At 40.9% G+C, this 57,671-nt stretch carries 55 protein-coding genes, 2 tRNA genes and 1 pseudogene (1 of these 58 running past the window's edge); 40 read left to right on the top strand and 18 right to left on the bottom strand.

Annotation, left to right across the window (positions count from 1 at the left end):
* The 8 genes in view from ACLBWE_RS16070 to ACLBWE_RS16035 are tightly spaced (at most 53 nt apart) and all read left to right on the top strand, a layout consistent with a single transcriptional unit that may run on beyond the window.
* Positions 1-1,153, top strand: the 3' portion of a protein-coding gene (locus ACLBWE_RS16070; RefSeq protein ID WP_348950928.1) for a fatty acyl-AMP ligase. It extends 737 nt beyond the left edge of the window; 1,153 of the gene's 1,890 nt are visible here — the last part of the coding sequence; the start codon falls outside the window, past its left edge; it ends in the stop codon at positions 1,151-1,153.
* 50 nt (positions 1,154-1,203) lie between these two features.
* Positions 1,204-2,979, top strand: coding sequence for an acyl-CoA dehydrogenase (locus ACLBWE_RS16065; protein ID WP_447604040.1), 1,776 nt, complete (start codon positions 1,204-1,206; stop codon positions 2,977-2,979).
* On the top strand, positions 2,976-3,236 hold the full coding sequence (locus ACLBWE_RS16060; RefSeq protein ID WP_003655615.1) for an acyl carrier protein: 261 nt from the start codon (positions 2,976-2,978) through the stop codon (positions 3,234-3,236). The genes ACLBWE_RS16065 and ACLBWE_RS16060 overlap by 4 nt, the downstream gene beginning before the upstream one ends.
* Complete coding sequence (locus ACLBWE_RS16055; RefSeq protein WP_447603982.1) at positions 3,233-7,192, top strand: non-ribosomal peptide synthetase; 3,960 nt, start codon at positions 3,233-3,235, stop codon at positions 7,190-7,192. Before ACLBWE_RS16060 ends, ACLBWE_RS16055 begins: the two co-directional genes overlap by 4 nt.
* Before the next feature lie 24 nt (positions 7,193-7,216).
* Positions 7,217-10,858: an outer membrane lipoprotein-sorting protein gene (locus ACLBWE_RS16050; protein ID WP_447603981.1), complete on the top strand. Its 3,642-nt coding sequence runs from the start codon at positions 7,217-7,219 to the stop codon at positions 10,856-10,858.
* Complete coding sequence (locus tag ACLBWE_RS16045) at positions 10,855-12,129, top strand: porin (protein WP_447603980.1); 1,275 nt, start codon at positions 10,855-10,857, stop codon at positions 12,127-12,129. The genes ACLBWE_RS16050 and ACLBWE_RS16045 overlap by 4 nt, the downstream gene beginning before the upstream one ends.
* 53 nt (positions 12,130-12,182) lie before the next feature.
* Positions 12,183-14,036, top strand: a complete 1,854-nt coding sequence (locus ACLBWE_RS16040; protein WP_447603979.1) for an alpha/beta fold hydrolase — start codon at positions 12,183-12,185, stop codon at positions 14,034-14,036.
* Positions 14,036-14,797, top strand: coding sequence for a 4'-phosphopantetheinyl transferase family protein (locus ACLBWE_RS16035; RefSeq protein WP_447603978.1), 762 nt, complete (start codon positions 14,036-14,038; stop codon positions 14,795-14,797). Before ACLBWE_RS16040 ends, ACLBWE_RS16035 begins: the two co-directional genes overlap by 1 nt.
* A gap of 94 nt (positions 14,798-14,891) precedes the next feature.
* On the opposite strand, the gene ACLBWE_RS16030 is transcribed toward ACLBWE_RS16035, so the two are convergent.
* Together ACLBWE_RS16030 and ACLBWE_RS16025 are read right to left on the bottom strand one after the other, a co-directional pair.
* Positions 14,892-14,967, bottom strand: a tRNA-Gly gene (locus ACLBWE_RS16030).
* A gap of 45 nt (positions 14,968-15,012) precedes the next feature.
* Positions 15,013-15,088: transfer RNA gene (locus ACLBWE_RS16025), tRNA-Gly, on the bottom strand.
* A 230-nt stretch (positions 15,089-15,318) separates the two neighbouring features.
* Between ACLBWE_RS16025 and ACLBWE_RS16020 the strand changes: the two genes are divergently transcribed.
* The 5 genes from ACLBWE_RS16020 (at position 15,319) to ACLBWE_RS16000 (ending at position 18,152) form a co-directional block, all read left to right on the top strand.
* Positions 15,319-15,627: a BolA family protein gene (locus tag ACLBWE_RS16020; RefSeq protein ID WP_004640501.1), complete on the top strand. Its 309-nt coding sequence runs from the start codon at positions 15,319-15,321 to the stop codon at positions 15,625-15,627.
* An 11-nt stretch (positions 15,628-15,638) separates the two neighbouring features.
* Entirely contained in the window at positions 15,639-16,031 is a 393-nt protein-coding gene (locus ACLBWE_RS16015) for a SirB2 family protein (RefSeq protein WP_447603977.1), read from the top strand.
* A gap of 76 nt (positions 16,032-16,107) precedes the next feature.
* Positions 16,108-16,950 carry a ParA family protein gene (locus tag ACLBWE_RS16010; RefSeq protein WP_042898423.1) on the top strand — a complete coding sequence of 281 codons (843 nt, stop codon included), beginning with the start codon at positions 16,108-16,110 and terminating at the stop codon, positions 16,948-16,950.
* Between the two features lie 10 nt (positions 16,951-16,960).
* A complete protein-coding gene (locus tag ACLBWE_RS16005) occupies positions 16,961-17,347 on the top strand; it encodes a hypothetical protein (protein ID WP_004795328.1) in 387 nt (128 codons plus the stop codon).
* A 214-nt stretch (positions 17,348-17,561) separates the two neighbouring features.
* Entirely contained in the window at positions 17,562-18,152 is a 591-nt protein-coding gene (locus tag ACLBWE_RS16000) for a LysE family translocator (RefSeq protein ID WP_005037489.1), read from the top strand.
* 7 nt (positions 18,153-18,159) lie between these two features.
* Here the strand turns inward: ACLBWE_RS16000 and ACLBWE_RS15995 are convergent, their stop codons facing one another.
* Positions 18,160-18,801: a DedA family protein gene (locus ACLBWE_RS15995; RefSeq protein ID WP_005037487.1), complete on the bottom strand. Its 642-nt coding sequence runs from the start codon at positions 18,799-18,801 to the stop codon at positions 18,160-18,162.
* A 194-nt stretch (positions 18,802-18,995) separates the two neighbouring features.
* Here ACLBWE_RS15995 and ACLBWE_RS15990 point away from each other — a divergent pair, with 194 nt between their 5' ends.
* Positions 18,996-19,433 carry a DoxX family protein gene (locus tag ACLBWE_RS15990; RefSeq protein ID WP_003655588.1) on the top strand — a complete coding sequence of 146 codons (438 nt, stop codon included), beginning with the start codon at positions 18,996-18,998 and terminating at the stop codon, positions 19,431-19,433.
* Between the two features lie 66 nt (positions 19,434-19,499).
* On the opposite strand, the gene ACLBWE_RS15985 is transcribed toward ACLBWE_RS15990, so the two are convergent.
* Complete coding sequence (locus ACLBWE_RS15985; RefSeq protein ID WP_170834095.1) at positions 19,500-20,717, bottom strand: DUF445 domain-containing protein; 1,218 nt, start codon at positions 20,715-20,717, stop codon at positions 19,500-19,502.
* A 385-nt stretch (positions 20,718-21,102) separates the two neighbouring features.
* On the opposite strand from ACLBWE_RS15985, the gene guaA reads away from it, so the two are divergent.
* The 7 genes from guaA to ACLBWE_RS15950 all read left to right on the top strand — a co-directional run bounded on the left by guaA (position 21,103) and on the right by ACLBWE_RS15950 (position 26,411).
* Positions 21,103-22,671, top strand: a complete 1,569-nt coding sequence (gene guaA, locus ACLBWE_RS15980) for a glutamine-hydrolyzing GMP synthase (RefSeq protein ID WP_447603976.1) — start codon at positions 21,103-21,105, stop codon at positions 22,669-22,671.
* Between the two features lie 190 nt (positions 22,672-22,861).
* Positions 22,862-23,389 carry a PadR family transcriptional regulator gene (locus tag ACLBWE_RS15975; protein WP_447603975.1) on the top strand — a complete coding sequence of 176 codons (528 nt, stop codon included), beginning with the start codon at positions 22,862-22,864 and terminating at the stop codon, positions 23,387-23,389.
* 13 nt (positions 23,390-23,402) lie between these two features.
* The gene (locus tag ACLBWE_RS15970; RefSeq protein ID WP_447603974.1) at positions 23,403-23,792 is read left to right on the top strand and encodes a Fur family transcriptional regulator; all 390 of its coding nucleotides are present in this window, start codon (positions 23,403-23,405) and stop codon (positions 23,790-23,792) included.
* A gap of 22 nt (positions 23,793-23,814) precedes the next feature.
* Complete coding sequence (locus tag ACLBWE_RS15965; RefSeq protein WP_447603973.1) at positions 23,815-24,111, top strand: DUF3861 domain-containing protein; 297 nt, start codon at positions 23,815-23,817, stop codon at positions 24,109-24,111.
* Between the two features lie 167 nt (positions 24,112-24,278).
* Positions 24,279-25,226 (top strand): pirin family protein, encoded by a 948-nt coding sequence (locus tag ACLBWE_RS15960; RefSeq protein ID WP_205470036.1) that lies wholly within the window; start codon positions 24,279-24,281, stop codon positions 25,224-25,226.
* Entirely contained in the window at positions 25,223-25,630 is a 408-nt protein-coding gene (locus ACLBWE_RS15955) for an OsmC family protein (RefSeq protein WP_003655574.1), read from the top strand. Before ACLBWE_RS15960 ends, ACLBWE_RS15955 begins: the two co-directional genes overlap by 4 nt.
* Before the next feature lie 112 nt (positions 25,631-25,742).
* Positions 25,743-26,411 carry a glutathione S-transferase family protein gene (locus tag ACLBWE_RS15950; protein WP_447603972.1) on the top strand — a complete coding sequence of 223 codons (669 nt, stop codon included), beginning with the start codon at positions 25,743-25,745 and terminating at the stop codon, positions 26,409-26,411.
* Positions 26,412-26,451: 40 nt separating this feature from the next.
* On the opposite strand, the gene ACLBWE_RS15945 is transcribed toward ACLBWE_RS15950, so the two are convergent.
* Together ACLBWE_RS15945 and argS are read right to left on the bottom strand one after the other, a co-directional pair.
* Entirely contained in the window at positions 26,452-27,066 is a 615-nt protein-coding gene (locus ACLBWE_RS15945) for an SPOR domain-containing protein (protein ID WP_017389185.1), read from the bottom strand.
* A gap of 156 nt (positions 27,067-27,222) precedes the next feature.
* Positions 27,223-29,013, bottom strand: coding sequence for an arginine--tRNA ligase (gene argS / locus ACLBWE_RS15940; RefSeq protein WP_005037465.1), 1,791 nt, complete (start codon positions 29,011-29,013; stop codon positions 27,223-27,225).
* Between the two features lie 495 nt (positions 29,014-29,508).
* Here argS and ACLBWE_RS15935 point away from each other — a divergent pair, with 495 nt between their 5' ends.
* Positions 29,509-31,206, top strand: a complete 1,698-nt coding sequence (locus tag ACLBWE_RS15935; RefSeq protein ID WP_005049054.1) for an NAD-dependent malic enzyme — start codon at positions 29,509-29,511, stop codon at positions 31,204-31,206.
* Positions 31,207-31,249: 43 nt separating this feature from the next.
* Here ACLBWE_RS15935 and ACLBWE_RS15930 read toward each other — a convergent pair whose 3' ends face one another.
* Positions 31,250-32,170: a Dyp-type peroxidase gene (locus ACLBWE_RS15930; RefSeq protein WP_348950901.1), complete on the bottom strand. Its 921-nt coding sequence runs from the start codon at positions 32,168-32,170 to the stop codon at positions 31,250-31,252.
* A 159-nt stretch (positions 32,171-32,329) separates the two neighbouring features.
* Between ACLBWE_RS15930 and ACLBWE_RS15925 the strand changes: the two genes are divergently transcribed.
* Positions 32,330-32,956 (top strand): LysE family transporter, encoded by a 627-nt coding sequence (locus ACLBWE_RS15925; protein WP_005049049.1) that lies wholly within the window; start codon positions 32,330-32,332, stop codon positions 32,954-32,956.
* Position 32,957: 1 nt separating this feature from the next.
* Here the strand turns inward: ACLBWE_RS15925 and znuB are convergent, their stop codons facing one another.
* Genes znuB through ACLBWE_RS15910 form a run of 3 tightly spaced genes read right to left on the bottom strand, consistent with a single transcriptional unit; the run spans position 32,958 to position 35,029 of the window.
* The gene (gene znuB, locus ACLBWE_RS15920; protein WP_026057177.1) at positions 32,958-33,767 is read right to left on the bottom strand and encodes a zinc ABC transporter permease subunit ZnuB; all 810 of its coding nucleotides are present in this window, start codon (positions 33,765-33,767) and stop codon (positions 32,958-32,960) included.
* A gap of 3 nt (positions 33,768-33,770) precedes the next feature.
* Complete coding sequence (znuC, locus tag ACLBWE_RS15915) at positions 33,771-34,559, bottom strand: zinc ABC transporter ATP-binding protein ZnuC (RefSeq protein ID WP_447603971.1); 789 nt, start codon at positions 34,557-34,559, stop codon at positions 33,771-33,773.
* Positions 34,532-35,029: a transcriptional repressor gene (locus ACLBWE_RS15910; RefSeq protein WP_003655556.1), complete on the bottom strand. Its 498-nt coding sequence runs from the start codon at positions 35,027-35,029 to the stop codon at positions 34,532-34,534. The genes znuC and ACLBWE_RS15910 overlap by 28 nt, the downstream gene beginning before the upstream one ends.
* A gap of 127 nt (positions 35,030-35,156) precedes the next feature.
* Here ACLBWE_RS15910 and ACLBWE_RS15905 point away from each other — a divergent pair, with 127 nt between their 5' ends.
* From ACLBWE_RS15905 to ACLBWE_RS15860, 10 genes are all read left to right on the top strand, one after another.
* Positions 35,157-35,996, top strand: coding sequence for a metal ABC transporter solute-binding protein, Zn/Mn family (locus tag ACLBWE_RS15905; RefSeq protein WP_447603970.1), 840 nt, complete (start codon positions 35,157-35,159; stop codon positions 35,994-35,996).
* A 170-nt stretch (positions 35,997-36,166) separates the two neighbouring features.
* A complete protein-coding gene (locus ACLBWE_RS15900) occupies positions 36,167-36,565 on the top strand; it encodes an ATP synthase subunit I (RefSeq protein WP_003655545.1) in 399 nt (132 codons plus the stop codon).
* Between the two features lie 104 nt (positions 36,566-36,669).
* Positions 36,670-37,545: a F0F1 ATP synthase subunit A gene (gene atpB, locus ACLBWE_RS15895; RefSeq protein ID WP_005037450.1), complete on the top strand. Its 876-nt coding sequence runs from the start codon at positions 36,670-36,672 to the stop codon at positions 37,543-37,545.
* Between the two features lie 84 nt (positions 37,546-37,629).
* Positions 37,630-37,875: a F0F1 ATP synthase subunit C gene (gene atpE / locus ACLBWE_RS15890; protein WP_000424060.1), complete on the top strand. Its 246-nt coding sequence runs from the start codon at positions 37,630-37,632 to the stop codon at positions 37,873-37,875.
* Positions 37,876-37,913: 38 nt separating this feature from the next.
* A complete protein-coding gene (locus ACLBWE_RS15885; protein ID WP_003655537.1) occupies positions 37,914-38,384 on the top strand; it encodes a F0F1 ATP synthase subunit B in 471 nt (156 codons plus the stop codon).
* 12 nt (positions 38,385-38,396) lie between these two features.
* Entirely contained in the window at positions 38,397-38,933 is a 537-nt protein-coding gene (locus ACLBWE_RS15880) for a F0F1 ATP synthase subunit delta (protein WP_003655534.1), read from the top strand.
* 46 nt (positions 38,934-38,979) lie between these two features.
* Positions 38,980-40,524 (top strand): F0F1 ATP synthase subunit alpha, encoded by a 1,545-nt coding sequence (gene atpA / locus ACLBWE_RS15875; RefSeq protein ID WP_005037448.1) that lies wholly within the window; start codon positions 38,980-38,982, stop codon positions 40,522-40,524.
* 77 nt (positions 40,525-40,601) lie between these two features.
* Entirely contained in the window at positions 40,602-41,471 is an 870-nt protein-coding gene (gene atpG / locus ACLBWE_RS15870) for a F0F1 ATP synthase subunit gamma (protein ID WP_003655530.1), read from the top strand.
* 30 nt (positions 41,472-41,501) lie between these two features.
* Positions 41,502-42,896: a F0F1 ATP synthase subunit beta gene (atpD, locus tag ACLBWE_RS15865; protein WP_003655528.1), complete on the top strand. Its 1,395-nt coding sequence runs from the start codon at positions 41,502-41,504 to the stop codon at positions 42,894-42,896.
* A gap of 17 nt (positions 42,897-42,913) precedes the next feature.
* Positions 42,914-43,333, top strand: coding sequence for a F0F1 ATP synthase subunit epsilon (locus tag ACLBWE_RS15860; RefSeq protein ID WP_003655525.1), 420 nt, complete (start codon positions 42,914-42,916; stop codon positions 43,331-43,333).
* Positions 43,334-43,395: 62 nt separating this feature from the next.
* Here the strand turns inward: ACLBWE_RS15860 and ACLBWE_RS15855 are convergent, their stop codons facing one another.
* The 4 genes from ACLBWE_RS15855 to ACLBWE_RS15840 all read right to left on the bottom strand — a co-directional run bounded on the left by ACLBWE_RS15855 (position 43,396) and on the right by ACLBWE_RS15840 (position 46,801).
* Complete coding sequence (locus tag ACLBWE_RS15855) at positions 43,396-43,992, bottom strand: hypothetical protein (RefSeq protein WP_447603969.1); 597 nt, start codon at positions 43,990-43,992, stop codon at positions 43,396-43,398.
* Between the two features lie 141 nt (positions 43,993-44,133).
* Entirely contained in the window at positions 44,134-44,679 is a 546-nt protein-coding gene (locus ACLBWE_RS15850) for a glutathione peroxidase (protein WP_447603968.1), read from the bottom strand.
* A 121-nt stretch (positions 44,680-44,800) separates the two neighbouring features.
* Positions 44,801-45,565, bottom strand: coding sequence for an AraC family transcriptional regulator (locus tag ACLBWE_RS15845; RefSeq protein WP_003655519.1), 765 nt, complete (start codon positions 45,563-45,565; stop codon positions 44,801-44,803).
* A gap of 21 nt (positions 45,566-45,586) precedes the next feature.
* Positions 45,587-46,801 carry an MFS transporter gene (locus ACLBWE_RS15840; protein WP_005037438.1) on the bottom strand — a complete coding sequence of 405 codons (1,215 nt, stop codon included), beginning with the start codon at positions 46,799-46,801 and terminating at the stop codon, positions 45,587-45,589.
* Between the two features lie 135 nt (positions 46,802-46,936).
* Here ACLBWE_RS15840 and ACLBWE_RS15835 point away from each other — a divergent pair, with 135 nt between their 5' ends.
* Both ACLBWE_RS15835 and ACLBWE_RS15830 read left to right on the top strand, forming a co-directional pair.
* Entirely contained in the window at positions 46,937-47,590 is a 654-nt protein-coding gene (locus tag ACLBWE_RS15835; RefSeq protein WP_080595492.1) for a TetR/AcrR family transcriptional regulator, read from the top strand.
* 105 nt (positions 47,591-47,695) lie between these two features.
* Positions 47,696-48,616, top strand: a complete 921-nt coding sequence (locus ACLBWE_RS15830; protein ID WP_209832124.1) for a DMT family transporter — start codon at positions 47,696-47,698, stop codon at positions 48,614-48,616.
* 390 nt (positions 48,617-49,006) lie between these two features.
* On the opposite strand, the gene ACLBWE_RS15825 is transcribed toward ACLBWE_RS15830, so the two are convergent.
* From ACLBWE_RS15825 to ACLBWE_RS15815, 3 genes are read right to left on the bottom strand one after another with little or no spacing between them, the layout of a single operon-like run.
* The gene (locus ACLBWE_RS15825; RefSeq protein WP_017391511.1) at positions 49,007-49,576 is read right to left on the bottom strand and encodes an L-threonylcarbamoyladenylate synthase; all 570 of its coding nucleotides are present in this window, start codon (positions 49,574-49,576) and stop codon (positions 49,007-49,009) included.
* Between the two features lie 51 nt (positions 49,577-49,627).
* On the bottom strand, positions 49,628-50,758 hold the full coding sequence (dprA, locus tag ACLBWE_RS15820; RefSeq protein ID WP_348950889.1) for a DNA-processing protein DprA: 1,131 nt from the start codon (positions 50,756-50,758) through the stop codon (positions 49,628-49,630).
* A 20-nt stretch (positions 50,759-50,778) separates the two neighbouring features.
* On the bottom strand, positions 50,779-51,933 hold the full coding sequence (locus ACLBWE_RS15815; protein ID WP_447603967.1) for a LysM peptidoglycan-binding domain-containing protein: 1,155 nt from the start codon (positions 51,931-51,933) through the stop codon (positions 50,779-50,781).
* A 122-nt stretch (positions 51,934-52,055) separates the two neighbouring features.
* Here ACLBWE_RS15815 and def point away from each other — a divergent pair, with 122 nt between their 5' ends.
* From def to ACLBWE_RS15795, 4 genes are all read left to right on the top strand, one after another.
* Positions 52,056-52,586, top strand: a complete 531-nt coding sequence (def, locus tag ACLBWE_RS15810; protein WP_004795267.1) for a peptide deformylase — start codon at positions 52,056-52,058, stop codon at positions 52,584-52,586.
* A gap of 43 nt (positions 52,587-52,629) precedes the next feature.
* Positions 52,630-53,055, top strand: a complete 426-nt coding sequence (locus tag ACLBWE_RS15805; protein ID WP_447603966.1) for a DUF2946 family protein — start codon at positions 52,630-52,632, stop codon at positions 53,053-53,055.
* A 73-nt stretch (positions 53,056-53,128) separates the two neighbouring features.
* Positions 53,129-55,243 carry a TonB-dependent copper receptor gene (locus ACLBWE_RS15800; RefSeq protein ID WP_447603965.1) on the top strand — a complete coding sequence of 705 codons (2,115 nt, stop codon included), beginning with the start codon at positions 53,129-53,131 and terminating at the stop codon, positions 55,241-55,243.
* Between the two features lie 54 nt (positions 55,244-55,297).
* Complete coding sequence (locus ACLBWE_RS15795) at positions 55,298-55,504, top strand: hypothetical protein (RefSeq protein ID WP_045437095.1); 207 nt, start codon at positions 55,298-55,300, stop codon at positions 55,502-55,504.
* A gap of 67 nt (positions 55,505-55,571) precedes the next feature.
* On the opposite strand, the gene ACLBWE_RS15790 is transcribed toward ACLBWE_RS15795, so the two are convergent.
* Entirely contained in the window at positions 55,572-56,786 is a 1,215-nt protein-coding gene (locus tag ACLBWE_RS15790) for an oxygenase MpaB family protein (protein WP_447603964.1), read from the bottom strand.
* Between the two features lie 88 nt (positions 56,787-56,874).
* On the opposite strand from ACLBWE_RS15790, the pseudogene ACLBWE_RS15785 reads away from it, so the two are divergent.
* Positions 56,875-57,445, top strand: a pseudogene (locus ACLBWE_RS15785) (TetR/AcrR family transcriptional regulator).
* The last annotated feature ends 226 nt before the right edge of the window (positions 57,446-57,671 follow it).

Genomic DNA, 57,671 nt, shown 5'->3' with positions numbered 1-57,671 from the left:
ATGGCTGCAATGCATTAGCGAAAAAGGGGTCACGATTAGTGGTGGGCCAAACTTTGCCTATGAATTGTGCCTACACCGCATCTCGGATGATGAGGCTGCATCGCTTGATCTGAGCCGTGTGCGTGTGCTGTTTAACGGTGCCGAGCCGATCAAGGCCAACGTCATGCAGCGTTTCATGGAAAAATTCAATACTCAGTCGAAATTGAGCCTAGATACTTTCTTACCGTGCTATGGCTTGGCAGAAGTTACGCTCTTAGTCAGTGGTGTAACAGGTCCTCTCAATGCTATTTCAATCGATCGTGAAAAGTTGAATGCCAATTTGGTGCAGAGCAGCCAAGATCAGACAGCAGTGCAAGTGGTGAGCTGTGGCAAGATCTCAGCACACATTGATTGCCGTATTGTCAATCCGCATACCCGCAAAGAGGTAGGAGCTCATGAAGTCGGTGAAATCTGGCTAGCAGGTGAGAGTGTCACTGCGGGTTACTGGCAGAAGCCTGAGGTCAATCAGGAAACCTTTGCTGCAACCATCCTCGATAAAGCAGGTAAGCCTAGTCAAGTGCATTACTTGAGAACTGGTGATATGGGCTTTGTCAAAGATGGAGACCTGTATGTAACCGGTCGCCTTAAGGATGTGATTATCATCCGTGGCAAAAACTATTACCCGCAAGATATCGAGTGCTCCGTCGAAGTAGCGCATCCTGCTGTCCGTAAGGGTTGTGTCGCAGCAGTGAATTTCGCTAATTCTGACGGTGTTACGGTTGTGCTTGAGATCAAGAAGAAGTCGATAGACAAGACCCTTAATTTTGAAACCATCAGAACTCAGGTTAAAGAGCAAGTGGCGGCTGATATCGGCTTGCCTGTAGAAGGTGTCTATTTACTGCATCAAGGTCGAATAAACAAGACTACCAGCGGCAAAATTAGAAGAAGAAAAATTAAAGAGCAGATCGAGCGCGGTCAACTGATCTGTTTAACCCATCCAAACCGTAGAACGGTGATGGCCCGAAACTATGTCAAGAACGGCTTAGAAGTCATCCGTGATCGTGAGCAGCGGGGGCAACTGATTCGTTATAGCTCCAATCTACTCAATTCAATGATCAAGGAACGAGAAGTGCGCACGCTCATTTTTAATCGACTGAAAAGTGCTTTGTTTTAATCCTTACCCTTTAATCATTTGAGCAAAAACTCATGTCACTTACGTCCAATTTGCGGCAGTTTCAATCTGCTGCTCGTCTGGAGCAAATTTTAGGCTCCGTACATGATACTAATAATGATTTTTCTTGGTCCGCGGCCATCGAGCGTGATGAGAAGGAGCAGTACCCTCAGCGTGCTGTTGACTTTCTGAATGCTGTAGGCATGAACCGTTTTTATGTACCTTCGCAGCTCGGAGGTCGCATGGAAATTGGTGAAGAGTTGCTATATCTGCATCGCGTGCTGGCACGACGTGATCTAACGATCAATTCGACCTATAGCACGAATGCTTGGTCTGTGATTGTATGGATTGGTGGTAATACCAATCAATGCGAAAACATCGCTAGTCGGATTTTGAGTGGTGCTGCACCAGCGCTTGCTTATAGCGAGAAAGCGCATGGAGCCGATCTGTTATCCAGTGAAGTAACTGCACAAGCTGCCGAGAGCAAGTACGTCTTAAATGGCGAAAAGTGGTCGATCAATCGTGCGACTCTAGGTGACTCTTTAAGTCTGATTGCTAAAACATCAGATGATCGTGGACCCCGTAGCCTGAGTGCATTCTGGCTTGATAAGCGTCACATGGCTTCTAAAGGAACCTATAGCCTGAACCGCTTGCCGACGGTGGGTATGCGTGGGCTAGATATTAGCGGTATTGGCTTTAATAATGCTGAAATTCACAAAGATGCACTGATCGGTGAAGAAGGTCAGGGATTGGAGCTTGGACTCAAGACGCTACAGGTGACGCGTGCATATTGCAGCAGCTTCTCTCTAGGTGCGGGTGATACGATGCTGCGCATCGCGACCGAGTTTGCTATCGAACGCGAGTTGTATAACAAAAAAGTAATAAGCATTCCGCTAGTACGTGAGCAACTTGCTACAGCCTATGCCTATCTGTTAGCAGCTGAGGTGTTATCACTCGTTGGTGCGCGCGGGTTACATGTCTGTATCAATCAGTTCAGCACATGGTCACCTATCATCAAGGTACTGGTACCTGAGTATGTAGAGTCACTGGCCAAAATTACTTCCTCAGTGCTTGGGTCGCGTTTTTTCTTAAGAAATGCATATGCTGATGGAATGTACCAGAAAGCTTTCAGAGATCATCTGATCGTTAGTGTATTTGACGGCAGTAGTACTGTCTGTCTAGACAGCTTAAGTTTTCAGCTCAAATCTGCCAATAAAGGGCGTAGCAAAAAAGCCGACCATCTCGACCAAGCCGAAGCTAAAGCACGCTATCGCCAGTTATATGACTTGCAGGTGGAAACCGACGCTATTGATTTCCGCGAGCTTGAGATTTTCAACCGAGATGGTGACTTGGTGATGGAGTCACTGGGAACGATCATCGAGATGCTCAACGATGCTGACGTTACAGTGGGGCTGGCTGCTGAGACCCTGTCCACGCTACGTGAGCGTGCTGATCAGCTTCTTATCGAGCAGCGCACGCTAGATCAAAAAATTCAAGATTATTTCTCAAGTTCAGAAGCGGCTAAAGAGTTCGAAACATTACGTTTCAGCTTAGCCCGCGACTATGCCGAGCTGTTTGCTCGCATTGCTGTGCTGGGTTTCTGGGTCTTTAACCGTCGTGGCCTAAGACCTGCTTTGCAGGATGGTGCATGGCTGATCATTTTCCTAAATGCTGCTGAAGGGCAGACGTCCCCTCCAATGACATCACTGCGTGAAAGCACATTGGCAGATCTGCTAGACCGAATTTCAAACAACCATATGTTATCTGTCATCGATTTTGCACTGGCACCGCGTGATGCCAAACCGGTTAAAGAGGATATTACCCCATGAATAAAGATAAAGCTTACTGGAGCGAAATCATTCGCACGCTAGTAGCCAAAGAAATGCGCGTAGAGCCCCAGACTCTTGATCCACAGAAAAAATTTACCAGTTACGGTCTTGATTCTATCGTCGCTTTGTCGGTGTCTGGAGATCTAGAGGATCTAACACAACTGGAACTTGAGCCGACACTACTATGGGATTACCCAACCATTAATGCGTTGGCTGAATATATCGTTTCTCAGTTGGAGCAGGGAGTTGCTTCGTGAACAACCTTGTACGACTGGAACCTGCAATTCTATCGCGCCATACGATTTCTGCAGAACAGCTCGGCATCTGGTACATCCAGCGGCTTGAGTCAACTTGCAGTGCCTACAATATGGTGGTGGCCTTTGATGTGAAGGTTAACCAACCATTAGGTAACAAGCCGATGGAGATTCTAGAGGCGGTAATGCATGATTATCCGCTGCTGCGTGTAAGCATGCCTGCCAGTGATCAGGGTATTGAGCAACTTATCTGGGATCGCATCTATCCTAATATTATCGTGTCGGATGCCCGCCATGTCGATGCATCTGATTTGACGCAATTAGTCGAGCAGGATACGAAGCAGCCCTTTGATCTGACCCAGCCACCGCTATGGCGTATTCATTGCTATGAGCGCGGTCAAAATCACTATGTGATTGCGGTTGTGATTCATCATGCCTTAATGGATTTCTGGTCGATTGGTCTCTTGTTGCGTGATGTCTGCAAACGTTTTGGACTAGTTACAGAGTCAGACGTAGTGAACGGAATCGAGTTTGCACAGTATGCAGATAAGCAGCAGAGCACTGTGACCGATGATGCTGATGAGAGTCTACTCTTCTGGAAAAATGCGTTGCAACATGCACCACACGTGCATAGCATTCCGCTTGATTATCCTCGTCCTGCTGTACAGCAACATAAAGGCAGCTCATTGGTTTTCCGTGTGCCTGAGTCAGTGTCGTCTGGTCTTGTGAACTTGGCGAAAGATTATGAGATCACGCTGTTTGGACTCGTACTATCTGGCTTTTATATCCTGCTACACAAGCTATCGAATGAAAATGATCTTGTTATTGCCACACCAGTAGCTGGTCGACTTGAACGTTCTCTGCGCAATGCACTGGGGCAGTTTGTCAATACGATTGCTATTCACATGAACATCGATGCTGATCAGACTTTACGTCAGTTTACACAGCAGGTGCAGGAACAATTAAGACAAAGTCTCAAGCATCAAAAAGTTGCCTTTTCCAGAGTGGTTGAGGCTGTTTCACCAAAGCGTGATGGCAGTATTAATCCATTGGCGCAGGTGGGAATGTTCTGGGAACGTCTAGGCGGCATGGATGAGTTTAAAGAACTACTTTTGCCAATCCAGACCCCAGCTACTTTGGTTGGTCAAGACCTGACGTTGGGAAGTTTTCCAGTTCACCAGCAAGAAGGTCAATTGGATCTTACGCTGGAAATGGGCGGTGAATATCAAGGCGAACTCGTTGGCGTACTGAAATACAACTCCGAGCTATTTTCTGCACAATCTGCCGAGAATATGGTGCAACTGCTGCAAGCTGTACTATCAGAGATGGTGGCTCATCCTGAACGTAAGATCGTTGAGTTAGATATCGCACCTGATTATAAGGATGGTATCCAGTTCGATGCCCTACGTGGACAGGCTACTGATTATCCTCAACATGATCTATTAGGAATGATTCTAAAGCAGATCGATGAGCGTGGTGATCATCATGCTCTGACCTCGAAGGATCATGCGGTTAGCTATCGTGAGTTAGGTCAACATATCGCTGGTATCGCTGAATATTTGCGTGTACATGGCGTTATTCGTGGCGATCGTGTAGGTCTGATGTTAGACCGTACGGCATTATTACCAGCAGCAATCCTCGGGATCTGGGCGGCAGGGGCAGCCTATGTACCACTAGATCCTAATTTCCCAAGTGAACGTCTACATAACATCATCGAAGATGCTGAACCTAAAGTAATCTTGACTCAAACCGAGTTGATGGATGCTCTTAACGTTTCTGTACCGCGTTTGGATATCAATCAAGCTGGTGTTGTGCCCCTTGAGCAAGTACGCGAGACGCTTGCCTTTGGTGAGACCGCTTATGTGATGTACACCTCAGGCTCGACAGGGAAGCCTAAAGGCGTGCGTATTGGGCATCCTTCAATCATCAATTTCTTGTTATCCATGAATGATAGATTGCAAGTAACGACTGAGACTCAGTTGTTAGCAATCACCACTTATGCGTTTGATATTTCAATTCTTGAGTTACTGATTCCGCTGATGTACGGCGGTGTTGTGCATGTTTGCCCACGTGAGGTATCACAAGACGGCAATCAATTGGTAGATTATTTAAATGCTAAGTCTATCAATGTTTTGCAGGCAACGCCGGCTTCTTGGAAGATGCTTTTAGATAGTGAGTGGATTGGCAATGCGGGGTTGACTGCACTCTGTGGAGGCGAAGCGCTGGATACGATACTGGCAGAAAAACTGCTGGGTAAAGTTGGCTGTCTCTGGAATGTCTATGGCCCGACCGAAACTACGGTATGGTCAAGTGCGGCTCGTATCACTGATGCAAAATATATTGATTTAGGCGAACCACTGGCGAACACCCAGCTTTATGTTCTTGACGAACAGCAGCGTTTAGTCCCGCCAGGCGTTATGGGAGAGCTCTGGATTGGAGGTGATGGTCTTGCAGTTGATTACTGGCATCGACCTGAGCTGACAGATGCGCAATTTAGAACTTTGCCATCTCTACCAAATGCCGGTCGACTCTATCGCACCGGAGATAAAGTCTGTCTGCGTACGGATGGACATCTGACTCATCATGGACGTCTAGATTTCCAAGTCAAGATTCGTGGATTCCGTATTGAACTAGGCGAAATCGAGAATGTTCTCAAACAGATCGACGGTATCACAGACGCAGTTGTGTTGGTTAAGACGACTACCAGCAATGATCAGAAACTGGTGGCCTATTTAACCGGACATGAGATTGACATTGCTAATCTGAAAAAGACGATGCAAATCCATCTACCAGCTTACATGGTGCCAAATACGTTTATTACATTGGACCAGTTTCCAATGACGGCTAACAATAAGCTAGATCGTAAAGCGTTTCCTGAGCCTGTGTTTGAGCAAAGTAACGATTATGTTGCGCCACGTGATCCGATTGAAATTGAACTCTGTACTACCTTTGAGCAGATTTTGTCGGTTAAACGGGTTGGTATACATGATGACTTCTTTGACTTGGGTGGACATTCGTTACTGGCTGTGAAGCTTGTTAATCACCTCAAAAAAGCATTTGGTACAGAACTATCAGTTGCTTTGCTGGCGCAATATTCCACTGTGGCGAGTCTGGGCGAGATCATTCGTGAAAATAAAGAAATTAAGCCTTCCATCGTAATTGAACTGCGCCGTGGAACTTACGAGCAACCTTTGTGGCTCTTCCATCCAATTGGTGGCAGTACCTTCTGTTATATGGAACTTTCGCGTCATCTTAATCCGAAACGTACCTTGCGCGCTATTCAGTCTCCTGGACTAATTGAAGCAGATGCAGCAGAAGTAGCAATCGAAGATATGGCGACGCTCTATATTGCTGAAATGCAAAAGACGCAGCCTGAGGGACCTTATTTCCTCGGTGGCTGGTGCTTTGGCGGTGCGATTGCATACGAGATCAGTCATCAGTTGCGTCAAATGGGGCAGCAGGTCACAGGGATTGTCATGATCGATACCCGAGCTCCAATTACAGAGAATGTGCCTGAAGATGCCGACGATGCGATGCTTTTGTCTTGGTTTGCCCGTGATCTGGCTGCGCCTTATGGCAAGAAGTTGACGATACCAGCGCAATACTTGCGTGAATTGAGTTCAGATCACATGTTTGATCATGTACTTAAAGAAGCCAAGGACATCAATGTTCTACCTCTAGATGCAGACCCATCAGATTTCCGACTTTACTTTGATACCTATTTGGCGAATGGCATCGCACTCCAGACCTATTTCCCAGAGCCTGAAGATTTTTCGATCCTCTTGGTTAAGGCCAAAGATGAGCTGGAAGATTTTGGCGAAAGTCTAGGTTGGGATCAATTGGTCAAAGACACATTTACACAGGTAGATCTGCCTGGTGACCATTCATCAATTATGTACGCTGAGAATGTCGTGGCTGTTGCCCAGACAATTGATCAGATGTATCCAATTCCCGCATAAGAAATACAAGAAGGTAGAACCACTATGGTGACCATAGAACATGCTTTCCTCATACCGGCCGAGATTGACAAGGTTTTCAACTATCTTGCAAACCCAGCCAATGATGCAGGCTGGCAATTGTCGTGTAAGCATTCTGAACTGCTAGACAATACTCCGCGTGTGGGCAGCAAGTATGAAATCGGTTTTAGCTTTATTGGTCGTGAGATGTCCTTTAAAGGTGAAATTACCCATCTAGTACCGAACGAATTGTATGCGTTTAAAGTAGTGGAAGGACCTTTCCACTACACAGGTACTTACCGCTTCAAACCACATCCGGAAGGTACATGGATTGAATGGGTGTTTGAGGCAGAGCCAGGTAGCTTTTTTGGTGTATTGCCCCCAGCACTGCTAAAAAAGATGGTTCTTGCCCAGTTCAAGAAAGACGTTGCTAATCTCGAAGCACTGGCTCAGAAGGGCGAAGCCTATGAGTCGGTTGGTAAGCAGACGCACGAGACCAATAAACCACGTCGCAAGACTCATCAGGTGATGGAACAATATGCGCGTTGGATTCTCAAACATCGCCGTATCGTACTGACGGTAGTGATGCTCTTGACGATTGCACTGGCATATCTCGCATCTGGCGTGAAAATTATTATTGATCCAGATGCGCTTGCCCCCAAAGGACATCCTTATATCACTTCGACCAAGCTGATTGAAAAAAAATTCGGCTCCAAGTACATGGTCGTGATTGGTATTACGCCGAAGCAGGGTGATATTTATCAGCCGCAAGTGTTAGAAAAAGTCAAACGTATTACCGAAGAAGTTGATAATGCTCCGGGTGTGGTTCGATCCACCCTGATGAGTCTGGCTGCACGTCAGGCCAAAGGGATCACCGCCAATTCGGATGGCTTTGATGCCAAGAAACTACTGCCGAACAGTTCTGTAACTGAAAGTGATGTCGATCAGCTGAAAAAACTGCTGGCACTGAATCCAATCTACATGAATTCAGTTGTATCTAAAGATCAGAAAACTGCTGCCATTTTGCTTGAGCTTGAGGAAAGTCCAGAGGGCTTCCAAAAGATGATGGGTCCGATCAACAAAATCGTAGCGGCTGAACAGTCTAAGGATGTGACTATCAGTGTCGGCGGCAATCCTGTTTATTTGGATAAAGCCGAAGATTACTCTAAACGGATCAATATCTTGTTCCCGATTGCCATACTGGTCATTGGGTTATTGCACTTCGAAGCATTCCGCAGTAAGCAGGGTTTGATCCTTCCACTAGTTACAGCTTTACTGGCTGTGGCGTGGGGTATGGGTATGATGGGTCTGTTCAAACAGCCAATGGATATCTTTAACTCTCCTACACCTATTCTGATTCTGGCCATTGCGGCAGGGCACGCCGTGCAGTTGCTCAAGCGATACTATGAAGACTTTGATCGACTGACTGCCCAAGGTATGGAACCTAAAGCTGCGAATAGCGAAGCCGTGGTGCAGTCTATGGTTCGTGTTGGTCCGGTTATGATATTGGCTGGCGGAATTGCAGCGGCTGGATTCTTCTCGCTGTTGACCTTTAATATTCCGACTATCCGTTCATTCGGTATTTTTACAGGAATCGGGATCATCAGTACGCTGATCATTGAGATGACTTTTATTCCTGTACTTCGCTCGATGCTACCACCGCCTTCGGTAACCAAGGTCGCACGCAAAGGTTTACCGATCTGGGACTGGATTCCAAAACGCATTGGCGATGTCATTTTGTCAGTTCGTCCGCGAATGATGCTAATGACGGTGATTGCAGTATTGGGCGTCTTTCTTGCTATTGGCACAAGCCGTATTGTGGTGGATAACGATAGCCGAAACTTCTTCTCGCGCGACCTACCAATGCAGCAAGATGACAGGTTTCTGAATCAGTCTCTTGGTGGCACAAACAGTCTCTACATCATGGTCGATACTAAAGTTCGTGATGGTATTGAAAATCCAGAAATTCTAAAAGCGATTGATAATACAGAAAAGTTCGCGAATTCAATTCCAGAGGTCGGTAAAACCATCTCTATCGTGGACTATATCAAGAGAATGAATCAGGCAATGAATGCCGATCAGCCACAGGCATTTCAGGTTCCAGCAACCAAAGATGTTGTTGCTCAGTATCTGCTGTTGTACTCAATGTCTGGTGAGCCGACTGATTTTGAATCTTACATTGATACGACTCAGCGCTATGCCAAGATCACGATTCTGTTAAAAACAGGTAGTAATCATCGTATCAAAGAAATTCTTGAGTCGCTAAAAACGTATATGGCGGGTCAATTGGGCGATAAGGCTGTTGTAAGTTTTGGTGGTGATGTGACTCAGACCATTGCTTTAACTGAAACGATGGTTCACGGCAAGCTCATGAACATTCTACAGATTTCATTTGCCGTATTCTTTATCTCAGCGCTAGTTTTCCGTTCGCTCTCTGCGGGATTAATTGTCCTGACGCCACTTCTGTTCTCGATTCTTGCAATCTTTGGTGTGATGGGCTGGCTCGACATTCCGCTCAATATTCCGAACTCCCTCATCTCGGCCATGGCTGTCGGTATTGGTGCAGATTATGCCATTTACTTCCTCTATCGCTTGCGTGAAATCTTGCGCGAAGAAGGGGGCGATATCAAAGACGCTATTCGTAAAACTTTAAGTACTGCTGGTAAGGCTTCACTTTTTGTCGCAACTGCGGTTGCTGGTGGTTACGGTGTGCTGTCCTTATCGCAAGGCTTCCACGTCCATCAATGGCTAGCGATGTTTATTGTGATTGCGATGCTTTTCAGTGTATTTGCAACCTTAATTATGGTACCTACAATGATTCTAATGTTGAAACCTCGTTTTATCTTTCCCTCAAATAAAAAGAACATTACCGTTGCACAAACTGTTGTGACAAGTCTTTTGTTGGGTACTGCACTCACCATGTCAATGCCTAAAACATCTCATGCAGATGAAGTTCAAGACATTGTGAACCGTAGTGATGATGCCTCTAAGTTCTTGTCTTCAAGTGCTAGTGCTAAATTTGTGCTGACGTCTAAAAGCGGCGAGCAACGCGTACGTTTGACTAAAAATATGACTAAGCTGGCTGGAAATACTCAGAACAATATGCGTTTGACCGAATTCATCTCGCCAGCAGATGTACAGGGGACCACGACGCTGTTGATTGAGAACTCAAAAGGCAGTGATAGCATGTTTGTCTATTTGCCTGCATTGAAAAAAGTGCGCCGTCTTGCATCGGCGAATAAGGGCGATGCTTTTATCGGTACGGACTTTAGTTATGGTGATGTACTTGGCTATAAGCTAAGTGACTGGAAATACACGAAACTGGCAGATGGCAAATTTAATGGCAAAGATTGCTACATGATTGAAGCAACGCCAATCAATAATACTGTGAAGAGTGACTTTGGTTATAGCAAACGTCGCATGTGCATCCTCAAAGACAACTTTGTTACAGCAACCATCGACATTTGGGATACTGCAGGTAAGCCGTTAAAACATATTGAGTTCACGGATATCCGTCCTTACGGCAAAGTGAAACCAAGATGGCAGGCCATGAAATCTATGGCAAAGAATCTACAAACTCAGCATATGACACAAGTTATCGTCAGTGATTTTGTCGCAGAAAAAACCTTATCTGATAAGATTTTCTCACCGCAGAGCCTTGAAAAATGACGCAAGGTACCTATTGGGTATTTGCATGCTGCAGTAGCTTTATGCTACTGCAGCATGCTTATGCAGATGACAGCGAAATTAGTTTTGTGAGCCAGAACTCAGCCAGATTCGATGTGTGGTCATCGGATCGTGATCTAAGCTCGTTAAAAAACATTGGGCAAGCAAGTTTCTGGTCCAATGGTACGCTCAAGTTTAACCCTGAGTTTAAGATCCATTACGACATAAATATTGGAGACGAAACGGACCATACTGTAAACCCAGATCAGGTAAGTAAGGTGAATCGCAACTTACGTGAGTTGTACGCATCTTATAACTGGGATCAGACGTTTTATCTCGACGTTGGTCGCCAAATTGTAGTCTGGGGGAGAGCTGATGGGATTAACCCAACGGATAACCTATCGCCCCGTGACTATACGCGTCTAGTGCCAGATGAGACAGATCAACGTCTTGGAAATGATGCTCTCAAATTGACGTATATTCCTGAATCTGGAACCAATAAATGGACCGCATTGTGGTATCCGCGTAGTCGTTCAGATGTGATTCCATTGCGTCAGATTGCTGGTGTTAAGTATGACATAGACCGTAAGAGTCGTCCTGCGTTTGCAATGCGTTGGGATTATTCTGTGGATGGTCTAGATGTTGGGGCATCGTATTTCTCAGGTTTGGATCACATGCCCGATCTGTCAGTTCTTTCTGCATCTCCAACAGGGGAGGCAACATTACAACTGAAAAATAATCCGATGTCCGTCTATGGCTTTGATTTCAGTTATAACTATAACGATCTCGTGTGGCGAGGTGAAGCTGCGTATACAAAGACAGACTCGGATGGCAGCGAAGATCTTACGCACAAGAAAAATAATCTGACCGTCGTCATGGGACCGGAATTGTCATTAAAGAACTCCACGCTGAGTTTAGTAGGCGTGTACAAACATACGGAGGACTTTAGATCTGCCGACAGTCTAACAAATCCATCATTGAGAACAGTTTACCGTTATCAGCAAACAATCAGTGACCAATATGAGCAGGATCAGTATGGAGCTATGCTGCGCTATGCACTTAACTTGCTGAACGATAATCTAAAGCTGGAAGTAACAGGATTCTATTTTGCACCAGAGCCTAATGAATTGTTGAGAGTACGTATTAATTACAGCCTCAATGATCACTGGCAGTTGAATGCAGGTGGAGATCGCTTCTGGGGTAAAAATGATACGGTGTTAGGACAATTTAGAGATAACAGTCTGGTGTATGCTCAGATTCGATATAATTTTTAAGATAATTCGCTCCAAAACAATGCTGGAGTGCCCAGTCCCTAATAAGGTGATTTATGGATAATTTAAATAACGCAAAAAAAGATAATTTTTCACGGAAGACCATATTAGTAACAGGTGCAGCAGGTTTTATTGGCAGCAGATTGATTGTTGAACTTTTACGTGAAGGTCATCAGGTGATTGCTGCGCTGCGTAATGCCGCAACCAAGAAAGATAAGCTGTTAGGTTTCATTGCAACGCAAGGGTTAGTTGATCCCTCTATTTCGTTTGTCGAATATGATTTAAGCCGCGATTTTAAGCTGGACTCTTTACTGTCAGATGCTCAGGCAAAGATTCATGTTGTCTATCATCTTGCTGCATCATTTAATTGGGGCATTAGCAAAGCTGAAGCAGAGCGTACGAACATTAAATCAGGACTCGCTTTGATTGAATGGGCTGCAACATTGAAGCAGCTTGAGCGATTCATCTGGATTGGCGGATATCGTGTGGCTGCTCCACCGCAAGAATCGGCTGATGAGTTGTATTGCAAACATGGTGGCTATGAGGCTTCGAAAATTTTGGGTTATCAAGCCTTCATTGAGGCCTGTAAGCGTTTAAATGTGCCATGGACTGCAATAAATCCAGCGACAGTCATTGATGGTTTTTATACTTATGGCGATATGCAGTATATAGGTGTCGCCGACATGATTGATAAGCTATATCAGGGCCGCTTGCTGGCATTGCCAGGTGGGCGTGACACATTCCTGCCGCTGTGCAATATGCAGTATATCGTGAGCTTTCTGATCCGAACGATGTCTTATCCTGAGACCATTGCTCAGGAGTATATGCTGCTTGATCCTGCGACACCGAAATTTCATAGCCTGGTTCACCTAGCTGCCGAGCACTTAGGAGTCAGCTCACCACATTTACAAGTACCCAAAGGTCTGCTCGAGAAATTACCTGAGGTATTGCTTGACGGTTCTAAAGAACAACTCTCTTTCATTTCTACCGAGCACTATCATGTTGCTGGGGCAGAGGCGATGGCGGCGAAGATGGGTATCGCTGACCTGATCAATATCAGTCCTTATTTCTCTCGCTGGATTGATCGCTTGGTTCTTACACGTTTTGGTCGCATGCAAGTACCTACACCTAGTGGTTTTGGCTATCAGAATCGATATTGGACAGAAATCTATACTAAACAGCCAGTTACTTCTGATACATCTTCTGCATTATTTTTACATGGGATTCCATTCGATAGTGCATGCTGGTCTCCAATCATCAATAAAATCACATACGATCAGGTCGCTCTGATGGACCTGCCGGGACTTGGACGTTCAGGTAGTTATGAGGTGGTGGAAGATAACAACCGTCAGTTTATCGACACTGCTGCAAAGCTTTTAGCGCCAAATAGTGTTGTTATTGCACACTCACTAGGGTGTCTCTTTGCATTGAATCTTGCAAAGAAATATCCAGATAAAGTTGCACGCCTTATCCTCATATCGCCTTATTTTGTTCAGGCGCAGGCCGCTAAAATGTTTCAGATACAAGCCATATCTAATCTGATTTTCCGTTTTGTGCCGAAAGATATGATTGCTAAAGACCTACATCCAGATGGACAACAAAATCCGTCTGTTGGTTATGCGATGGATTCATTACGTCGAGTGTCGGTAGCCAAGCATATTAGTGAGTATATGCATCGCATTAGTTTGCCGCAGCAGCGTGCAACTCAAACAGCTTTGTTAAATGAGCTTGGATCTAAAGTTGAAATCATTGTGGGAGATAAAGACCCGATGGTTACTACAATAAATCCTGATATCCCTGTACATATCATAGCTGGTGCAGGCCATAATCCGCATGTTACACATATTGATGCGGTATATGACTACCTCGCGCCAGTTCTGACGAAATACATCAGCACTACAGCTTCCTAATGTCTGATCGTGCCCAAGTACAGGTTTATGTCTGCCCAATTTCACGGATACCACAAGACCATTTGGTATTGAGTCATTATCTCGGCTTTCTCAACGAGGCAGAAAAGCTGAGATATGATCAATATCACCCTAAAGCGGCTCGTCTTTTCTTGATCTCTCGTGTGTTAGTGAAGTCTGTGTTGGCAGATAAACTAGGTATCGCACCCTATGAGGTCAACCTCCAATTACATCCCAACGGCAAGCCTTTTGTACAAGGCAGCAAGGCTGTGTATTTTAATCTCACTCACTCAGCGGACGTTATTATCCTTGCTGTGACTGAAGAGGGGGAAATAGGAGTCGATATTGAACGAGTGGATCGTGAGTTCGATTGGACGCGTGTTGATAGTGTGTTAGACCTAAGTGAAATTGAATGGATTAAAGAGAATGAACTGATTGATCCATTCAGTGTATATCAGCGGTTTTTTCAAATTTGGACGCTAAAAGAGGCTTATATCAAATGTACTGGCGATGGAATGAGTCGTCATTTAAAGATGCTCAACTTTCATGTGTTGTCCGAACGTATACAGTTTCTCGACTCAACCAATAATGCTCAAAAAACAGAAGAGTATTATTTTGAAAGCTATATCTATGATTCTAACTTCATCTTTTCCATATGCTTACAGCAGAGCCACGATATAGAATGCTTTAATCTGGATTGTTTTCAATTATTACCATTTATATCTACGCATCGAATAATCCCAACACCTTGCAAATATAACTAGATTAAATCACTCCAATGGGTGATTTTAAAAGTATAGATATATAAAAACATCAAAAGAAAAAAGCCCCAGTCTTTCGACTAGGGCTTTTTAAATTTGGAGCGGGAAACGAGACTCGAACTCGCGACCCCAACCTTGGCAAGGTTATGCTCTACCAACTGAGCTATTCCCGCATATATAAGCAGTTTTTACGAAAACTTTCTCAAAAAAAACCAATTTGGAGCGGGAAACGAGACTCGAACTCGCGACCCCAACCTTGGCAAGGTTATGCTCTACCAACTGAGCTATTCCCGCGTGCCGCTTATAATACATTAAGCGAAACATGGGTCAACAACTTTATGCAAATAATTATGCTGATTGCATAAAATAAAAACAGAAATGAGTATTTAGAAGTATTTTTATCGATAAGTTGCCGAATAAATAGACATTTTGTTTGAAGCCAAAGCGTACAAGAGCAACTTTTGTTTGTGTGCAGACAGGGTATACTAGGTTCAAATATACGAATAATCGTAAAAGGAAAAGCTATGAGCCTTGAACAACAATTGATTGAACGGTTACAAACCCTTGCACCTAGCCATTTGGAAGTTATTAATGAGTCGGCTGGACATGGTGGTTATTTCCCAGGTAAAGAGTCACATTTTAAAGTGATTGTAGTGAGTGATGAATTTAATGGATTACGTTTGGTTCAACGTCATCAAAAAGTTTATGCGTTAGCTTCAGATTTAATGAATCCAGGGCAAATTCATGCTTTAGCAATTCATGCTTATTTACCAAGTGAGTGGCAAGGTCAGGCGCCTGCTAGCCCAGAATGTGCTCATGCACCTAAAAGCTAAGGGTTAATTCCATGGATGCACATTTACTGACTAAAATTATTCACATGACCGCGGTGGCTGCGGCACTTATAGTTTTTGTATTACGCGCTTCAACTCTGTTTGTAGGCGTGCAAGGTGAACAACCAAATCCGGAGGGACGTAAAATATTAGTTGCCTTACAACATCTATCATTTACCGTAGTTTTTATTACTGGCGCAATTTTATTGGTCATGAAAGACTTTCAGGTACAGCCGTGGTTTTACGCTAAAATTATTCTATTTTTAGTCTTGTTATCTTCCCTTATGAAAGCCTTTAAAAAAGATGACACTCTTTTATTGGCGCAACGTAGGGCGGGTTTAATGATTAGTGCTATCGCATTTATTGCTATTATTATTTTAGTGATTGTGAAGCCTGTTTTTGCTTAATTGTTCTACATTCTTTGCCTTTTTGCTTAAGCTCTAGGTTAAACTGCGTACAGTAAAAAAATATGCAGAGGGAAACATGTTAACTCGTGTGGTGTTTAACCAAAAAGGCGGTGTAGGGAAATCAAGTATTACTGTAAATTTGGCCGCAATTAGTGCCAAACATGGCTTTAGGACATTGGTCATTGATCTTGATCCTCAAGCCAACTCTAGTCAGTACCTTTTAGGGGATGACGCAACTTATTCTGCTGAAAAATCAATTATAGAACCAAATATCGAAAACTTCTTTGATGATGTGTTGGGAAACAATCAACAAAAGGGTTTAATCGGTAATGCATTAGGTTCGATTTTAAAAGCCCCACGAAATAAAGATATTGATAGCTTTGTACACTCAACTCCTTTTGCAAAATTAGACGTGCTTCCTGCCAGCCCAACACTTGGTGCTCTTGAACATGCACTTGAAAGTAAACATAAAATTTATAAATTACGTGATTCAATTCAAAACTTAATTGGACGATATGATCGTATCTATATAGATACGCCACCTGCATTTAACTTTTTCACTTTGTCAGCACTGATAGCAGCAGATAAAGTCTTAATTCCCTTCGATTGTGATGTCTTTTCAAAGCGCGCGTTACAAACATTGATTGAAAATGTTCTCGAAACGCAAGATGATCATAATGATCGCTTGGAAATTGAAGGAATTGTCGTCAACCAATTTCAAGCTCAAGCAAAATTACCTCGGGAAGTGGTTCAGCAGTTGAAAGATGAAGGGTTGCCTGTACTTAATAGCATGTTACCGCCTTCGGTTTTAATGAAAGAATCGCATCAGAAAAATTTACCTTTGGCTCATTTGGCACCAGAACATAAATTGACTCAAGCTTATGAGACATTGTTTGGTGAAATTGAGCCAAAACGATAAGAGAAAAATGATGAAAGGCTTATATATTGCGCCTTTGGTGGCAGCCACTTTATTACTAGGCGCTTGTGCGACGACGGTAAAACCGACTTACGTGTCTCCGACACAATATCAATCTTTGGGCTGCCAACAGCTGCAAAGTGAATATAACCGTATTCAACAATATATCGATAATGGCGTACAAACTCCGAAAAGTACCGGTATGGGTGTTGGACTTGGACTCGGTGGTGGCTGGGGACGAGGCGGTTGGGGATTCGGTCCATCCATCTCTGTAAATATGGGACAATCTTCTTCAACCAAAAATACTGAACTTTCCCGTGTTTTAGGTCAGCAAGAAGCAATAGTTCAGGCTGCTCAGTTTAAAAATTGCCCAATTATTGTTCGGAAAAAGACCAATTAATAGTCAGTTTTGCATCGCAATATGCTAATTAAGGCATATTGTGATGAATAAAGTTTAGCAAAATGTTTCATAATAAAATTAATATAAATCAATAAATTTTAAATTTTCTAGCTTCATAAATCCTGTATTTTATATAATCAAAAGGCCTCATCAACTTGCTATATTTTGCCTATTTCGTTTAAGGTGGCCCCATCTTGGATGTTGTGGAAATTTTATGATTGAGAGTTGGTTTTTTGTATTGGCAATGTTGGCTGTCTTGCTTATTCCGGGGCCGACAAATGCTTTACTTGCAACCGCTGCTCATTCTCAAGGTTTATCTAAAGCATTCTGGCTTATCCCAATGGAATGGTTAGGCTATGCCTACGGGATTAGCTTTTGGGCTGTATTTATTCATTTAGCCGCTCCAATTTGGCCAGCACTGCTACTCATTTTGCATATTACGAGTGTGTTCTATGTATTTTGGCTTGCTTTTCACTTATGGAAGAACACCCACTTACAACAGTTCAGTCAAAGTCATCGTAATATTCGACCACGTCAATTATTCTTATCTACCTTAAAAAATCCTAAAGCTTTGTTGTTTGCAGCGGGTATCTTTCCTGCTGAAGCATGGAATTCGCCTGAAAATTTTCTTATCGTGTTTGGTATTTTTACTTTAATCCTAATTCCGGCTGCAAGTTTCTGGATGATTTTTGGACGGGCATTGTTAACGGGTCCAATCAAAAAAATAAAAGCCGATCATTTATATAAAGGATCGGCCATGTTACTTATTTTATGTATGCTTCCAGTAGTATTCCGGTTTTTCTAAATTAATCTCAAACGTTGGCTTTTCGATTTTTTAGTTTTTCACGTATAAATGCGATGATGCCTGGTAAAACGCTAATAATAATGATGCCAAAAATAAGATGGGTAAAATTATCTTTAACGATTGGCATATTTCCAAATAAGTAGCCTAAAGTTACAAAAGAAGCGACCCAACAGAATGCGCCAATAATGTTATAAGTTAGGAAAAACTTATAGTTCATGCTACCAGCCCCAGCAACAAAAGGTGCAAAGGTACGGGCAAATGGTATGAAACGAGCAAAGATAATGGTTTTGCCGCCATGACGAGCAAAGAATTCTTGAGTTTTAACTAAGTGCTGTTTATTGATGAATCGGGAATTCATTTCAAACACACGTGGACCAATAAAACGTCCAATATGGTAGTTTACCGTGTCACCTAAAACAGCGGCAATGAAGAGTAGAGTGCCCAGTACCCATGGATCCATCGCACCTGTAGATGCAGCTAAAGCACCTGCCGCGAATAGCAAACTATCTCCCGGCAAGAACGGCATAACCACTAAACCGGTTTCAACAAAAATAATTAAAAATAGAATGCCATAAATCCACGTCCCATAATTTATAATAAATTCGGCGAGATGTTGATCAACGTGTAGAATAAAATCAAGAAGTTCCATGATAAGAGCAAGTGGTAAACCGTGCTCAAATCCTAGCAGTGAGCCTATAGAAAGTCAGTATAAAACATCAAAAAAATACAAATTGATCATCTCGTTTATGCAACGATATATATGGATTTTGAGTATTTAATTATCAATGTCCCAAACCTAGAATGAGCTCATCAATAAATAAGCATTTAAATAAAGGTGGCAATATGTTTAACCCAAATGTAGTGGTCAAAAATATCGTAACGCAATCAGGCGCAGACAGTTTCATTAGCCTTGTTGCGCGTCTTCTTATCGCCTATATCTTCCTTGTTGCTGGTTGGGGGAAAATTACCGGTTATGCAGCAACTGCGGGATATATGGAAGCAATGGGGGTTCCAGCTGGAATTCTTCCTTTAGTTATCTTGGTTGAGTTCGGTGGTGGTTTAGCCTTGTTATTTGGTTTTCAAGCACGCTTTGCGGCTTTTGGGCTTGGGATATTTAGTATTCTTACTGCATTTTTATTCCACCAAGGTGGTGCTGATGCAGCGGCACAATATAACAATGGTATCCATTTTATGAAAAACCTTGCAATGGCAGGTGGTTTATTCTTCTTGATGCTTCATGGTGCTGGCCGTATTAGTCTGGATCATGCAATTGAAAAATAATATTTAAGACAAAATAAAAACCGGATGATCAATTCATCCGGTTTTTTTATTTCTATGATTTAAAAATTAGAGCATGAACTGGATTTGTAATTCCCCAACAACAAAACCAAGTACTGCACCAACTGCAATGAGTGCCCATTCATCTTCTTTAAATGCAGGGCGTAACATGCCTTCAAATTCGGAAGGCGTTAATTTCTGCATGCGTTCAATTAAAGTACTACGAATATTCATGGCATCTTCTGCATAAGACTCTACGTATTTCATAGTCTCTGGAAGCCGTTGCATAATGCGTTCAGCAACTTGCGATTTCATATTCTGATATTTTTCTCCGCCAATTGCATATACAACCAATGGGCGAATAACACCAGCTTGCATATCAATTTCTTGTTTTACATGACGGTTAACCAGATCAATAACACGATCAGAATGTGTACCAGAAAATAATTCTTCCATCATATGACGTGAAGTCAGAAGCTGTTTAGAAATGAGCGCAGCATAATCGGCCGCAACTTCATTTTGACGTTTGATAAATAAACCTTGCCATGTATAACCAAATATTTTTTTAGGATAAAGAGGTCTAAACATCATTTGCAGTGCAATCCAGTCACTGAAAAAACCCACAAAGCCGCCAAACATTGGAAGCATCCACGGGTATTTTCCTTGCGTGACGATCCAGCAAAACATTTGGATCACACCAATACCAAAACCGAAGAAAAATCCGACATTACTGAAAAATTTAAATTCCTGTTTTCCTACTCGTTTAAAAATATTATTGAGTAGGCGTTTATCTTTAAGCAAGTTGCTAATAACCAGATGTTTAATATCAAAATATCGGTTCACATCACGTTGTACTTCACCCATGATATGTTCAACAATCTCGGGTGCTTTTGATTGCACACGACGAATCAGTCTTTGGCGAGCAAACTCTGGCATGCCTTCCCATAACCCGGGCTGATATTCTTGCGCAACGTCACGGGTAATATCTTCAGCTGCGGCCAGCAATGGTTTTTCTATTTCTTTAGCAATACGTTTTGGATCTAGGCGGGCAAAAATTTCTTCAGGTTTAATGAGTTTGGCTGTCATCAGTTCAACAGCAATTGTTGCCATTTTCTCGGCTTTGCGTGGCACGATGCCTTGCCAACCTAGAAATGGTTTAATGCCTTTAAATTCAAGTGGCGAAAACATCATTTGAATGGCAATCACTTTGGTGATGTAGCCAATTAAACCACTCATAAAAGGAATAGAGATATACAACCAAAAATGTTGCTGGAAATCTGCAATCATAGTTTGAAGCATTGTTGTTCCTTGGATTTCTATTGATTTTGATAGGGGGCAACAAGCCATAAAAATGGATAATTGTTTAAACACAGACAAATATCGCTTATGGTATTTACCTTTCCATGGTAATGCCTGTTTTATCGGGTCATCTTAACATCAAATTCATGGTGATGCTGCATAGAATGTGATGAATTTATCAATACGTGTGAAGTTTTCAAGATTAACTCAGAGTGTTGATAAATATAACTAAATATTGATTTCTGTCACAGAATCTAGCTATAGAAATGATTCAGAAATGAAAAAAATAAGATATATGATGATTTGCGGTGCGCCGAAGCGTGAAAAATGTTAAAATGGCGCGCTTAATTCTTTTGCCATTTAGTGGTTTGTCATGACTACCAATACTCAAATTACTGAAGATCGTATCCTGATTCTGGATTTCGGCTCTCAATATAGCCAGCTCATTGCACGTCGTGTACGTGAAGCCGGTGTTTACTCTGAAATGTATGCTTTTGATATGTCTGAAGAAGACATTCGCGCTTTTAAGCCAAATGGCATTATTTTGTCAGGTGGACCTGAGAGTGTGCATGAAGAAGGCAGCCCACGTGCACCGCAAGTGGTGTTTGAGTTGGGTGTTCCAGTATTGGGTATTTGCTATGGTTTGCAAACCATGTCTGAACAGTTAGGCGGTAAAGTTGAGCCGGGTACTGTACATGAGTTTGGTTATGCCGAAGTTGATATCGTTAAACGTGACCAACTGATTGGCAACCTACAAGACCGTGAAGACCAACTTCATGTCTGGATGAGTCATGGCGATAAAGTGAGCCAGATTCCAGAAGGTTTTAGCATTACTGCAAGCACGCCAAGTTGTCCAGTTGCTGCTGTAAGTGACGAAACACGCCGTTTCTATGGTGTGCAATTCCACCCAGAAGTAACGCACACGGCAAAAGGTGAAGAATTAATTGCAAATTTTGTTCATAAAATTTGTGGATGTGGTGGCCTTTGGACACCTGAACACATCATTGATTTACGTGTAGAGCAGTTACGTAAGCAAATTGGTGATGAAAAAGTTCTTTTAGGTCTTTCAGGTGGTGTTGACTCATCTGTAGTTGCTGCGCTTTTACACAAAGCAATTGGCGACCAGTTAACATGTGTATTTGTTGATAACGGCTTACTTCGTTTAAACGAAGGCGACCAAGTAATGCAAATGTTTGCTGAAAACATGGGTATCCGTGTAATTCGTGCAGATGCTGAAGAACGTTTCTTAACTGCATTAGCTGGTGAAGTTGATCCAGAGAAAAAACGTAAAATCATTGGTCGTGAGTTTATTGAAGTTTTTGCTGAAGAAGCACGTAAACTTGATGGCGTGAAATTCTTAGCACAAGGTACGATTTACCCAGATGTGATCGAATCTGCTGCAAGCAAACAAGGTAAAGCACACGTCATTAAATCTCACCACAACGTGGGTGGTTTACCAGACGATTTAGAATTTGAATTGGTTGAGCCTTTACGTGACTTGTTTAAAGATGAAGTACGTAAATTAGGTACAACACTTGGCTTGCCACACAGCATGATTTACCGTCACCCATTCCCAGGGCCAGGTTTAGGTGTTCGTATTTTGGGTGAAGTGAAAAAAGAATATGCAGATATTCTTCGTCTTGCTGATGACATCTTTATGCAAGAGCTTCGCGACAGTGGTTGGTATGACAAAACAGCTCAAGCATTTGCTGTGTTCCAACCTGTTAAGTCAGTTGGTGTAGTAGGTGATGGTCGTCGTTATGCATGGGTGATTGCACTTCGCGCAGTTGAAACAGTTGACTTTATGACAGCTCGTTTTGCACATTTACCATACGAATTGGTTGATAAAATCTCAACGCGTATTATGAATGAAATTAAAGATGTATCACGTGTTGTATACGACGTGTCATCTAAACCACCAGCAACGATTGAGTGGGAATAATTTTCCTCTGCTTGTTGGTAAAGAAAAGGACGCATTAGCGTCCTTTTTTATTACTTAAATTTTAACGATTAAAATTAATTTTAATAAATATCAAAACAATAGATCTGAACTTATTACTTATACTTGATAAAAGATATATTAAGATATATCTTAATTAGTATAAATTAAACATATTAGAGAATCTTTAAAGATGAAACAACAATCAGAACATCATCATACTGAGCACAATGAACATCACCACGGGCATCACCGTTCTGGGCGCCGTGGAAGACTTTTTGAAGCGGGCAGAATGAAACTTTTAGTACTTCATCTTATTCAGCAAAGCCCAAAGCATGGCTATGAAATTATTAAAGAAATAAGTGATTTGGTGGGCGACGGCTATACACCAAGTGCAGGTACCATTTACCCAACTTTAACTAGTCTGGAAGAAATGAATTTCATTACCTTGTTAGACGTAGAACGTAAGCAATATCAAATCACAGAATTTGGTAAAGCTTACTTAACAGAACAACAGGACAAGTTGACCGAGCTACTAGAAAAATTACGACTTAGACGTGAAATTCACAGTAATGATGAACTAATTGAAATTCACCGTGCGATGGAAAACCTAAAAACAGCCTTACGTTTGAAGTTGAACTCGGCGAGTTTACAGCAAGAGCAGATTTATCAAATTGCTGAAAAAATTGATCAAGCTGCGGTTTCGATTGGGCGATTATAAGTTGGAAATAGAAATGTTAGAGCTACAGCATAAAATCAAAGAAACGGGCCTAAAAGTCACTCATCCAAGACTTGCTGTTTTGTCTTTAATTCAACAGCAAGCAGAAGATCTAACTGTCAAACAGATTTACCAAAAGTTATATGCCCAAAAACAGAAATTAAGTTTAGCCACAGTTTATCGGGTAGTGAACGACTTAGCGGGAGCGGGTTTAATTTCAAATTGTCAGCCACAACGAGATGAAGCTAAATTTAACTTACCAACAGTCGAGAATAATCAATTATTGCAAATTCGCTGTACAGATCTAACGGCCGCTAAACAAGAGCAATTTTTAGCTTCTTTAAAAACTGTATTTAGCCAGTTTGAAGTCAATCTTATGCAGGTTGAAATCATCAAAAGTCATTAAATTTTTAATAGAGAATTTATATATGAAACAACATCAATATCATGTCACTGTGCAACATTTAAAGAATGCAAAAGGAGAGGCCTCTACATATACTGAGCGTCTTGAGTTCTATACGGGGAATCATGACGATATCTTTGAAATTGTGGAGCGCTTAAAAAAAGCAGATTTTTTTGATGATGAAACTACAAAATCTTTTGGGCTTGGACTAAAACTTTTTAGTGAAGTTATGTTGGAAAATCGAGACCACCCTCTATTTCAAGAGTTTTTCCCACAATTTGGATTGTTCATGAAAAACCTAAAACAGCTCGTTAAAGATTAATCATCTTAAACATGTTTCATGCAGCCTTGATTTTTCTATAATTAAAAATGGATTGTCTCATTCATAACACCCTGTGTATTACTAAAAGACTATATTGAATAATGAGTGTATTGTTAAGATCAGTACAACAACTCATTGCAAAAGCATAGGTAAAAGAGAGTAATATCATGAGCAATAATAATGATTACGATATTTCTGATTCAAACGATTGCGAAAAATTTGCCAATCAGTTTATTCAGGAATTTCCAATTCGCTCTGCTGAAATTGGACAGGGGACAGTGATTAAGCGGGCTTTACCTAGCCGACAAAAGCGAATGATTGGTGCGTGGTGTTTTCTAGATCATGCAGGCCCAGTGTCTTTTCCTGCAGGAGACGGTCTGGATGTTGGCCCTCATCCCCATATTGGTTTGCAAACCTTCACTTGGATGATTGAAGGAACCATGATGCATACCGATAGTTTAGGTTCAAAACAACTGATTCGTCCTAAGCAAGTTAACTTGATGACGGCGGGTCATGGCATTTCTCATACAGAAGTCGCGCCTGATACTGAAACTCAAATGCACGCTGCTCAGCTCTGGATTGCTTTGCCTGATCATAAGCGCAACATGGATCCGAAATTTGAACATTATCCTGAGTTGCCTGTTGTTGAAAAGGACGGTCTAGAATTTACTGTTCTTGTGGGCGAATATCTGGCAACTACTTCTCCAGTAGTGGTACATACGCCTTTAGTGGGTGTCGATTTAATTGCTACCGAAGATACTAAAACCCGTATTCCATTAAATCCTAATTATGAATATGGTTTTATGGCATTAGAAGGTATTGCCCATGTGAATGGTCATGAGTTAACTGCTGATAACATGGTTGTATTAGATACTGGACTAAGTGAAATTGAGATTGAAGTAAAAAAAGGCAATCGTGTTCTTTTAATTGGTGGTGAACCGTTTGAAACGCCAATTTTGCTCTGGTGGAATTTTGTTGCGCGTACAATGGATGATTTAAAAGAAGCTCGTGAGCAATGGATTAATCATGATGCGCGTTTTGGTGAAATTCCAGATTATATTGGCGCACGCTTAGAAGCTCCTGTTCTTCCAGATCAAATGAGAGCATCAAAATGACAGCAGTAATCGCAAGTAGTAAAGCAAAGCCCCTTGCTGAGCAATGGAAGGGTGAAATTACCAGTGGTCGCCATCAGTATTTTTGTGATGAGCCTGAAAAGCTAGAAGGGCAAGATCAAGGCCCAGCGCCTTATGATTTGCTTACTGGAAGTTTGGCAGCTTGTACACTTATTACTTTAAGAATGTATGCGAAGCATAAAGGTTATGATTTTGGTGAGTTCTCAGTTGAAATTGATTTTCATACCAATAGAGAGCATGAAGAACATATTGAACGTCGTATTGTTTTTAAAGACTTACCAGATGAAGAGCTCCAACAAAAAATCTTAGTGGTATGTAGTAAAACTCCGGTCACTAAAACTTTGTTACGTAGTTTAGACATTCATACTGTGCTTGTTACAGTGTAAAAATGCTATTTTGTGGAGGTGGATGATTTTATATCCATTCCACAAATGGAATAAAACAGCATGTTCACATGCTGTTTTTTATGTAAAAAGAAAAATAAAAGCAGGCAATAACATGATTAGTTTACATCACCTGGAATGTTCGCGATCGTTTCGAATTTTATGGGCTTTAGAAGAATTAGGCTTAGATTATGATATTCATTATTATCAGCGCCTACCTAACTATTCCGCTCCAGAAACATTGAAATGTATTCATCCTTTGGGTAAGGCTCCAATTTTGACAGATGATGAGCAAGTCATCGCAGAATCTGCTGTGATCTTGGAATATCTACAGCAGCGTTATGATCAGAAGCAGCAATTTAAACCTACACAGCCCCAAGATTTACAGCAGTATATTTATTGGATGCACTATGCAGAAGGCTCACTCATGCCACTCTTAGTCATGACTTTGGTCATGAATAGTGTAAATAAGCATGTGCCGTGGTTAATTCAACCAGTAGCAAAAAAAATCACGGAAGGGGTGAAGGTAAATTTTGTCCGCCCACGTATGAAAGATCATATTAGTTTTTTAGAAAACTATTTGGCAGAGCATGAATATTTTGCAGGCGACTTTTCATTTGCAGATATTCAAATGAGTTTCCCTCTAGAAGCTTTGCAATCACGCTTGCAAGGGAAATACCCTAATATTCAGGCTTTTTTACATCGTATTCGGCGAAGGGTAGCGTTTCAAAAAGCGAAAAAAAAGGGAATTGGTTCTAATGAAAGGAATTGTGCTGATATTTAAAAGAAAAGGAACAAATATTTGTTCCTTTTTTATTTGTATTTTACTTGCGTTTGATCACGATGGAGTCAATGCCGCTGTGTTGTAAAGTCTGTTGAGCAGCCAATGCAGCGTCTTGGGTGTCATAAGGTCCTGAAATAACACGGTACCATATTTGCCCATTTTCAGTACTCTTAACTACATCTGCAGATAAGCCATTTAAAATGATTTCTGCACGGCGAGCATCAGCTTGATCTGGGTCATTATAGCTGCGAACCTGTAAAATATAAGTAGGTTGCTGAGGAGCAGTGGCTGATGGATTCGTATCAATTCCTGCACTTTCTGAAGCAGCTGGTTGAGCTACACTTGGTGCCTCAACAATCATGGCTGTGCCTTGATTTTTGCTTTCAGGAATCGCTTGTTCCGGAATAGGCGTTACTTGCTGTTGGGGTAATAGATCGTAGAAACGATAGTCTTTATTGGTATCTTCTTCTTGATAATGTTCAGAGGTAATCTGATTTTTTGCAGGAACAGGTTGCCATGGTTTCCAAAGCATAAGCATTACAGCGATACATAAGACCGCCAAAATAGCGACAAGTGTCCCTAACCATTTGGGAATTAGGGGCTTTTTAGGCTTGTTAGGTCTTTCAGATACACCGCGTTGCGTTTTGCCAAACACGTGGATTATTCCTCTGTATTTTGATTGTTTTAATTCGAGTTTGATTCTCGTATTACGATGCTAAAAACAGTGGCTTGTATAAGCTATTTTAACTCTACAAACCACTGCTTACTATATGTTGCATGACCTTTATTTTACTGCCATGCAATATAATTTTTACATAGAATCTGGTGCAGATACACCAAGTAATTCTAAACCATTATGCAACACTTGTTGTACATTGATTGAAAGCAATAAACGTGCTTGTGTAAGCTCAGCATCATCGCCTAATACTTTATGTTCATTGTACCAAGCGTGGAACAAGGCAGCTAATTCTTTTAAGTAGTTACCCACCTGATGTGGTTCATACGCATTTGCAGCACGCAACACTGCATCTGGATAAGCTGCCAGTTTAGCAAGAATCTCAGTTTCAGCATCAAGAGATAGGCGAGTAGCATGTGTACGTGCAGCATTTACATCGAATTGTAAGCCTGTGCTTAACGCTTTTTCTAACATACGGCAAATACGTGCATGTGCATATTGAATGTAATACACAGCATTGTCTTTACTTTGTGACACAGCAAGGTCAAGGTCGAAGTCAATGTGTTGTTCACTCTTACGCATCACGTAGTAGAAACGAGCCGCGTCGTTGCCCACTTCTTTACGCAAGTCACGTAAAGTCACGAACTGACCTGAACGAGATGACATTTGAACCATCTCTCCGCCACGCCATAAACTTACAAACTGAACCAAAAGCACAGTCAATTTTTTAGAGTCGTAACCCATTGCATCGATTGCCGCTTTTACGCGAGAAATATAGCCATGGTGATCAGAACCCCAGATATCAATCAGGTCGGTATAACCACGTTGTAATTTATTTAAGTGGTAAGCAATGTCTGATGCAAAGTAGGTGGTTTGACCGTTACGACGTTTAACAACACGGTCTTTTTCATCGCCAAATTCAGTCGATTTAAACCAGATGTTGCCATCTTTTTCATAAAGGAAACCACGTTGATCAAGTGTTTCTAAAGCTTCGTCAATTTTTGCGCTAAGAGATGCTTCACTAAACCATTGGTTGAACGTTACACCAAAGTCAGCAAGGTCATCTTTAATGTCATCTAAAATGGCATGAAGAGCAGCTTGATGGAATACGCGGTAGCCTTCACCTAGTAATTGTTGAGAGTTGGCAATAAGACCATCAATATGTTTTTCTTTGTCGCCAGATAAAACGACTTTATTGCCGTCGCTATCTAGTTCTTCAGCATACTGTACATCTTCTGGCACATCTTTATAGACATCAGCCACTTCACGAAGATATGCGTCGCCATCTTTATCAATAATAGTCTGTGCTATTTCTTTAACGTAATCGCCTTGATAAGCATTTTTTGGAAATACAAGGTTTTGACCTAGTAATTCTAAATAACGTAAATAAGTAGAAGTCGCCAAAATATCCATTTGACGGCCAGCATCATTTACATAGTATTCGCGGTCAACTTTAGCACCTGTTGCTTCAAGTAATTTGGCAACAGTCATACCATATGCAGCACCACGGCCATGTCCTACATGTAGACTAGACGTTGGGTTTGCAGAAACAAATTCGACTTGGATCTTTTTCGCTGCATTTGCCTGACTGCGACCAAAAAATTCTTTTTGTGCTTGAATCTGGTCAAGAATAGCAAAGCGCTGGTCTGCATTTAAAAAGAAGTTAATAAAACCAGGTCCTGCGATTTCAGCTTTGCTGATGTCTGCAACTTCTGGTAATGCAGCTAGAACTTTCTCAGCTAAATCACGTGGTTTCATACCAGCAGCTTTCGAGCCGATCATGGCAATATTAGAAGCAAAGTCGCCATGGCTTCGGTCTTTGGTGCGTGTTAAGTTGCTTGTGTTATTCCAGTCGGAAGGAAGCACCCCTTCTTGTTGAAGAGTTTGCACTGCATGGTCGAGAGCTGCTTGTATTGCCGTATTCATATCAATCGAAAATAGATGTCGCAGAAAAACGTCAAATATATCAAATTTCCTATGAGTTAGGGGAGTGGATTTAATATTCCAGTAATTCTTTTTGTGCAATTTACTGGGGATTATTTTTTAAATGAATATTGCAGGGTGAATCACTTCACTATTCTAAAAACAAACAAATACAAGCCTTCTAAGAAGTTTTAAAAAGTAGATTAGCTTTTAATCTCACCATTATTTCTTATAAAAATGGCTATGTAAGTAAAAATATATATTAAAAGCTTTTGAAATTAGATAAATAAAAGATTTTTTAAAAATATAAAATTATTAAGATATTGATATTTATTGTTTATTTTTATATATGTTTTAACTAAATAGTCTTTAATTTTAACATCACAGTTTAAAATACCTATTTTGAACGAATTAGGCTTAAGCTTATACGCACAAAGAGTTTTAGAGACCATACAAAACGTGTTTTTCTCTACTCTAAGCTGGAAAATGAGATAGGCAATGATATCAGGACACCCAAGTAAACATCCCCTTTATATCCCATATGCAGGTTTTACACTTTTAGAGTTACCACTTTTAAATAAAGGTTCGGCTTTCACTGAAGAAGAAAGAAGTAACTTTAACTTACACGGTTTACTCCCCCATATTATTGAAACTATTGAAGAGCAAAGCCAGCGCTCTTATCAGCAATATTGCGCTTTCACTGATGATATCAATCGACATATCTATTTGCGTAATATCCAAGATACCAACGAAACCTTGTTCTATCATTTAATCGAAAATCATCTCGAAGAAATGATGCCGATTATTTACACCCCAACCGTAGGTGAGGCATGTCAGCGTTTCTCTGATATCTATCGTCGTCACCGCGGTATCTTCATTTCATATCCAGATCGTGATGTGATTGATGATATTTTGCAAAACGTAAATAAAAACAATGTAAAAGTTATCGTGATTACGGATGGTGAACGTATTTTAGGTCTTGGTGACCAAGGTATTGGTGGAATGGGAATCCCGATTGGGAAACTTTCGCTTTACACAGCTTGTGGTGGTATTAGCCCAGCCTATACATTGCCAATTACAATTGATGTTGGTACGAATAATCCACAATTGTTAAATGATCCGATCTATATGGGTTGGCGTCAGCCGCGTATTAGTGGCGATGAATATTACGCATTTGTAGATATGGTGATTGAAGCTGTGAAGCGTCGTTGGCCAAAAGCATTAATTCAGTTTGAAGATTTCGCACAAAAAAATGCGATGCCACTTTTAGAAAAATATCGCGATAAAATTTGCTGTTTTAACGATGATATTCAAGGAACAGCAGCGGTATCTGTCGGTAGCTTGATTGCTGCGAGTCGTGCAGCGGGCAAGCAATTAAAAGATCAAAAAATTGCTTTCTTAGGTGCGGGTTCGGCAGGTTGTGGTATTGCAGAACAAATTGTTGCACAAATGATTGCAGAAGGTTTGACCGATGCAGAAGCGCGTGCTCGCGTTTATATGGTAGACCGTTTTGGTTTGATCACTGAGAATCAACCAAACTTGCTAGACTTCCAGCGTAAGTTAGCACAAAAAGCTGAGGTGGTTGATCAGTGGGGCAATATCGAAGAAGTCATTTCACTACTCGATGTTGTTAAAAATGCTAAGCCTACAGTGTTAATTGGTGTTTCTGGACAGCCTGGCTTGTTCACAGAAGAAATTATTAGGACTTTGGCAGCAAATTGTGAACGACCAATTGTAATGCCATTATCTAATCCGACTTCACGTGTTGAAGCTGTACCTGCTGATATTGTGGAGTGGACTGAAGGTAAAGCATTAATTGCAACAGGTAGTCCGTTTGCTCCTGTGAATCATCACGGCAAACTTTACAATATTTCGCAGTGTAATAACTCGTATATTTTCCCAGGCATTGGTTTAGGTGTGGTGGCATCGGGCGCTAAGCGTGTTACAGAAAATATGTTAATGGCATCAAGTAGTGCTTTAGCAAATTGCTCTCCATTGCTTAAAGATCCACAAGCTGATTTATTGCCGCCGTTGGGTGAAATTCAACAAGTTTCTAGAGTTATTGCGTTCGAAGTTGCAAAAGCTGCTATGGCTGATGGTGTCGCTGTAACAATTAGTGATGATTTGTTGAAACAGAAAATTGATCAGTCGTTCTGGAAACCTGAATATCGCAAATATAAGCGTATTCCTTTCTAAGAATGAGAATAAAAAAGAGGAGCTTAAGCTCCTCTTTTTTATTTTAGTCTTCTAGAATTTCTTCTAGCAACTCTTCACTAGGTGCAAAATAATAAGCACCATCAAGTGGGGTCACGAAGTGCAATAAGCGGTCGTGGATACCATCTCCACTTGTGCCGAACATACGCTTTAACATGGCGTCAATAATAGTGAGATCTTTAGTATAGGCAATGAAAAATAGACCTTGATCACCTCTACCATCTCCATAAGGTAGGCTATGACGTAGAATTTCCATTTCTTCGCCTTCATCATCTTCAACAACAGTACGGGCAACATGGGCGTTTTCTGGTTTAACGTCATCATCTAATTCAATAGATTCAAGTTTGGTGCGGCCCATAACATTTTCTTGCGCATCAACTTTCAATTTTTTCCACTTTTCTAAATCGTGGGCATAGCGCTGCGCGAAAATAAAACTACCATCTGCAAATACCCCAGCGCTTTCTGGTAAGAGCGCTGTCTCAGCTCGGTCGTCTGGAAATTGAGGATTTTCGGTTCCGTCTATGAAGCCAGTCATATCTCGGCCATCGAAATAACGGAAGCATACACGCTCATCAAGAACATCGACTTTATCTTGAATACTTTCAAAAAATGCTTGGCTTAATGCAAAACAAATATCAGAGCGCATGCTGGCGATATGAATGAGGACATCGGCTGGCACAACGGGCATGTTGAATGCCCCTTGTTCAGGTTTAAGCTGCTTAAAACCTATAGGAGTTTGCGAATAGAGCTGCTTCCATAATTCAGGGCCAAAAGCGACTGCTGTTTTAATTTGAGCATCTGAATGTTGGGTAATAAGGCGGTCACGTGCTTCAAATAAAGCATTAAGTTGGTTTTTTAATTCATCAATAGTTAAGTCTTTTAAACGAAGAACAATAAAGCGTGCATGGTCTGATGGCAACGGCAAAATGACAGATTGAGCACTCATTGGAAGGAATCTCCTCGATTATAATTTGATATGAGTTTTAATTATTGTGCCTGATGCGCAGAGCTGTTAGTAGTCTATTTCTTGATTTTATTGTTTGAATTCTGACTAAGATAGCTTTATAAAACAGTATAATTCCACTTTTATAGTCTATTTTTTGCTATGTCTTTGCAAGTTTGGTTCGCTTATATGTTGGCCTGTTGGGTAATTAGTATCTCACCTGGTGCGGGAGCAATTGCTTCAATGTCGAGTGGTTTAAACTATGGCTTTAGACACGGTTATTGGAATGCAATCGGTTTACAAATTGCTTTGCTACTTCAAATTATGGTGGTGGCAGCGGGTGTTGGGGTTTTATTTGCAACGACACCTTTGGCTTTTCAGTTTGTGAAATGGTTTGGTGTGATTTACTTGTTATATCTTGCTTATTTACAGTGGACAGCGCCTATAAAAGATATAGAAATTCAACAAGAAAAAAGAGATAAATCTGTATTTGCGCTATTGCTAAATGGCTTTGTGGTCAATATTAGTAATCCCAAAGCGATTGTATTTCTATTGGCTGTGCTGCCGCAGTTTTTAGATTTGAGTAAGCCTCAATGGATACAGTACCTGATTATGGCTATAACTATGATTAGTATTGATTTGGTTGTCATGGCTGGATATACAGGACTGGCATCAAAGGTTCTAAGATTACTTCGTTCCCCTAAACAGCAAAAATATTTGAATAGGGGGTTTGCTGTTATGTTTAGCTGTGCGGCTTTATTATTAAGTACAGTTCATCAGGCGTCCTAATTTAGGCCGCCTGTGTTTGATTTTTTAGCTTTTGAGTTATAAAAATAATAGCGAAAGTTAACGCCATGCATAAAACAATACTCAAGCCTGTAGAGATATTCAGTGCTGCGCTTGACCATAAGCCGACACTCACACCAAGCTGGGCTAATACAAAAGCCCAAATAACCATTTGCTTTGGCGAGTTTGCTAGTAAGCGAGCGCTTAAAGCAGGTATTACGAGTAATGCACCCATAAGTAAAGAACCTACAGCACGCAAAGCTAAGACAGTAAATAAAGCCAATAAAAGCATGAAAATAAGACGTTGCCAGTTCGCATTTACCCCTTCGCTGACTGCAATGTCTGGATCAATTGCAAACTGTATTTGCGGCTGCCAAAAGCGGTAAAGAATTACGAGTGATATCGCGATAACTAAAGTGAAAACCGGTAAGTCGGGCCAGTCAATACTCAGCAAATCACCAAATAAATAACTTAAAAGCTCTGGTCTTAAACTTGGAACATGTTGAATAAACAATAAGCCGCTACAGAGCAATGTCGCTGAACATAAGGCTAAGAGAGCATCATTGGGTAAGCGATTGTCATGTAGCGCCCATAAAATTGCGACCAATAAAATGGCAGTGCCTGCAACACCAAGCCAAAGAGGAAGACTTAAAGCACCTGCGATAGCGACCCCAAGTAGGGTGCCGTGTGCCATGGTGTCAGCGAAAAAAGACATTCGTCTCCAAAGCATTAGACAACCAAGAGGCGCGGTCAAAAAGACCAGTAAGGTTCCCATAATCCATGCGGGTAACAATAATTGTAACCATTCCATCATGGCTTAAGCTTCCGGTTCTGGGTGGATGTGAGGGCGGTCATTATGAGGGCAGGGGTGTGCAGCATCACTGTGAGCACAGTGATCATGATGATGTTGATAGAAAACCCGTTGAGTTCCAAATATTGCCTGATATTCAGGATGTTGTTGAATGTTCTCGGGTAGTCCACTACAGCAAATATGTTTATTTAAACACACTACGCGGTGTGTTCCTTCCATCACCCATTGTAAGTCATGGGAAACAATTAAAATTGCACAGTTATATCGTTCCGGCAAACTGCGGACATACTCATAAAGTTCAGCCTCAGACTGAATATCTAAGCCTTGCATCGGTTCATCAAGAACTAAAATATCTGGCTGGCGAAGTAAGGCACGCGCTAGTAGTACCCGTTGGCGCTCTCCACCAGAAAGTTGTTGTACTTTTGATTGTTGTAACTTGGAAATGCCTGTGTCTTGAATAATTTCCTGACGCAGGGCAGGGTTACATTTTTCTAAATCAAGTAAATCCTGAACACGCAAAGGTAGGCTGTGTGAAGGATTGAACTTTTGTGGCACATAAGCCATTTTAAGTTTTTTATGATGGATAACATGGCCACTACTCGGCTGGAGAATACCGAGTAGAACTTTAATAAGTGTTGATTTACCTGCACCATTGGGACCAATCAAAGACACAATTTCATTTTGATGCAGAGCAAAATCAACTTTTTTTAAAATATCCCGATTATCGCGATAAACAGAAACCTGCTCAAGCTGAATTAATACGGGATTTAAGGAGTTGTGCGGCACTGTTGGCATTTCCCCGAAATTTCAATAATGCTGTGTTGAGCCACGAACTCATCTGACGCTGCAAGTTGGTCAAGTTGGTGAGTTAAACCTTGAGAAGAGGCTTCTTTAACCATGTGGCATTCGGTACAAATCAAGAATGCTGCTTGATGGCCTTCACGAGGGTGGCAACAGGGAATATAGGCATTAATAGAAGTTAGGCGATGGATCAAACCTTTTTCTAATAAAAAATCTAAAGTTCTATATACAGTTGGAGGAGCAGCTGGGCGATCAGTTTGACTTTTTATACGTGCGAGTAAGTCATATGCACCCATTGGGCCTGAAGCATTTAAAATGAGTTCCAAAACCTCTTTGCGCAAAGGCGTAAGTCGTGCGCCAGTCGCAGAACATAAATTTTCTGCTTCAGCTAAACGGTTTGCGACATTATGGTGATCATGCACACCATGCAAAGAATCATGATGTTCATGCGAGCAGGAACTCATAGAAATAACCTCGAATTTTTAACGGAATATTAGCATGAAGCGATGCTTCATTCGATTAATCTTAGGTATTTTTGTAACTTTGTTATATTATAACATGCTTCGAGCTAATTTAAATTGATGGTCTAGCATGTTCCGTTTTTTTGTTTTCAGTATGTTCTCGCTTTTGAGTACGTTAGGGTGGAGTCAGGGTTTGGTGGTTTCTACACACCCGATTTATCTGATTGCAAAAGAAATCACTCAGGGTGTTGAAGAACCTCAGCTTTTGCTTAAAGGTCAGACAGGTCATGACGTACAGTTGACTCCGGCTCACCGTAAAGCAATTAATGATGCATCTTTAGTGATCTGGTTGGGTAAGGCTCATGAAGCACCTCTAAATAAATTGTTAGGTAATAATAAGAAAGCGATTGCCTTATTAGATAGTGGCATAGTCTCTGTTTTACCCCTGCGTAGTACACGCGGTGTAGCTTTACTTAATACAGTAGACACCCATGTGTGGTTAGAACCAAACAACGCAGTCCGAATCGGTTTCTTTATTGCTGCTTTACGTTCTCAGCAGCATCCTGAAAATAAGGCTAAATATTGGAATAATGCCAATATCTTTGCCCGTAAGATGTTTCAGGCTGCACAAGTTTACGACAGTACAAGTAATGGTAAGCCCTATTGGTCATATCATGATGCCTATCAATATTTAGAGCGCTCGTTAAACTTAAAGTTCGCTGGTGCTTTGACGGATGATCCGCATGTTGCACCAACTGCAGCTCAAATTAAATATCTTAATGATAATCGACCGAAAAATCAGATGTGTTTGCTCGCAGAAAGTTTTACCACTAAAAGTCAGTATCAAAAATTAGGTAACATTACTTTTCAACCAGTAGACGAGAGCATGAATAACGAGGATGATTTCGTCACTGCATGGAAGAAACTGGCTATAAAAACAGATAAATGTGTATTAAGTACGCAAAAGTAAGATAAAAAATAAACAAAGGCTGACTGTAGCGTCAGCACCACCGGTCATGAAAAACCCCGACTAAAGTCGGGAAAAGATTGCATGTTCAGGGGTGTAACTCTATAATGCCTGCGATTAAAAGCGATCATCAGCTAAACTTGTCAAGCATTTATGCTGTGAGTGGATAAATAATGAGCCGAACTAGTCGCTTGATTGACCGACGATTAGCAAAAGCTTTGGTCTTCTTACAAGCATGTATGATCCCTGTTTCCGCCCTCGTGGCGTGGAGCATAAAAGACATGACAGCAGCATTAAGTGCGGCACTTGGTGCACTGGTTTGCTGGCTTGCTATGAGTTATTTCTCGTGGCAATCCTTCAGAACAGCAGGTGCGAGAGCATCAAAACAAGTGCTGTCTAACATGTATAGGGGCATGTTAGGCAAATTTGCAATCATGATCGTTGGATTTATTTTGATTTTGAGCAATGTTAAACCTTTATCACCGTTAGCATTGCTGTTTGGTTTTATTCTCGTTCAGGCAATGTCGTGGGTCGCTCCATTTTGGGTGTCACGTCTAGAAAAACGGGTATAGAAACAAGAAGAATTGAAGATTTTTTGGAGGGTGGCGAGATATCGACAGTACGCCGATGTTCGTAACCCTTCTTTTTAGTAATTGACATTGACCAGGTGTGATTTATGGCTGCTGAAGAACATGCCCTCACTTCGACAGAGTATATCAAGCATCACTTGACCAATATGACCTATGGCAAAATGCCAGACGGTACATGGAAATTGGCTGAGACTGCTGAAGAAGCTCATTCGATGGGGTTCACTGCAATTCACTTGGATTCAATGGGTTGGTCAATTGGCCTTGGTGTTATTTTCTGTTTGTTATTCTGGATGGTTGCGAAAGCTGCAAATGCAGGTGTTCCAACTAAATTCCAGTCTGCAATTGAAATGATCATTGAGTTTGTTGACTCAAGTGTCCGTGACACCTTTCATGGCAAATCACGTTTAATCGCTCCGCTTGCATTAACTATTTTCGTGTGGATTTTCCTCATGAACTTAATGGACTTGTTCCCAGTTGACTGGATTCCTCAAGTTGCAGCATTTGTGGGTGCAAACGTATTTGGTATGAACCCTCACCACGTTTACTTCAAGATCGTTCCATCTACAGATCCAAACATTACTTTAGGTATGTCTTTATCTGTATTTGTACTTATCTTGTTCTACAGCATCCGCGAAAAGGGTGTTAGTGGTTTCGTTGGCGAGTTGGCACTTAACCCATTTAACCCAAGTAATCCAGTTGCAAAAGCGTTGCTTATTCCAGTGAACTTGATTTTGGAATTGGTAACATTCCTTGCTCGTCCGATTTCATTAGCTCTCCGACTATTCGGTAACATGTATGCAGGTGAGCTGATCTTTATCCTAATTGCTTTATTGCCGTTCTGGATTCAATGGGCGTTATCTGTGCCTTGGGCGATCTTCCACATTCTTGTAATCACGTTGCAGGCATTCATCTTTATGATGCTTACCATCGTTTACTTGAGCATGGCAAGCGAAAAACATTAATGGTATTGCCTAACTATCAAACGATGGTTGGGCTGAATTTTTTTAATTTAATTTGGTAATAACCTAACCTCTGAGGAATTTTTCATGGAACTCACTTTAGGTCTAGTTGCAATTGCATCTGCTATCTTGATCGCTTTCGGTGCTTTAGGTACTGCGATTGGTTTTGGTCTTTTGGGTGGTCGCTTTCTAGAAGCTGTTGCTCGTCAACCAGAATTGGCTCCACAACTTCAAACTCGTATGTTCTTAATCGCGGGTCTTCTTGATGCTGTGCCTATGATCGGTGTTGGTATTGGCTTGTTCTTCATCTTCGCTAATCCATTTGTAGGTTAATCATCTTAATTCCTAAATCCACTATTTGAGGAATTGCAATGAATATCAACCTCACATTGATTGGTCAAGCGATTGCGTTTGCATTCTTTGTTGCATTCTGCATGAAGTTTGTTTGGCCACCACTAATCAATGCGATTAGTGAGCGTCAGCGTAAAATTGCTGATGGCTTAAATGCAGCAGAAAAAGCGAAAGCTGAGCTTGCCGATGCACAATCGCAAGTAAAGCAAGAGCTTGATGCAGCTAAAGCACAAGCGGCTCAATTGATCGAACAAGCGAACCGTCGTGCAGCACAATTGATCGAAGAATCTCGTACTCAAGCTGCGGCTGAAGGTGAGCGTATTCGTCAACAGGCTAAAGAAGCTGTTGATCAAGAAATCAATTCTGCTCGCGAAGAATTACGTCAACAAGTAGCTGCTTTGGCAGTAACTGGCGCAGAAAAAATCCTGAACCAGCAAGTTGACGCAGAAGCTCATAATGCCATGCTGTCTCAGCTGGCTGCTAAACTTTAAGAGAGGCGAATCATGGCTGAACTCTTGACGTTGGCACGTCCGTATGCCAAAGCAGCATTTGCTTATGCTTCTGAGCAAGGTGCAACAGACAATTGGTCGAATGCGTTACAAGTGCTCAGTGCTGCGGTGCAAGACGAAGCATTTTCCGCTTATTTAAATCGCCCTGAACTTACTCCTGTGGAGCAAGTGAAGCTTTTTGCTAAAGTTTTAGGTGAAGATCAGTCTCAAGCAGTGTCTAACTTTTTGACACTTCTTGCAGATAACGATCGTTTAATGTTGTTACCTGAAATTGAAGCAGAATATGAACAGCTTAAATCACAGAATAACAACAATGTGGATGTCGTGATTGAATCGGCTTTCCCATTAACTGCTGAGCAAGAGCAATTGTTGAAATCTGCTTTAGAAAAGCGTTTTAACAGTACTGTAACTGTTTCAGTTGAAGTTAAACCTGAGCTCATTGCAGGTGTTGTGATTCGTGCAGGCGATCAAGTGATAGATGATTCTGCGCTTAACAAGCTTGAAAAAATGCGTACTCGTCTTCTTGCATAATGCAAATGATGAAGACTGAACTATTAAAAGATTGAGGAATAGCGCAATGCAACAACTGAATCCATCCGAGATCAGTGCGCTCATTAAACAGCGTATCAGCGATCTGGACACCAGCGCGACCGCTAAAAACGAAGGTACCATTGTTATGGTATCCGACGGTATCGTGCGCATTCACGGTCTTGCTGATGCAATGTACGGTGAAATGATCGAATTTGACGGCGGCTTATTTGGTATGGCACTGAACCTAGAACAGGATTCAGTGGGTGCCGTTGTCTTAGGTAACTACTTAAGCCTTCAAGAAGGTCAAAAAGCTCGTTGTACAGGTCGTGTTTTAGAAGTTCCAGTTGGTCCGGAACTTCTTGGCCGTGTTGTCGACGCTTTGGGTAACCCAATTGATGGTAAAGGCCCAATTGATGCAAAATTAACTGATGCTGTTGAAAAAGTAGCACCAGGCGTAATTTGGCGTCAGTCTGTAGACGAACCTGTTCAAACTGGTTATAAATCAGTTGATACCATGATTCCTGTGGGTCGTGGTCAGCGTGAGTTGATTATTGGTGACCGTCAAACTGGTAAAACAGCGATGGCGATCGATGCGATTATCGCTCAGAAAAATTCTGGCATTAAATGCGTATACGTTGCGATTGGTCAAAAACAATCAACAATTGCAAACGTTGTACGTAAGCTAGAAGAAACTGGCGCTATGGCGTATACAACTGTTGTCGCTGCTGCGGCTGCTGATCCTGCTGCAATGCAGTACTTAGCTCCGTACTCTGGCTGTACAATGGGTGAATACTTCCGTGACCGCGGTGAAGACGCTCTTATTATTTATGATGATTTGTCTAAGCAAGCTGTTGCTTACCGTCAAATTTCATTGCTTTTACGTCGTCCACCAGGTCGTGAAGCGTATCCAGGTGACGTATTCTATCTTCACTCACGTCTTCTTGAACGTGCTTCTCGTGTATCTGCTGACTACGTTGAGAAATTCACTAATGGCGCAGTAACTGGTAAAACTGGTTCTTTAACTGCATTGCCAATTATTGAAACTCAAGCAGGTGACGTATCTGCATTCGTACCAACGAACGTAATTTCGATTACTGACGGTCAGATCTTCTTAGAAACATCATTATTCAACGCAGGTATTCGTCCTGCTGTGAACGCGGGTATCTCTGTATCTCGTGTTGGTGGTTCTGCTCAAACTAAGATCATCAAAAAATTGTCTGGTGGTATCCGTACTGCTTTAGCACAATACCGTGAATTGGCTGCGTTTGCTCAGTTCGCTTCTGACCTTGACGAAGCAACTCGTAAGCAACTTGAACATGGTCAACGTGTAACTGAGTTAATGAAGCAAAAACAATATGCTCCTTACTCAATTGCTGACCAAGCTGTTTCTGTTTATGCATCTAACGAAGGCTATATGGCTGACGTAGAAGTTAAGAAAATCGTAGACTTTGATGCTGCGTTAATCTCTTACTTCCGCTCAGAATATGCTCCGTTAATGAAACAAATCGATGAAACTGGTGATTATAACAAAGACATCGAAGCAGCAATCAAAGCAGGTATTGAAAGCTTTAAAGCGACTCAAACTTACTAAGTTTAGTTTTAGTTAAGTTTGGTTCACGGATCAACCTTCGGAAGCTCGAAAGGGCTTTCGAATACTAGGTTAAGCGTATGGCAAATTTAAAAGAAATTCGCGCCAAAGTAGCTAGTATCAAGAGCACGCAAAAGATTACTCGCGCGATGCAAATGGTAGCTGCTTCTAAAATGCGTCGTGCGCAAGAGCGCATGGCTCAGGGCCGTCCGTATGCCGATAATATGCGCCGTGTAATTGCTCACTTGGTTCAAGCAAACCCTGAATACAAACACCGTTATATGGTTGACCGCCCTGTTAAGCGCGTTGGCTATATCGTAGTGTCTTCAGATCGTGGTTTGGCCGGTGGCTTGAACATTAACTTGTTCAAGAAAGTTGTGCAGCATGTCAAAGCACAACAACAGCAGTCAATTGAAGTTGAATTTGCTTTAATTGGTCAAAAAGCGGTTTCGTTTTTTAAGAATTACGGCGGTAAAGTGCTTGGTGCAACTACCCAACTTGGCGATGCGCCGAGTTTGGAACAGTTAACTGGCTCAGTCCAAGTTATGCTTGATGCATTTGATAAGGGCGAATTAGATCGTATCTACCTCGTATCAAATGGCTTCATTAATGCAATGACTCAGCAACCTAAAGTAGAACAACTTGTTCCTTTAGCACCAGCAGAAGAAGGCGATGATCTCAACCGTACTTATGGTTGGGACTATATCTACGAACCAGAAGCAGAACAATTGTTAAATGGTTTGTTGGTTCGCTATATCGAGTCTATGGTTTATCAAGGTGTGATTGAAAACGTTGCATGTGAGCAGTCAGCTCGTATGGTCGCGATGAAAGCAGCGACAGACAACGCAGGACAACTGATTAAAGACCTACAACTCATTTACAACAAGCTGCGTCAAGCCGCGATTACTCAGGAAATTTCTGAGATCGTTGGCGGTGCCGCTGCCGTTTAACATTATTAAGTTTGAATTGAGGAGACAGCAATGAGTAGCGGTCGTATCATTCAGATCATCGGCGCGGTTATCGACGTCGAGTTTGAGCGCAATAGCGTTCCTAAGATCTATGACGCTCTCCAAGTTGACGGTACTGAAACTACATTAGAAGTTCAGCAACAGCTTGGCGATGGTGTTGTTCGTACCATCGCAATGGGTTCTACAGAAGGTCTTAAACGTGGCCTTAATGTAACTAGCACAAATGCACCGATTTCTGTTCCAGTAGGTCCAGCTACGCTTGGTCGTATCATGGACGTTTTGGGCCGCCCAATTGATGAAGCTGGTCCAGTTGCAACTGAAGAACGTTTGCCAATTCACCGTCAAGCGCCTTCTTATGCTGAACAAGCTGCTTCTACTGATCTTTTAGAAACTGGTATTAAAGTAATTGACTTACTTTGCCCGTTTGCAAAAGGTGGTAAAGTTGGTTTATTCGGTGGTGCTGGTGTTGGTAAAACCGTTAACATGATGGAGTTGATCAACAACATCGCGAAAGCTCACTCAGGTTTATCTGTGTTTGCTGGTGTTGGTGAGCGTACTCGTGAAGGTAACGACTTCTATCACGAGATGAAAGATTCTAACGTTCTTGACAAAGTAGCAATGGTCTACGGTCAGATGAATGAGCCACCAGGTAACCGTTTACGCGTAGCGTTAACTGGTTTGACTATGGCTGAATACTTCCGTGATCAAAAAGACGAAAATGGTAAAGGTCGTGACGTATTATTATTCGTCGACAACATCTACCGTTATACTCTTGCAGGTACTGAAGTATCAGCATTGTTAGGTCGTATGCCATCTGCGGTAGGTTACCAGCCTACACTTGCAGAAGAAATGGGTGTTCTTCAAGAGCGTATTACGTCTACTAAATCTGGTTCGATCACATCGATCCAAGCAGTATACGTACCTGCCGATGACTTAACAGATCCATCGCCTGCAACTACATTTGCTCACTTAGATGCAACAGTAGTATTGAGCCGTGACATCGCATCTTCTGGTATCTATCCAGCGATCGATCCACTTGACTCAACTTCACGTCAGTTAGACCCATTAGTTGTTGGTCAAGAGCATTATGAAATTGCGCGTTCTGTACAGAACATTTTGCAACGTTATAAAGAGCTTAAAGACATCATCGCAATCTTGGGTATGGATGAGTTAGCTGAAGAAGATAAATTGGTTGTTTACCGTGCGCGTAAAATCCAACGTTTCTTCTCTCAACCATTCCATGTAGCTGAAGTGTTTACTGGCGCTCCTGGTAAATTAGTATCGCTTAAAGAAACGATTCGTGGCTTTAAAGGTCTATTAGCTGGTGAATACGATCACATCCCAGAACAAGCGTTCTATATGGTTGGTGGTATTGACGAAGTGATTGCTAAAGCTGAGAAACTCTAATTTAAGGAGATCATCTCATGGCGACTATGCAATGTGATGTCGTAAGTGTTAAAGAGTCTATTTACTCTGGCGCAGTAACGATGTTAATCGCGAAAGGCGCAGGTGGTGAACTTGGTATTTTGCCAGGACACGCACCACTTGTGACTTTGCTTCAACCGGGCCCGATTCGTGTTCAGTTGGAAAATGGTACAGAAGAAATCGTCTATGTATCTGGCGGTGTTTTAGAAGTTCAACCACATGTTGTAACGGTTCTTGCAGATACTGCAATCCGTGCAGACAACTTGGATGAAGCTGCAATTTTAGAAGCACGTAAAAATGCTGAACAATTGCTTGCGAACCAAAAGAGTGATTTGGACTCAGCTGCTGCATTGGCATCTCTATCAGAGATTTCAGGTCAGCTTGAAACTATCCGTAAGATGAAGAACCGCGCATTATAATTTGTGCAGTGTTCATCAAAAAAAGCCACCGTAAGGTGGCTTTTTTATTATTTGGATATAACTTAAGAATCAGTTTTTGGATCAGGTTTTTCATCTCCAGCCATAATCATAGCTGCGAGTTTAACCATATCCATTTGAATGGTATTAAGCTGTTTTTCAATTTGTTCAAAATTGATTTGATCTAATTTCCCATTTAGTAAAGGCATGCTTAGAGCTTGTTGATTTGCATGTAATAAACTTTGGCGAATATTCTCAATTTCCTGACTTTTTATATCTAAGGTGAGAAGAGCTTGATTTAAACCTTGTAATTGCTGTTTTAAAGTTGAAACAGTTGTTTTTAATTCATTTTGATTTTTATCTTGAATAGCTTGTTCAACGTCAAGTTGAGTGTCTTTAAGTTGTTCAACATAATCTCCAGCTTTAAGCTGTAAATTAGCAGCATCTCGAACCATATAAAAAATATTGCCGCTTTTAAATTCGGTTTTACTCGGAGCAATATCTGACTCTTGTCGTTCAATAGTTTGATCAGATGCCTGTTCGGTTATTCCAGTATTTTCTTGTTCAGTAGCATGGTCTTGTGCCTGATCACACCCGAGTAAAAGCATGCCTGAGGCAAAAATTACAAAAGGAAGAAACGCACCCTGTAAAACTTTTTTCATAACTACAAACAACATCAAATAAAGCAAATAGGTACTATAGGCATAAAATATGGAGAAAGATTGTATTTTTGCAAACAAACAACATTTTGACCAGATAATAAAAAAGAGCGTAGAAAACGCTCTTTTTTACGTTTTTAAACGTTATTTTGCTAACTCTGCTTCAACTGCTTTAACGATTTGTTCATCATCCGCAGTTAGGTTTGGAGCAAAACGAGCCACTACTTCGCCATTTTTATTAATTAAGAATTTTTCGAAGTTCCATAAAACTTCTGGAACTGGTTTAGTTGGAATACCTAAACCTTCTAAACGCTCACGGAAAGGTCCTTCACCAGTACGTTCTGGTTGAGCTGCTGTCAAAGTTTCATAGAGTGGGTGCTTATCTTCACCGACAACAGACACTTTAGAAAATAAAGGAAAGTGAACATCATAATTTAATGAACAGAATTGTTGAATTTCTTCATCTGAACCTGGTTCTTGCTCTTTAAAGTTGTTTGCTGGAAAACCTAAAATTTCAAGGCCTTGATCTTTTTTTGCTTGATAAAGCTTTTCTAAGCCTTCGTATTGTGGAGTTAAGCCACATTTAGAAGCAGTATTTACAATAAGTAAAACCTTGCCCTTATATTGTTCAAGGTCAACCGTTTCGCCTGAAATAGCTTTTACTGGAATATGATATACAGATTGTGTCATGAGTATTTCCTAAAGATTGTATTTGATATCAAGTAACGCATTTGTTTTAACTGCTATTGAGAGGTAGTGCAATAATATTCGTGTTCAAAAAAGAAAAAGATTTTAAAGGATAAACTGAATTCTAGTTATTTCTAATTTGAATAGGTGTTTGCCCAGTATAACGTTTAAAAAACTCAATAAAACTTGAGCTATGTTGATAACCTAAATCATATGCTAAACGCTTGATTGGCGTCCCTTGTCGTATTTGATGAATTGCATAAACAATTTTGGCTCGATTTCGCCATTCAGATAAAGAGAGTTGTAGCTCTTGTTGACTCAAACGTAACAGGTGACGGTCACTTACCGAGAAATTTTGGAGTAACTGTTGTAAAGAGTGATCAAAAAGTAATGGGTCGGAAAGCTTTTCTAAAATAGGCAATAAAACTGGATGCCGCGTTTGAGGCAAATAATGCGAATAGGCTGGGGCTTGTTGTAATTGGTCGAATAAGACTTGTAAAAGATGTTCTAAATATTCAGGTTTTTTATTCTGCTTCTGTTGTTCCAGAATTTGGAGGACCAACGTCCGAAAAAAGGGCTGGATACTAAAACACTGACAGACATCTCCTAAAACAGAGCATAGGCGGGGATGTAGACGAATACAGATATAGTGAATTTCGTGATCAATATCAGTCGATTGATGAACTGTTTGAGGTGGAATCCAAAGTCCATAACTAGGTGGAGACAGATATAGCTGTTCTTCCACCTGCATTTCTAAAATGCCATTTAAGCTGAAATTAAAATCTCCCCAGAGCGAGGCATGAGGACGAACAATATCTTCTTTTTGATATAGAAATTCATGAACTTCTATACTGTTCAATAAAGAAAATTGTTGGTCCTCATTGTTCATCTTTGTACTCAGACTAATATTTTAATTTTCACAGGTCGCTTTAGGGTTGTTTAAGCCTTTTGCTAAGGTAAAAGTACTTACGAGTGCTAAAGCCACAAAGCTTAATACACCATAAATTAAGGTATTTTCATTGAAATGATCAACTACATAACCGCCTAATAATGAACCTGTGGCAATCATGACCTGAAACATACCTACAAAAAGAGGCATACCTTTTTCAACTGCATGTGGTGCATGTACAAACATCCAGATATTGGCTGAGGTAGGGAAAGCACCAAATGCGAAGCCCCATAAAGCAGTTAAGACAATAGCACCAAATTCATGAATGGCAAAAAGTGGGAATCCAAAAAATACAATTGCAAAGCAAGCACTAACAAAGGCAAGCGTATAACGGACATTCAAATTACCACTATATCCAGCAAATGCATTTCCGAAAATACCTGCAATTCCATAGAGCAATAATAATGAACTAATCGTTGTACCATTAAAGCCCGCAATATTCTTAAAGAAAGGCGCTAAATAGCTATATGCACAAAAATGAGCAAGGCCGATAAGTAGAACAATAAGCATGCCGCTACGTGCTTTAGGCGTGCGTAATAATGCTGGTAAGTCCCTCATATGGATTGGCGAGTCTGGAACAAGTTTAGGTAAAAAGATTAATTGTAAGATTAAAACAATTAAGCCAATTCCTGCTGTAATTCCAAAAGCACTGCGCCAGCCATAAAATTCACTTAACCATGTTCCAATAGGAACACCCAAAACTGTCGCAAAAGTTACACCTGCCATTACAACAGCAGTTGCTTTAGCAATAGGGAGATGAGCGGGAGCTAATTTTCCACTTAAAGCGATTGCCGTGGCCCAGAATCCGCCAATTGAGATTCCTAAGATTAAACGACTGAGTAATAAAATATGAAAGTTTTCAGCAAAAGCAGTAATGGTATTGGCAATAACCATAATTGCTGTCAGTAAAATGAGAACATAGCGTCGATCAAGTTGTTTCACTGAAACTGGTAATAAGGGGGCAGCAATCGCGGCCATAATGCCAGGTACAGTAATAATAAGACCAGCTGTACCTACAGAAATATTTAAATCTGTTGCAACACTATTTAAAACACCAACAGGTAAAAATTCACTTGTTACTAATGCAAATGCTGCAATGGCAACGGCCAAAATGGCAAACCAGCTTCCCTGTGGGGAGGTCGTGGGTCGCGCTTTAGAGATAGAAGATTGGTCCATAGGAAATCCTTACTTGGCTAAATTTGGATTGAACAAAGGCAATTTATTAATTAACTAACGATCATTATGAAAATAAAATAGTTGATAAAAAATCGAACGTCAATTAATTTAATAACGATTGTTATAAAAATAGATGTGATCTTTATGACAAATACGCATGAAACGAATTTGATCGCTGCTGAAGATACGCTGAAAAAAAAGCGTGGACGTCCTAAATGCTTTGATGAACAGCAGGTTTTGCAAAAGGCAATGTTACTGTTTTGGGAGCATGGCTATGAAGCAACGTCGATCAGTGATTTAACGCAAGCTTTGGAAATTACAGCACCAAGCTTATACAGTGCGTTTGGAGATAAGGCGGGGCTCTTCTATCAAAGTATTGATTACTACTTGGCTCATGAAGCATGCCCTATTGAAACCATCTTTTTAGAAGCAAAAACAGCAAAAATCGCTTTTGAACTTTATCTATACGATAACGTTAAACGACTCGTCCAGCCAAATAAGCCTGCTGGTTGTATGCTCGTTGTTGCGGCTATGAATTGTTCTGACGCTACTCAGAATGTGCAGCAGAACCTTCTCGATAAACGAATAAAGACCAAAGAAAAATTATTTAAACGTCTTCAACAAGGCGTAGAGCAGGGTGATTTGTCTTCGAATGCACCGTTACAGGAAATGACAGACTTTTATGCAACCGTCATCCAAGGGTTAACGATTCAAGCAAGAGATGGGGCGAGTACCGAGCAATTACACAAAGTTGTGGAACATGCCATGAAGACTTGGACATTATTCTAAAAAACGGATGATGTCCTAAGTTCAATATCAATGTCGGAAATACGATATTTCAATTTATTAAGACATTCTTCAAAATAAACTCTCTTTTACAGATGGCGTATTACTATGAGTCAGGTCATGAAATATCATAAATGGGCATTTATATTTCCCATTTTGGCAGTACTGATTTGGTCTTTAAATATTGTAGTTACCCGCTATGTTTCTGATTATATCTCTCCAGTAAGTATCAGCTTCTATCGGTGGTTAATCGCTTTTATTATTTTAACGCCGTTTATGCTCTTACCTGTTTGGAGACAAAGACGACTAGTAATACCATATTTACCTAAGCTGGCTGTGTTAAGTGCATTTGGGATGGTGCTTTATCAAGGGCTTGCTTATACGGCTGCCCATTATACCAGTGCGACCAATATGGGAATTGTGAATGCATTTATTCCTATCTTTACGATCTTTGTTTCGCTTGCGATTTTAAAAGATGTGCCTAATCGATTTGCAGTTTTTGGCAGTATTTTATCTTTCGCAGGTTTGCTCTATGTCATGTCCCAAGGAGATATTGGCCACTTATTAAGTTCTGGTGGACATCTTGGTGATGCATTGATGATTATTGCTGTATTCTTCTATGCATTTTATGGGGTTTTCCTTAAAAAATGGCAGCTTCCACTTCCAATCATGACAAGCTTATATGTTCAGATTGGATTTTCTGTAATATTTCATCTTCCTTTAATTTTTTGGTTCGGACTAGATGCTTTAAATGCACAAAATGCGCCAAGTGCTATTTATGCAGGTGTATTCGCTTCACTCATTGCACCGTTAGTTTGGATGTTGGCTGTTCAGCAATTAGGGCCTAATAGAACAAGTATCTTTATGAACTTAGTTCCTGTGTTTACAGCAATTATTGCGAGTGTCTGGTTATCTGAGCAGTGGACCATTTATCACACACTAGGTGGTGTAATAATTTTAATTGGTATCATCATGGCTCAAAAGAAGGTCAGTTCCAAAAAGAGTGAGCTGATACAAGAGCAAAACTAAGACCACTAAAAAAACTATGGCATATTTTGAAAAAAATTAATGAAAATATGCCATTTTTTTATTAGTTAAAGCTTTTCTATATGATTTATAAATAGATTATAAAACTAGGTTGAAATATAAATATTAAAAAAGCCGAATAAAAATATTAATATAATTTTAATTTTTAAGCGAAAAACCGTAAATTCCCTACACTTTTCATGCTTTTTTTAGAGAAATTATATATTTCTCTCATTTAGTCTATTGCCACATAATAGCGACCACTACGAAAGACGCTCTTTTTTGCAAATTATCTTTCGTTGCAGAGATATCCAAACCCTCTGGATGCGGTATATACCCATCCTTTTTTATGCTCAGTTATCCCTATATAACTGAGCTTTTTTTTGTCTGAAATTAGGCGCGGATAATCTCGCCTGTGAGAGCATTAATAATTCTACTTGGCTGCTGACTTTGGCCTAAATCACCATTGAGATAGTTCAATTGTGAACCAAAGTATTGGCAGGCATCTTGTAGTGAATGAGCAGGTTCTTGCCCGCTTGGATTAGCGCTAGTCGAGACAATAAAACCATGAAAAGCATTGCATAATGCTACACACAAAGGATGTGTGGTGACTCGAACAGCGACAAGTGGATGTTCACCTTTAATCCATGAAGGAATATGTTCACCAGCTGGCAAGAGCCAAGTTGTGGCTCTTTCTGAGGGTTGGTGATTCGTCCAACAATCAATAATTTCTTGTTGGGTTGTTTGGTGTAAAGAGGTTAACAGGTGCTCAACTTGGCTAATATGGCCGGCTAATAAAATGACCCCCTTCTCAATAGGTCTTTGTTTCAGCTCTAGAATTTTTTGAAAAGCTTGTTCGTTAAAAGGGTCGCAACCTAGCCCCCAAACTGCCTCAGTTGGATACGCCAAGACTTGACCTTGATGTAAACTTTCGGCGGCTTCGGTAACTGAGGTGGTAATCATGGTAATACTCTTCCTTTCAATCAGACAGAATTGCTATTGTGCGCTCCAGTACTAAGAGCGACAACGTAAATACAGCCCTGATTGTTGCATACATAAACCAAGTAGTTCTAGTTCCATGAGTGAAGAGGTGAGTTCTGCAACAGGTTGTGAATGGTGCACAACAAGCTGATCGATATCTTGACCGACCCAGTCTAAAGATTGATATAGTTTAATTAAATGTTCAGGAATTTCTGGCGCGCCTGTTTCAGTTGCTTCACTTTGGCTTTGTTGTTGACTCTGCCACTGTGTTGGGAGAGCAAGGTCCTCAATAATCTGTTCAGGATGATCGACTAAGATTGCACCCTCACGAATAAGCTGATGGCAGCCCTGATGAAACTCACTATAAATATGGCCAGGAATAGCAAATACCGTTTTACCTTGCTCAGCAGCTTTGTTGGCAGTAATCAGAGAGCCACTTTTTAAAGTTGCTTCGACGACGAGTACTCCTAAACTCAAACCACTAACAATTCGGTTCCTACGTGGAAAATGCTGCTGTAATGGTGGCGTACCGGGTAGAAACTCAGTAATGATGGCGCCGTTTTGAGCCAAGATCTGTTCTGCAAGTTTTTTATTCTGAGCAGGGTAGGTGCTGTCTAGACCTGTTCCGGTTACAGCAATAGTTCGTTGATGTACTGAAGCTCCTTGGTGAGCAGCTTCGTCAATTCCATATGCCAAACCACTACTCACATAAAATCCTTTTTCACTTAAGTAATAGGCAAAATCATAAGCAACCTGACGACCATGTGGGCTTGGTTTTCGACTACCCACAATCGCAATTTGTGGTTGCAACAAAGCTTGAGCTTGGCCTTTTCCAAAAATGATGGGCGGATGATCTGTGTAAGGTAGCAATTGCGTAGGATAGCCAGAGTCATCTGGCGTTAAAATAAAGTCAGTATATTGCTGGATCTGCTGAACCAGTTTTTCAAAATGAGCCTGACCTTGAGCAGTTTGAAATTCATCTATGCGTTTTAAATGATTGGCATGTAAACCGAGATTAGACCATTGGGCTAACCCGGCAGGTTGGACAGCCGTTTCACAGCTACCGAAATAGTCGACAATTTTTTTAAAGCTAACTAAAGAGTGCTGAACCAAATACCACACTTTAAGGGTGTGGTAATGGTGTGAAGAAAGTTGAGTAAGCATTGTAAAGTGTATATCCAGCGTTAATCATCAAGACGAGGTGGCTGAATGTTTGAACCTACTTTAATAGGTAAGTCACTTTCTAATACATATGCATAGCTAAGCTGATCAAAAGTTCTAAATACCATAAGGCTACCAATTTGTTGACCAGGTAACTGTATTGGTTCTTTGGTTTTAGGATCTCGAATGGTTTCACCTTGTTGGGTAATATCAAAAACTTGACCCACCTGAACCCCTTGAGCCGTACCGCGGTCCAAAGTCACTACACTATTTTTGGCTGCTCTACCAATTGAACCCATCACACGAATGATCTTGCCACCATCCATCACTTGTTTAGCATCCACTGGGTAAAATAGAGTGGGCAAAGTCGCATCCTCTTCTGGCATGACCCGATCACCACGACGCACTTCGGAATTGTAGCTATCAGTTAGCTCAAGTGTTGTTATGTCTTTCTCAGAAGAAATCGCAATACCTGAAGCAACTTGTTGTAGTTCAATACCTAGACTGTGTTTTTTACGCTTACTATCCATGAAATAGTACGGTTCACCTTCACGGTAGACTGCATAACGTTGACCATCAATTAAACCTTGTCCGCGTGCATAAATCGTTTGGCCCTTTGCAGCAAGTACACGTTGATCAGCAGTGCCAACAATATAAGGCGTATGTTCAATTGCATCGGCTGGCAAAATTGTGCTGTGTTCTAACCACTGTTTGATATGTTCAAGTGGAATAACAGGCACATTATCGTTGAGCGACTCCACACGAACTTGAGGTTGTAAGTTTGCTATTTGGCCTGTGTAGCGACGAATAATGCCGACACAACCATCTCCCTCATCTTTACCTATCAATGGTCGACCAGCTAAACTACATAACAATAAGCGGTCACCCGGGTAAATCCAGTGTGGATTTTTGACATGCTGATTACTTGCCCAGATTTCTGGCCAGCGCCAAGGTTTACTTAGGAAATGACCCGAAATATCCCACAGCGTATCTCCTCGTTTTACAACGTAGACATGTGGTGCATTACTTTTTAGAGAGGGTGGATTATGGTTCGGACTAGCAGCATGAACCTCTGCTACTGTACCCATTGCAACCCCTGTAAAAAGTGCGAAAGCAAGTAAATGCTTTTTTATCCCCAAAGCATGAAATTCACCCATGCCGTTAAAAACCTTTTTCATTATGATAATTCCTAAAAATTATGTGTGCAGATGCGTTATAATAGGCGGCTTACACACAATTTTTCGATGAAGTATTTCCTTCATTTGGTTTTTCAATCAATGGCATAAGTGAGGACGTCAGTATGGCCTTATTACCTATTTTAAGTTTTCCTGATCCCCGTCTTCGTACCATTGCTAAGCCTGTTGAAGAAGTTACTGATGAAATTCGTCAACTTGCAGCAGATATGCTTGAAACCATGTATGCCGCACCAGGTATTGGTTTAGCAGCTTCACAGGTAGATCGTCATATTCAGTTAATCGTTATAGATTTATCTGAAGCTAAAGATGAACCCTTGGTTTTTATTAACCCCAAAATCACTCCGCTGACAGAAGATAAGCAGCAGTACGAAGAAGGCTGCCTATCGGTGCCACAAATATACGACAAAGTTGAGCGCCCGTCACGTGTGAAAATTGAGGCAATTAACCTTGAAGGTCAAGCATTTGAGATAGAAGCTGATGGACTTCTCGCTGTTTGTATCCAACATGAAATGGATCACTTAAATGGCAAATTATTTGTGGATTATTTGTCGCCACTTAAACGTCAGCGTGCGCGTGAAAAAGTCGAAAAAGTTGTTCGTCAACGTGAGCGTGAAAAAGTTGCAGTAAAACGTTAAAAATTTCTATTCTTCAAATATTAATATAGTGTGGATGTGATTTTTGGTTTTTCGTAGTGGTTTACTGCTCGCATGTGCAGCAGTATTTTTACAGGTTGCGGTATTTCTACAGCCGCTATTACCGAAGCAATATCAAATTGCTCCGGTCTGTGAAACTATTACCCGTGCTTTGCTGAAGCCCAAAGCACAGACGGAAGCCATGTCACATACCATGCATTCACATCATGAAGATCATATTGAACAGGCTCAAGTACCTGAACACCATGACCATCATGATGCAAACCATCAATGTCAATATTGTACCGTCTATGCCAATCTGGTTTTACCGCCTGAATTCGGCGTAAAAGAAGTTTTAGTTCGCATACAAGTTCGCTTAGTCGCTTATCAACAAGCATTCAAACATGTTTATTTTGCGCTACAGCGACTTTTCCTACTCCCGCAAGGGCGTGCACCACCTCTATTTGCATAAATAAAAGCAATTTTTTGTTGGGGTCTTGATTGACTTCAATATCACTTTATTTATGTTTTAGAGCGTATAAAAAATGTCACATTCTAAATTCTTATTACAACCTTTATGGGTTGCGATGTTTGCTGTCTCTCATTCGGGTCTAGTTTTTGCTGATTCAGAAAAAAATGATGTTGATATCAAAACACTTCATTCATTGGCACCTATCGTTGTTACAGCACAGCAAGGCAATGATGCAAACGGTCTTATTGTTCATGCAGATCCAAAGCAACCGATTCAGCCAGTACCTGCTACAGATGGTGCAGATTACCTGCAAAGTATTATGGGTTTTAACTCAATACAAAGCGGTGGAACAAATGGCGATGTAACATTCCGAGGTATGTTTGGCTCACGCATCAAAATTCTAACTGACGGAACCGAAAATTTAGGCGCATGCCCAAACCGTATGGACGCCCCAACTTCTTATATTTCACCAGAAAGTTATGACCGTATTTCTGTCATTAAAGGTCCGCAAACGGTTCAATATGCCAATACGGGTTCGGCAGCGACTGTTCTTTTTGAACGTCAGCCTGAAAAGCTCACTACAGAGAAACCTTATCGTGGGCAAGCCAGTGTTTTGTTAGGTTCATATGGGCGTATTGACCATAATGTTGAAGCGGCAATTGGTGATGAAAAGAAATATATTCGTTTAAATGCCAATCGTTCTGAGTCGAACAGTTATCAGGATGGTGACGGCAATACCGTGCCTTCAGCATGGAAGAAGTGGAATGCTGATGTGGCGATTGGTTTCACTCCAGATGAAAACACTTGGGTTGAACTCACTGGTGGAAAATCTGATGGCGAATCGCTCTATGCTGGACGTTCAATGGACGGTTCACAATTTGCGCGTGAAAGCTTAGGTCTGCGGTTCGAAAAGAAAAATATCACTGATGTGATTAAGAAAATTGAAGGGCAGGTGAACTACAGCTATAACGACCATATTATGGATAACTTTAGCTTACGTACCCCGCCATTAGTTGAAATGACACATGGTGGTATGACCATGCTGATGCCGAACGCGATGGCAATGCAAGTGACGCGCCGTACACTAAATTCGCGCTTAGCCATGACTTCTGAATGGAATAAGTGGAGTTTAATTACAGGTGTAGATTCTCAATTTAATAAACATGGCGGCAGCATGTCATCACCAACGATGCCTTCTATGAATGTTCCATATCGTCAAGATATGCGTTTTCAATCATATGGTGCTTTTGGTGAACTCGGTTATCAATGGAACGATCTCAATAAACTGGTTACAGGTGTGCGTTTAGATCGAGTAACAGTTGAAGATGAGCGCGCAGATTCTCAAGCAAAAGGCTTTAATACTAAACTTGAAAAGACTTTACCAAGTGCATTTGTCCGCTGGGAAAATCAACATCCTGAGCATGACCTAAAAAGCTATATCGGTTTAGGCTATGTAGAACGTATGCCTGATTATTGGGAACTTTTTTCGCCTCAACATGGTAATGCTGGCTCAACCAATACCTTTAACGGTGTGAATCCTGAGAAAACACTACAGTTGGATCTGGGCTTTCAGCAACAACATGGCGCTTTAAATACATGGGCTTCTGCCTATGCAGGTTTAGTAGATGACTACATTTTAATGAGTTACCACCATCACCCAAGTACTGGAATGGGTGGACATGATATGAGCCATGATATTACTGCGGGTGCCAAAAATGTCGATGCAACCATCGCAGGGGCGGAAGCGGGTATTGGATATCAATTTACCGACCATATTCAGGCTGATTTAAGTGCTATGTATGCATGGGGTAAAAACACCACAGATGACAAACCTTTACCTCAAATCTCTCCTTTAGAAGGTCGACTAAATATTCGCTATGTGGCTGACAAATATAATTTAGGTCTGTTGTGGCGAGCTGTGGCTGAGCAAAACCGTGTGAGTCTACATCAAGGTAATATCGTGGGATATGACCTAAAACCAAGTAAAGGTTTTTCAACTCTTTCTCTAAACGGAAGTTACAACCTTCGTAAGGATATTGATGTCTCTGTTGGTGTCGATAACGTATTAGATAAAACCTATACCGAACACTTAAACAAAGCGGGTAGTGCAGGCTTTGGATTCGCGAGTGAAGAGCAGTTTAACAATATCGGAAGAAACTACTGGGTTCGTATGAGCATGAAGTTTTAATAAGCTGTAGCGAATTAAATGAACTGAAAATATTAATTTAACGAGAGAAATCAAATGACAAATAAATTATCGCCTGAACAGTCTTGGTGGGGATGGAAGTTACTTATTGTGGCTTCTATCTTGAGTTTATTGTTTATGATCATTTTTTACTTGGCAATCAACAATGAGCCTGACTACATGCCAAGTCAAAAAAAGAAGCAGATGGTGGAGTCGACTGAGCAAATGAATCACGCTGAAATGCATAGTTCATCATCTCAATAAGCCTTTAATATTTAAAAATGGAAGTCTGATATCCAGACTTCCATTCTTTATTTTTAGACTTAGAAAATTATTGATGCATACTCGCTAAGGTTTTTGCTTTACCTTGATTCTGATAAAGACTTAGACCAAGTTTTTGTATATTACGCCCTGATTTGGATAAGAAGTTTTCAATTTTTGGTGAAAGCTTTGCACCACTATAAAGTAATGAATTACGTAAAATCAGATAATAAGCAAACCACGAAGCAGATTGTTGAGGTAATCCGAGTAATCTCATTCTTTTCTTACCAATAAAAAATTGAGTAAGTTCTAAATGTTGTCGATAAGCAAGCTTCTGCTGCAAAGAACGTAAATGCTGATATTTTCTCTCAAAAGGTTCTTTAGATAAGCTCGATCCTAATTCAATACTGCTGTGATCGGAGCGCGGGTGAGCAAACTGCATCCAGTAAAGTAAGCGCCAGCCTTGAGTTTCAGATTGAATAAGCCATTTTTCATCAATACCCATCAACCAGCCAACATAACGCCAAAAATGTAAAAAATTCTTAGTTTCCTGTTTAGTCGGCCATATTCCTAAAGCTCGAATTCCTAACAAAACCACACTGCTAAACGCTAAATTGGTCATTGCTAAATCAAACTGATTAAGAGGAATTCCCCAAATTTCGCTATCCCAACGATCAGACTTTTTTAATTGTCGGCGAACGAGTGCATGAATAAAGCGAACATAAATGGTTGAGGTAAAGCCTGAACTCAAACGATAAAGCCCTTGAGGTTCAGTAATATCCACCCACCATTTTGTAGTCTCTGCTAAACGTGTTCCTGCCTGTTTCTTCAATGCGCCAGTTAAAATTAGAGGCTGATTAAACCCTGGATATAAATATCCCGCCATCAAAGATAAATCTCTAAGAATAAAACCATTATTTATTCCTAAACGATGAGTAAATTTAATAGCCTCATCAATTTGATGTTGATCTAGCCATTCAGGCTTTTGTTCAATGTAATTAAAGAAACTTTCTAACTCAGTAGGTATGGGCTTAGATAAGTCATCGCGGCCTTGAAATAATATCTTCTCAAAAATCATGCGGTGATCTTTAGGATTTTGCATAACCCAATCAATTACTTTATCCATTTCAACGTCCCCTTCATAAAGAGCACGTTGTAAAGACACATATTCTGCATAGCTTGGCTGTGCTGGTTTTTCGCAACAGACATTTAAAAACTGAGTAAAGAAATTACTGTCTTGCATGTCATTAAAAGAGGCAAGTCGAGTCGGGCTACTTGTTTGCATATTGTCACTTACTTATTGAACTGAATAATAAATAGGCTAATATGAATAATTATTCGCATTCAATTCACATTTAAAGAATAAAAAACCAATGAGAAAAGCCCCACAGCAACAGCGTTCAAAAATTATTGTTGACCATATTTTAGAGGCGACACAGCACTGTATTGCCCAATATGGATTGCTCCATACCACGACTCCTAAAATTGCAGAGAGATCTGGAGTAAGTGTGGGTTCAATTTACCAATACTTTGAGAATAAAGATCAAATCATAGAAGAACTGTTGCGCCGTAAAAGCGAACTATTGGGGCAACAACTCAAAGAATTAGTTATGCAGCAAGGAAATATTCCTTTGGATATCCTTATCCCCTTAGCAATAGAACTAGGATTTGCTGCATTAAAAGCCGATCATGGTTTTTTTATAGAGGTACTGAAGCATTGGCATGACTATAGTCATTCGCAAGCTGCTCAGATTTTAGAAAAACATTTTTTTGAAGTTGGACTATATACATTTAGTAGAAATCCCCATCAATGGGACTTCGAACAGGTGAAGCATAAATCCTTTGTAATCATCAATAGTACGCTTTTTACAATGATGAGATATGTGAGTCAGAACAATTTTCTTATCTCAGAACAACAACTTAAACAAGAATTATCGAGCATGATACTGGCGTATTTAAGTCAAAAATAAATAATTAAAATAATTATTTATATAAAACAATTGGTTAATATGGGTTTTGTTTTAAAAATGAACGCTCAAGTCATAAGTTTTTAATTTTCGCTTGCAAAGGGTTATTAATCCTCTATAATGCACATCCATCGGCGGTGATGCAGATAAGAACTTGTTGAAAAACAGTTACTTGGAATTGAGTTGATTACTTTAAGTGATGA

The sequence above is a fragment of the Acinetobacter sp. M5A5_2a genome (genome assembly GCF_053345265.1).
Note: the sequence above shows the minus strand (reverse complement) of the source record. Positions and strands in the feature narration are given on the sequence as shown.

Excerpts from the sequence above, each read along its gene's own strand:
- ACLBWE_RS16060 (WP_003655615.1), top strand. The coding sequence starts at position 2,976 with ATGAATAAAGATAAAGCTTACTGGAGCGAAATCATTCGCACGCTAGTA.
- ACLBWE_RS16050 (WP_447603981.1), top strand. The coding sequence starts at position 7,217 with ATGGTGACCATAGAACATGCTTTCCTCATACCGGCCGAGATTGACAAG.
- ACLBWE_RS16045 (WP_447603980.1), top strand. The coding sequence starts at position 10,855 with ATGACGCAAGGTACCTATTGGGTATTTGCATGCTGCAGTAGCTTTATG.
- ACLBWE_RS16040 (WP_447603979.1), top strand. The coding sequence starts at position 12,183 with ATGGATAATTTAAATAACGCAAAAAAAGATAATTTTTCACGGAAGACC.
- ACLBWE_RS16035 (WP_447603978.1), top strand. The coding sequence starts at position 14,036 with ATGTCTGATCGTGCCCAAGTACAGGTTTATGTCTGCCCAATTTCACGG.
- ACLBWE_RS16020 (WP_004640501.1), top strand. The coding sequence starts at position 15,319 with ATGAGCCTTGAACAACAATTGATTGAACGGTTACAAACCCTTGCACCT.
- ACLBWE_RS16015 (WP_447603977.1), top strand. The coding sequence starts at position 15,639 with ATGGATGCACATTTACTGACTAAAATTATTCACATGACCGCGGTGGCT.
- ACLBWE_RS16010 (WP_042898423.1), top strand. The coding sequence starts at position 16,108 with ATGTTAACTCGTGTGGTGTTTAACCAAAAAGGCGGTGTAGGGAAATCA.
- ACLBWE_RS16005 (WP_004795328.1), top strand. The coding sequence starts at position 16,961 with ATGAAAGGCTTATATATTGCGCCTTTGGTGGCAGCCACTTTATTACTA.
- ACLBWE_RS16000 (WP_005037489.1), top strand. The coding sequence starts at position 17,562 with ATGATTGAGAGTTGGTTTTTTGTATTGGCAATGTTGGCTGTCTTGCTT.
- ACLBWE_RS15995 (WP_005037487.1), bottom strand. The coding sequence starts at position 18,801 with ATGGAACTTCTTGATTTTATTCTACACGTTGATCAACATCTCGCCGAA.
- ACLBWE_RS15990 (WP_003655588.1), top strand. The coding sequence starts at position 18,996 with ATGTTTAACCCAAATGTAGTGGTCAAAAATATCGTAACGCAATCAGGC.
- ACLBWE_RS15985 (WP_170834095.1), bottom strand. The coding sequence starts at position 20,717 with ATGATTGCAGATTTCCAGCAACATTTTTGGTTGTATATCTCTATTCCT.
- guaA (WP_447603976.1), top strand. The coding sequence starts at position 21,103 with ATGACTACCAATACTCAAATTACTGAAGATCGTATCCTGATTCTGGAT.
- ACLBWE_RS15975 (WP_447603975.1), top strand. The coding sequence starts at position 22,862 with ATGAAACAACAATCAGAACATCATCATACTGAGCACAATGAACATCAC.
- ACLBWE_RS15970 (WP_447603974.1), top strand. The coding sequence starts at position 23,403 with ATGTTAGAGCTACAGCATAAAATCAAAGAAACGGGCCTAAAAGTCACT.
- ACLBWE_RS15965 (WP_447603973.1), top strand. The coding sequence starts at position 23,815 with ATGAAACAACATCAATATCATGTCACTGTGCAACATTTAAAGAATGCA.
- ACLBWE_RS15960 (WP_205470036.1), top strand. The coding sequence starts at position 24,279 with ATGAGCAATAATAATGATTACGATATTTCTGATTCAAACGATTGCGAA.
- ACLBWE_RS15955 (WP_003655574.1), top strand. The coding sequence starts at position 25,223 with ATGACAGCAGTAATCGCAAGTAGTAAAGCAAAGCCCCTTGCTGAGCAA.
- ACLBWE_RS15950 (WP_447603972.1), top strand. The coding sequence starts at position 25,743 with ATGATTAGTTTACATCACCTGGAATGTTCGCGATCGTTTCGAATTTTA.
- argS (WP_005037465.1), bottom strand. The coding sequence starts at position 29,013 with ATGAATACGGCAATACAAGCAGCTCTCGACCATGCAGTGCAAACTCTT.
- ACLBWE_RS15935 (WP_005049054.1), top strand. The coding sequence starts at position 29,509 with ATGATATCAGGACACCCAAGTAAACATCCCCTTTATATCCCATATGCA.
- ACLBWE_RS15930 (WP_348950901.1), bottom strand. The coding sequence starts at position 32,170 with ATGAGTGCTCAATCTGTCATTTTGCCGTTGCCATCAGACCATGCACGC.
- ACLBWE_RS15925 (WP_005049049.1), top strand. The coding sequence starts at position 32,330 with ATGTCTTTGCAAGTTTGGTTCGCTTATATGTTGGCCTGTTGGGTAATT.
- znuB (WP_026057177.1), bottom strand. The coding sequence starts at position 33,767 with ATGATGGAATGGTTACAATTATTGTTACCCGCATGGATTATGGGAACC.
- znuC (WP_447603971.1), bottom strand. The coding sequence starts at position 34,559 with ATGCCAACAGTGCCGCACAACTCCTTAAATCCCGTATTAATTCAGCTT.
- ACLBWE_RS15910 (WP_003655556.1), bottom strand. The coding sequence starts at position 35,029 with ATGAGTTCCTGCTCGCATGAACATCATGATTCTTTGCATGGTGTGCAT.
- ACLBWE_RS15905 (WP_447603970.1), top strand. The coding sequence starts at position 35,157 with ATGTTCCGTTTTTTTGTTTTCAGTATGTTCTCGCTTTTGAGTACGTTA.
- ACLBWE_RS15900 (WP_003655545.1), top strand. The coding sequence starts at position 36,167 with ATGAGCCGAACTAGTCGCTTGATTGACCGACGATTAGCAAAAGCTTTG.
- atpB (WP_005037450.1), top strand. The coding sequence starts at position 36,670 with ATGGCTGCTGAAGAACATGCCCTCACTTCGACAGAGTATATCAAGCAT.
- atpE (WP_000424060.1), top strand. The coding sequence starts at position 37,630 with ATGGAACTCACTTTAGGTCTAGTTGCAATTGCATCTGCTATCTTGATC.
- ACLBWE_RS15885 (WP_003655537.1), top strand. The coding sequence starts at position 37,914 with ATGAATATCAACCTCACATTGATTGGTCAAGCGATTGCGTTTGCATTC.
- ACLBWE_RS15880 (WP_003655534.1), top strand. The coding sequence starts at position 38,397 with ATGGCTGAACTCTTGACGTTGGCACGTCCGTATGCCAAAGCAGCATTT.
- atpA (WP_005037448.1), top strand. The coding sequence starts at position 38,980 with ATGCAACAACTGAATCCATCCGAGATCAGTGCGCTCATTAAACAGCGT.
- atpG (WP_003655530.1), top strand. The coding sequence starts at position 40,602 with ATGGCAAATTTAAAAGAAATTCGCGCCAAAGTAGCTAGTATCAAGAGC.
- atpD (WP_003655528.1), top strand. The coding sequence starts at position 41,502 with ATGAGTAGCGGTCGTATCATTCAGATCATCGGCGCGGTTATCGACGTC.
- ACLBWE_RS15860 (WP_003655525.1), top strand. The coding sequence starts at position 42,914 with ATGGCGACTATGCAATGTGATGTCGTAAGTGTTAAAGAGTCTATTTAC.
- ACLBWE_RS15855 (WP_447603969.1), bottom strand. The coding sequence starts at position 43,992 with ATGAAAAAAGTTTTACAGGGTGCGTTTCTTCCTTTTGTAATTTTTGCC.
- ACLBWE_RS15850 (WP_447603968.1), bottom strand. The coding sequence starts at position 44,679 with ATGACACAATCTGTATATCATATTCCAGTAAAAGCTATTTCAGGCGAA.
- ACLBWE_RS15845 (WP_003655519.1), bottom strand. The coding sequence starts at position 45,565 with ATGAACAATGAGGACCAACAATTTTCTTTATTGAACAGTATAGAAGTT.
- ACLBWE_RS15840 (WP_005037438.1), bottom strand. The coding sequence starts at position 46,801 with ATGGACCAATCTTCTATCTCTAAAGCGCGACCCACGACCTCCCCACAG.
- ACLBWE_RS15830 (WP_209832124.1), top strand. The coding sequence starts at position 47,696 with ATGAGTCAGGTCATGAAATATCATAAATGGGCATTTATATTTCCCATT.
- ACLBWE_RS15825 (WP_017391511.1), bottom strand. The coding sequence starts at position 49,576 with ATGATTACCACCTCAGTTACCGAAGCCGCCGAAAGTTTACATCAAGGT.
- dprA (WP_348950889.1), bottom strand. The coding sequence starts at position 50,758 with ATGCTTACTCAACTTTCTTCACACCATTACCACACCCTTAAAGTGTGG.
- ACLBWE_RS15815 (WP_447603967.1), bottom strand. The coding sequence starts at position 51,933 with ATGAAAAAGGTTTTTAACGGCATGGGTGAATTTCATGCTTTGGGGATA.
- def (WP_004795267.1), top strand. The coding sequence starts at position 52,056 with ATGGCCTTATTACCTATTTTAAGTTTTCCTGATCCCCGTCTTCGTACC.
- ACLBWE_RS15800 (WP_447603965.1), top strand. The coding sequence starts at position 53,129 with ATGTCACATTCTAAATTCTTATTACAACCTTTATGGGTTGCGATGTTT.
- ACLBWE_RS15795 (WP_045437095.1), top strand. The coding sequence starts at position 55,298 with ATGACAAATAAATTATCGCCTGAACAGTCTTGGTGGGGATGGAAGTTA.
- ACLBWE_RS15790 (WP_447603964.1), bottom strand. The coding sequence starts at position 56,786 with ATGCAAACAAGTAGCCCGACTCGACTTGCCTCTTTTAATGACATGCAA.